At 71.9% G+C, this 44,635-nt stretch carries 42 protein-coding genes, 1 tRNA gene and 1 riboswitch; of the genes, 25 read left to right on the forward strand and 18 right to left on the reverse strand.

Going from position 1 to position 44,635, the window contains the following annotated elements:
* Nucleotide 1: 1 nt before the first annotated feature.
* The 6 genes from SRB5_RS31485 (at nucleotide 2) to SRB5_RS31510 (ending at nucleotide 5,293) form a co-directional block, all read left to right on the forward strand.
* A complete protein-coding gene (locus tag SRB5_RS31485) occupies nucleotides 2–754 on the forward strand; it encodes a DUF881 domain-containing protein (protein ID WP_323378799.1) in 753 nt (250 codons plus the stop codon).
* A 501-nt stretch (nucleotides 755–1,255) separates the two neighbouring features.
* Nucleotides 1,256–1,780, forward strand: a complete 525-nt coding sequence (locus SRB5_RS37795) for an FHA domain-containing protein (protein WP_407704015.1) — start codon at nucleotides 1,256–1,258, stop codon at nucleotides 1,778–1,780.
* Nucleotides 1,781–1,802: 22 nt separating this feature from the next.
* Nucleotides 1,803–2,504, forward strand: a complete 702-nt coding sequence (gene ftsR / locus SRB5_RS31495) for a transcriptional regulator FtsR (protein WP_153456892.1) — start codon at nucleotides 1,803–1,805, stop codon at nucleotides 2,502–2,504.
* A gap of 83 nt (nucleotides 2,505–2,587) precedes the next feature.
* Complete coding sequence (locus SRB5_RS31500) at nucleotides 2,588–3,061, forward strand: bifunctional nuclease family protein (protein ID WP_323378800.1); 474 nt, start codon at nucleotides 2,588–2,590, stop codon at nucleotides 3,059–3,061.
* Between the two features lie 268 nt (nucleotides 3,062–3,329).
* Nucleotides 3,330–3,836: a MerR family transcriptional regulator gene (locus SRB5_RS31505; RefSeq protein WP_407704016.1), complete on the forward strand. Its 507-nt coding sequence runs from the start codon at nucleotides 3,330–3,332 to the stop codon at nucleotides 3,834–3,836.
* A 128-nt stretch (nucleotides 3,837–3,964) separates the two neighbouring features.
* Complete coding sequence (locus SRB5_RS31510) at nucleotides 3,965–5,293, forward strand: DNA polymerase IV (protein WP_267132628.1); 1,329 nt, start codon at nucleotides 3,965–3,967, stop codon at nucleotides 5,291–5,293.
* A gap of 42 nt (nucleotides 5,294–5,335) precedes the next feature.
* On the opposite strand, the gene SRB5_RS31515 is transcribed toward SRB5_RS31510, so the two are convergent.
* Complete coding sequence (locus SRB5_RS31515; RefSeq protein WP_323378802.1) at nucleotides 5,336–5,740, reverse strand: PRC-barrel domain-containing protein; 405 nt, start codon at nucleotides 5,738–5,740, stop codon at nucleotides 5,336–5,338.
* A 221-nt stretch (nucleotides 5,741–5,961) separates the two neighbouring features.
* Nucleotides 5,962–6,059: riboswitch (glycine riboswitch) on the forward strand.
* Nucleotides 6,060–6,223: 164 nt separating this feature from the next.
* On the opposite strand from SRB5_RS31515, the gene gcvP reads away from it, so the two are divergent.
* A complete protein-coding gene (gcvP, locus tag SRB5_RS31520; RefSeq protein ID WP_153456894.1) occupies nucleotides 6,224–9,112 on the forward strand; it encodes an aminomethyl-transferring glycine dehydrogenase in 2,889 nt (962 codons plus the stop codon).
* 60 nt (nucleotides 9,113–9,172) lie between these two features.
* Here gcvP and SRB5_RS31525 read toward each other — a convergent pair whose 3' ends face one another.
* Complete coding sequence (locus SRB5_RS31525; protein WP_153456927.1) at nucleotides 9,173–9,379, reverse strand: DUF5999 family protein; 207 nt, start codon at nucleotides 9,377–9,379, stop codon at nucleotides 9,173–9,175.
* Nucleotides 9,380–9,628: 249 nt separating this feature from the next.
* On the reverse strand, nucleotides 9,629–10,216 hold the full coding sequence (locus tag SRB5_RS31530; protein ID WP_153456895.1) for a hypothetical protein: 588 nt from the start codon (nucleotides 10,214–10,216) through the stop codon (nucleotides 9,629–9,631).
* A gap of 473 nt (nucleotides 10,217–10,689) precedes the next feature.
* Here SRB5_RS31530 and SRB5_RS31535 point away from each other — a divergent pair, with 473 nt between their 5' ends.
* Nucleotides 10,690–12,180: a glutamate--cysteine ligase gene (locus SRB5_RS31535; RefSeq protein ID WP_153456896.1), complete on the forward strand. Its 1,491-nt coding sequence runs from the start codon at nucleotides 10,690–10,692 to the stop codon at nucleotides 12,178–12,180.
* 247 nt (nucleotides 12,181–12,427) lie between these two features.
* Nucleotides 12,428–13,162, forward strand: a complete 735-nt coding sequence (locus tag SRB5_RS31540; protein WP_228390599.1) for a CPBP family intramembrane glutamic endopeptidase — start codon at nucleotides 12,428–12,430, stop codon at nucleotides 13,160–13,162.
* 4 nt (nucleotides 13,163–13,166) lie between these two features.
* Here the strand turns inward: SRB5_RS31540 and SRB5_RS31545 are convergent, their stop codons facing one another.
* On the reverse strand, nucleotides 13,167–13,571 hold the full coding sequence (locus tag SRB5_RS31545) for a nuclear transport factor 2 family protein (protein WP_228390595.1): 405 nt from the start codon (nucleotides 13,569–13,571) through the stop codon (nucleotides 13,167–13,169).
* Nucleotides 13,572–13,656: 85 nt separating this feature from the next.
* On the opposite strand from SRB5_RS31545, the gene SRB5_RS37650 reads away from it, so the two are divergent.
* Together SRB5_RS37650 and SRB5_RS31555 are read left to right on the forward strand one after the other, a co-directional pair.
* Complete coding sequence (locus SRB5_RS37650; protein ID WP_323378803.1) at nucleotides 13,657–14,229, forward strand: TetR/AcrR family transcriptional regulator; 573 nt, start codon at nucleotides 13,657–13,659, stop codon at nucleotides 14,227–14,229.
* A gap of 116 nt (nucleotides 14,230–14,345) precedes the next feature.
* The gene (locus tag SRB5_RS31555) at nucleotides 14,346–14,930 is read left to right on the forward strand and encodes a PadR family transcriptional regulator (protein ID WP_228390596.1); all 585 of its coding nucleotides are present in this window, start codon (nucleotides 14,346–14,348) and stop codon (nucleotides 14,928–14,930) included.
* 40 nt (nucleotides 14,931–14,970) lie between these two features.
* Here SRB5_RS31555 and SRB5_RS31560 read toward each other — a convergent pair whose 3' ends face one another.
* Nucleotides 14,971–15,645 carry a DUF4232 domain-containing protein gene (locus SRB5_RS31560; RefSeq protein ID WP_153456900.1) on the reverse strand — a complete coding sequence of 225 codons (675 nt, stop codon included), beginning with the start codon at nucleotides 15,643–15,645 and terminating at the stop codon, nucleotides 14,971–14,973.
* A gap of 157 nt (nucleotides 15,646–15,802) precedes the next feature.
* Between SRB5_RS31560 and SRB5_RS31565 the strand changes: the two genes are divergently transcribed.
* Together SRB5_RS31565 and SRB5_RS31570 are read left to right on the forward strand one after the other, a co-directional pair.
* Nucleotides 15,803–16,783, forward strand: a complete 981-nt coding sequence (locus SRB5_RS31565) for an EamA family transporter (protein WP_153456901.1) — start codon at nucleotides 15,803–15,805, stop codon at nucleotides 16,781–16,783.
* Between the two features lie 229 nt (nucleotides 16,784–17,012).
* Complete coding sequence (locus SRB5_RS31570) at nucleotides 17,013–17,945, forward strand: DMT family transporter (protein ID WP_194293087.1); 933 nt, start codon at nucleotides 17,013–17,015, stop codon at nucleotides 17,943–17,945.
* On the opposite strand, the gene SRB5_RS31575 is transcribed toward SRB5_RS31570, so the two are convergent.
* Both SRB5_RS31575 and SRB5_RS31580 read right to left on the reverse strand, forming a co-directional pair.
* Nucleotides 17,929–18,597, reverse strand: a complete 669-nt coding sequence (locus SRB5_RS31575) for an FMN-binding negative transcriptional regulator (RefSeq protein WP_153456902.1) — start codon at nucleotides 18,595–18,597, stop codon at nucleotides 17,929–17,931. The genes SRB5_RS31570 and SRB5_RS31575 overlap by 17 nt on opposite strands.
* Nucleotides 18,591–19,259, reverse strand: coding sequence for a pyridoxamine 5'-phosphate oxidase family protein (locus tag SRB5_RS31580; protein WP_228390597.1), 669 nt, complete (start codon nucleotides 19,257–19,259; stop codon nucleotides 18,591–18,593). Before SRB5_RS31580 ends, SRB5_RS31575 begins: the two co-directional genes overlap by 7 nt.
* A gap of 35 nt (nucleotides 19,260–19,294) precedes the next feature.
* On the opposite strand from SRB5_RS31580, the gene SRB5_RS31585 reads away from it, so the two are divergent.
* A complete protein-coding gene (locus SRB5_RS31585) occupies nucleotides 19,295–20,626 on the forward strand; it encodes an aminotransferase class I/II-fold pyridoxal phosphate-dependent enzyme (RefSeq protein WP_323378805.1) in 1,332 nt (443 codons plus the stop codon).
* Here the strand turns inward: SRB5_RS31585 and SRB5_RS31590 are convergent, their stop codons facing one another.
* On the reverse strand, nucleotides 20,627–21,583 hold the full coding sequence (locus tag SRB5_RS31590) for a DMT family transporter (RefSeq protein WP_153456905.1): 957 nt from the start codon (nucleotides 21,581–21,583) through the stop codon (nucleotides 20,627–20,629).
* Nucleotides 21,584–21,657: 74 nt separating this feature from the next.
* Between SRB5_RS31590 and SRB5_RS31595 the strand changes: the two genes are divergently transcribed.
* On the forward strand, nucleotides 21,658–22,584 hold the full coding sequence (locus SRB5_RS31595; RefSeq protein ID WP_153456906.1) for a LysR family transcriptional regulator: 927 nt from the start codon (nucleotides 21,658–21,660) through the stop codon (nucleotides 22,582–22,584).
* Here SRB5_RS31595 and SRB5_RS31600 read toward each other — a convergent pair.
* From SRB5_RS31600 to SRB5_RS31610, 3 genes are all read right to left on the reverse strand, one after another.
* Nucleotides 22,550–23,020 (reverse strand): Rieske (2Fe-2S) protein, encoded by a 471-nt coding sequence (locus SRB5_RS31600; protein WP_153456907.1) that lies wholly within the window; start codon nucleotides 23,018–23,020, stop codon nucleotides 22,550–22,552. The two genes, SRB5_RS31595 and SRB5_RS31600, sit on opposite strands and share 35 nt — an antisense overlap.
* Nucleotides 23,021–23,172: 152 nt before the next feature.
* Nucleotides 23,173–23,625 (reverse strand): phospholipase, encoded by a 453-nt coding sequence (locus SRB5_RS31605; RefSeq protein WP_153456908.1) that lies wholly within the window; start codon nucleotides 23,623–23,625, stop codon nucleotides 23,173–23,175.
* A gap of 258 nt (nucleotides 23,626–23,883) precedes the next feature.
* Nucleotides 23,884–25,458, reverse strand: a complete 1,575-nt coding sequence (locus tag SRB5_RS31610) for a S8 family peptidase (protein ID WP_153456909.1) — start codon at nucleotides 25,456–25,458, stop codon at nucleotides 23,884–23,886.
* A gap of 514 nt (nucleotides 25,459–25,972) precedes the next feature.
* Here SRB5_RS31610 and SRB5_RS31615 point away from each other — a divergent pair.
* Nucleotides 25,973–26,377, forward strand: a complete 405-nt coding sequence (locus SRB5_RS31615) for a CU044_2847 family protein (RefSeq protein ID WP_153456910.1) — start codon at nucleotides 25,973–25,975, stop codon at nucleotides 26,375–26,377.
* Here SRB5_RS31615 and SRB5_RS31620 read toward each other — a convergent pair.
* Nucleotides 26,343–26,807, reverse strand: coding sequence for an ATP-binding protein (locus SRB5_RS31620; protein ID WP_153456911.1), 465 nt, complete (start codon nucleotides 26,805–26,807; stop codon nucleotides 26,343–26,345). The genes SRB5_RS31615 and SRB5_RS31620 overlap by 35 nt on opposite strands.
* A 197-nt stretch (nucleotides 26,808–27,004) precedes the next feature.
* Between SRB5_RS31620 and SRB5_RS31625 the strand changes: the two genes are divergently transcribed.
* Both SRB5_RS31625 and SRB5_RS31630 read left to right on the forward strand, forming a co-directional pair.
* The gene (locus tag SRB5_RS31625) at nucleotides 27,005–28,468 is read left to right on the forward strand and encodes a helix-turn-helix domain-containing protein (protein ID WP_153456912.1); all 1,464 of its coding nucleotides are present in this window, start codon (nucleotides 27,005–27,007) and stop codon (nucleotides 28,466–28,468) included.
* Nucleotides 28,465–28,956, forward strand: coding sequence for a hypothetical protein (locus SRB5_RS31630; RefSeq protein ID WP_323378807.1), 492 nt, complete (start codon nucleotides 28,465–28,467; stop codon nucleotides 28,954–28,956). Before SRB5_RS31625 ends, SRB5_RS31630 begins: the two co-directional genes overlap by 4 nt.
* A 34-nt stretch (nucleotides 28,957–28,990) precedes the next feature.
* Here the strand turns inward: SRB5_RS31630 and SRB5_RS31635 are convergent, their stop codons facing one another.
* Complete coding sequence (locus tag SRB5_RS31635) at nucleotides 28,991–31,231, reverse strand: glycoside hydrolase family 9 protein (protein WP_323378809.1); 2,241 nt, start codon at nucleotides 31,229–31,231, stop codon at nucleotides 28,991–28,993.
* 434 nt (nucleotides 31,232–31,665) lie between these two features.
* Nucleotides 31,666–33,180, reverse strand: a complete 1,515-nt coding sequence (locus tag SRB5_RS31640; protein ID WP_153456913.1) for a GH39 family glycosyl hydrolase — start codon at nucleotides 33,178–33,180, stop codon at nucleotides 31,666–31,668.
* Nucleotides 33,181–33,496: 316 nt separating this feature from the next.
* Between SRB5_RS31640 and SRB5_RS31645 the strand changes: the two genes are divergently transcribed.
* The 5 genes from SRB5_RS31645 (at nucleotide 33,497) to SRB5_RS31665 (ending at nucleotide 40,191) form a co-directional block, all read left to right on the forward strand.
* Nucleotides 33,497–34,789, forward strand: coding sequence for an ABC transporter substrate-binding protein (locus SRB5_RS31645; RefSeq protein WP_153456914.1), 1,293 nt, complete (start codon nucleotides 33,497–33,499; stop codon nucleotides 34,787–34,789).
* Nucleotides 34,790–34,799: 10 nt separating this feature from the next.
* Nucleotides 34,800–35,825, forward strand: a complete 1,026-nt coding sequence (locus SRB5_RS31650; protein WP_153456915.1) for a carbohydrate ABC transporter permease — start codon at nucleotides 34,800–34,802, stop codon at nucleotides 35,823–35,825.
* Nucleotides 35,822–36,718 (forward strand): carbohydrate ABC transporter permease, encoded by an 897-nt coding sequence (locus tag SRB5_RS31655; protein WP_153456916.1) that lies wholly within the window; start codon nucleotides 35,822–35,824, stop codon nucleotides 36,716–36,718. The genes SRB5_RS31650 and SRB5_RS31655 overlap by 4 nt, the downstream gene beginning before the upstream one ends.
* Before the next feature lie 108 nt (nucleotides 36,719–36,826).
* Nucleotides 36,827–38,338, forward strand: coding sequence for an arabinosylfuranosidase ArfA (arfA, locus tag SRB5_RS31660; protein ID WP_153456917.1), 1,512 nt, complete (start codon nucleotides 36,827–36,829; stop codon nucleotides 38,336–38,338).
* A gap of 113 nt (nucleotides 38,339–38,451) precedes the next feature.
* Nucleotides 38,452–40,191, forward strand: a complete 1,740-nt coding sequence (locus SRB5_RS31665; RefSeq protein ID WP_153456918.1) for a CocE/NonD family hydrolase — start codon at nucleotides 38,452–38,454, stop codon at nucleotides 40,189–40,191.
* Nucleotides 40,192–40,206: 15 nt separating this feature from the next.
* Here SRB5_RS31665 and SRB5_RS31670 read toward each other — a convergent pair whose 3' ends face one another.
* Together SRB5_RS31670 and SRB5_RS31675 are read right to left on the reverse strand one after the other, a co-directional pair.
* Entirely contained in the window at nucleotides 40,207–41,265 is a 1,059-nt protein-coding gene (locus SRB5_RS31670; protein ID WP_153456919.1) for a LacI family DNA-binding transcriptional regulator, read from the reverse strand.
* 131 nt (nucleotides 41,266–41,396) lie between these two features.
* Entirely contained in the window at nucleotides 41,397–42,926 is a 1,530-nt protein-coding gene (locus SRB5_RS31675; RefSeq protein WP_323378810.1) for a glycoside hydrolase family 43 protein, read from the reverse strand.
* A 98-nt stretch (nucleotides 42,927–43,024) separates the two neighbouring features.
* On the opposite strand from SRB5_RS31675, the gene SRB5_RS31680 reads away from it, so the two are divergent.
* Together SRB5_RS31680 and SRB5_RS31685 are read left to right on the forward strand one after the other, a co-directional pair.
* Nucleotides 43,025–43,146: transfer RNA gene (locus tag SRB5_RS31680), tRNA-OTHER, on the forward strand.
* A 173-nt stretch (nucleotides 43,147–43,319) separates the two neighbouring features.
* Nucleotides 43,320–43,502, forward strand: a complete 183-nt coding sequence (locus SRB5_RS31685; protein ID WP_153456920.1) for a hypothetical protein — start codon at nucleotides 43,320–43,322, stop codon at nucleotides 43,500–43,502.
* A 206-nt stretch (nucleotides 43,503–43,708) separates the two neighbouring features.
* On the opposite strand, the gene SRB5_RS31690 is transcribed toward SRB5_RS31685, so the two are convergent.
* Together SRB5_RS31690 and SRB5_RS31695 are read right to left on the reverse strand one after the other, a co-directional pair.
* Entirely contained in the window at nucleotides 43,709–44,065 is a 357-nt protein-coding gene (locus SRB5_RS31690; protein ID WP_153456921.1) for a hypothetical protein, read from the reverse strand.
* A gap of 14 nt (nucleotides 44,066–44,079) precedes the next feature.
* Complete coding sequence (locus SRB5_RS31695) at nucleotides 44,080–44,529, reverse strand: hypothetical protein (protein ID WP_153456922.1); 450 nt, start codon at nucleotides 44,527–44,529, stop codon at nucleotides 44,080–44,082.
* Nucleotides 44,530–44,635: the final 106 nt, after the last annotated feature.

Consider the following 44,635-nt stretch of genomic DNA (forward strand, 5'->3'; position numbering starts at 1 on the left):
CGTGCCCCCGCCCCCCGCCCGGCCCGCCCCCGACGGCCGCACGGGCCGGGACCGGCTGCTGGCGGCCCTGTGGCCGCCCCGGGTGGGCCGGGGCCAGCTCGTCGTCGCCCTGGTGCTCTTCGTCGTCGGCCTGGGCGTCGCCATCCAGGTCAGCTCCACCAGCGACCCCAGCGCCCTGCGGGGCGCCCGCCAGGAGGACCTGGTGCGCATCCTGGACGAGCTCGACGACCGCAAGCAGCGGCTCGAGGACGAGAAGTCCCGGCTGGAGGACCAGCAGGCGGAGCTGGAGAACAGCACCGACCGCGCGGAGGAGGCCCGCCGCCAGAACGCGGCCAAGGAGCGCCAGCTCGGCATCCTGGCCGGCACGGTGGCCGCCCAGGGGCCCGGCATCCATCTCGTGATCGGCGACCCGAACGAGACTGTCGAGGCGGACATGCTCCTCAACACGATCCAGGAGCTGCGCGCCGCGGGCGCCGAGGCCATCCAGATCAACGACGTCCGCGTGGTGGCCTCCTCGTACGTGGAGGACGGCTCCTCGGGCGTGTCGGTCGACGGGCGGAAACTGAAGGCCCCGTACACGTTCGAGGCCATCGGCCGCCCCGCCGATCTGGAGCCCGCCCTGCGGATTCCCGGCGGTGTGGTGCAGACGATGGAGAAGGAGCAGGCCACTGTGCGGATCGAGCCCCGGGACAAGGTCGTCGTGGATGCCTTGCGGGACGTGAAGCGGCCTGACTACGCTCGGTCGTCGTCATAGGCCGCGGCCACGGGGGACGACCAGGGGGGCGCTGTATCGAACCGGTGACGTGTGGTGGAAACTGTGGGACGGCTGTGAACGTTCACCGGCTGTGCGTTGTTGCCGCGATGGTCGGCTGATGCAGGTACGGCTCCGAGAGTCCCTGCCCCACGGGCGGGTCTGTTCAAGGTTCAAGGGGAATCGCCCGTGAAGTTGTTTCAGAGGTTGTTCGGTAAGGGCCAGTCGGCGCAGGGCGCCGGCCGTCACCGGGCCCAGGCGCGTCCGGCGGACGAGAGCGGGCCGGGAGGTGCGCCGCTCTTCCGTGACCAGGTCGATCCCGGTGCCACTCCTGCGGGTGACATTTCGGGTGGTCAGGGCGCGTCTTCTGTTGACCCTGGCGTGGCGGGACGCATAGGTTTCGACCAACCGTCGACCTCAAGTACCGGTGGAGGGTTTTCCTCCGCGGGGCACGGGGTTCCCAACGATGCCGCCGCGGGCGATCCGCGGCAGGAGGCGCAGTCCATGGTTTGTACGAGGTGCGGGCACCGCAACGCCGAGGCCAGTCGGTTCTGCTCCAACTGCGGCGCGCCGCTGCGCGCGGGAGCCGTCGCCGAACGCCCCTCGGAGACCACCTCGACGATCTCCATCTCGGGCATCGAGGCCTACGAGGCCGAGGTGATGGGCCAGGCCACGCCGTCCCTGTCGCCCGAGGCGCAGGCCGCCGTGGACGCGCTGCCGCCGGGCTCCGCCCTGCTGGTGGTCCGCCGCGGCCCCAACTCCGGGGCGCGGTTCCTCCTCGACGGTGAGCTCACGACCGCGGGGCGGCACCCGCAGAGCGACATCTTCCTGGACGACGTGACGGTCTCCCGGCGCCACGTGGAGTTCCGCCGCGGCGCGGACGGGCTGTTCTCGGTGGCCGACGTCGGCAGCCTCAACGGCACGTACGTCAACCGGGAGCGGATCGATTCGGCGGTGCTGACCGGCGGCGACGAGGTGCAGATCGGCAAGTTCCGGCTCGTGTTCTACGCCAGCCGGCGGGGCGTCTGAGCCCGACGGGCCGGACGGACTCATGGCGGAGACGGACGGTGGCGGCCCGGTCACCACGGTGACCGGGCGGCTGATGAGCATCGGGGGAGTCCTCGCGGTCCTGCGCGAGGAGTTCCCCGAGGTCACCATCTCCAAGATCCGCTTCCTGGAGGCGGAGGGCCTGGTCGAGCCCCAGCGCACCCCGAGCGGCTACCGCAAGTTCACTGCCGCCGACGTGGCCCGGCTGGCCCAGGTCCTGCGGATGCAGCGCGACCACTACCTGCCGCTGCGGGTGATCCGCGAACAGCTCGACGCCCCCGGCACCCCGCCGGCGCCGTTCCCCGCCCGCGAGACCGCCGGGCAGGACTCCCCGGACGAGGGCAGGCTCAGCCGCGGCGAGCTGCTGCGGGAGGCGGGCGTCGGCGACGGCGAGCTCGCCGACTGGGAGGCGTACGGGCTGATCGCCCCGGACGCCGACGGCGGCTACGACCCGGAGGCCGCGGCCGTGGCCCGGCTGCTGGCCGATCTGGGGCGCTACGGCTTCGAGCCCAGGCACCTCAAGGGGACCAAGGCCGCCGCGGAGCGCGAGGCCGGACTTATCGAACAGGCGATCGCCCCGCTGCGGCGCCATCGCAGCCCGCGGACCAGGGCGGACGCCGAGACCGCGGCCCAGGAGCTGATCGGCCTGGCCAGCCGGCTGCACTCGGTGCTGCTGCGGTCGGCACTGCGTGCCCGTAAGGGGTGAAACGCCCCCTTGCGCCCGAACCGGTCCGGCTGTCGGGACGCCCCGACTACCCAAACCGTACGGGCACGGCCTAGGGTTGCTGTGTGAACGAGCTCGACGTTGTCGGTGTCCGGGTCGAAATGCCCTCGAATCAACCGATCGTGCTCCTGCGCGAAGTGGGCGGCGACCGCTACCTCCCCATCTGGATCGGACCGGGGGAGGCGACCGCGATCGCCTTCGCACAGCAGGGCATGACTCCCGCCAGACCCCTCACCCATGACCTGTTCAAGGACGTCCTCGACGCCATCGGCCAGCGGCTGACCGAGGTGCGCATCACCGATCTGCGCGAGGGCGTGTTCTACGCCGAGCTGGTGTTCTCCTCCGGCGCCGAGGTCTCCGCGCGCCCGTCCGACGCCATAGCGCTGGCGCTGCGCACCGGGACGCCGATCTACGGCAGCGACGGGGTGCTGGACGACGCGGGCATCGCGATCCCGGACGAGCAGGAGGACGAGGTGGAGAAGTTCCGCGAGTTCCTCGACCAGATCTCGCCGGAGGACTTCGGGACCAGCCAGCAGTGACGAGCCTGCGGCAGAACGGGTCCCCGACCGGGCGGTAAAAAGTACTGCCTCCCCTGCGCGTCCTCTAAACCACCCGTAGGGTGATTATCACTCGGCGTGCCGAGTGTGGCGTTCGTTGACGCACCACTGGCGACTGCCTACCGTCGGACAGGCAGGTCAGGGAGCGGAGGTCGGCGTGAGCATCACCGGCAACGGAATGACGGCAGGGGCGGGCCCTTCGGACGGTCCCATCCCGTTCCACGGACGATCCCTGCAGGGGGCGGCCAATGTGAGCTCCGGCGAGACCATCGGCTATCGCGGGCCCACGGCCTGCGCCGCGGCCGGTATCACCTATCGCCAGCTCGACTACTGGGCCCGTACGGGCCTGGTCGAGCCGAGCGTCCGCCCGGCCTACGGCTCGGGCACCCAGCGGCTCTACGGGGCCCGCGACATCGTGGTGCTGAAGATCGTGAAGCGGCTGCTGGACACCGGCGTGTCCCTGCAGAGCATCCGCACCGCGGTGCGCCATCTCGCCGAGTCGAGCTCGTCGGACCTGCGGCAGATGACGCTGATCTGCGACGGGGCCACGGTGTACGAGTGCGCCTCGCCGGACGATCTCGCCGAGCTGCTCTCCGGCGGCCAGGGGATCTTCGGGATCTCCGTCGGCGCGGTGTGGCGCGACGTGCGCGACGCGCTGACGCAGCTGCACGGCGAGCGGGTGGACACCGGCGAGACGCTGCCCGGCGACAGCGCGGCGGACGAGCTGGCGGCGCGGCGCCGCGGCCGGGCCGGCTGACCGGTCCCGCGGACATCCGCTGACGCCGGTTGTCAGTGGCGTAGGGCATGCTCGAACACGTGCCGCAGCCTTCCGTGGCGCGGGCCCCGGACCCCCGGGGTCCCGCGCCGACGATCCTCCATCTGGACATGGACGCCTTCTTCGCCGCCGTCGAGCAGGCCGCCAAGCCCAGCCTGCGCGGCAAGCCCGTGATCGTCGGCGGACTGGGCCCCCGCGGCGTGGTCGCGACCTGTTCGTACGAGGCCCGCGTGTTCGGCGTGCACTCCGCGATGCCCACCGCCCAGGCCCGCCGGCTCTGTCCGAACGCCGCCTACCTGTATCCGCGCGGCGCCGTCTACCGGCGGGTCAGCGGGCAGGTCATGGCGCTGCTCGGCGAGCTGTCCCCGCTGGTGGAGCCGCTCAGCCTGGACGAGGCGTTCGTCGACCTGCGGGCGGGCGGCGTGCCGCCGGACATCGTGCACACCCGGGCGGCGGCCGAGCGGCTGCGCGCCGACATCCGGGCCCGTACGGGCCTGCCGGGGTCGGTGGGACTGGCCGGGTCCAAGATGCTCGCCAAGATCGCCTCCGAGCTGGCCAAGCCCGACGGCCTGCACGTGGTGCTCCCGGGCACCGAGCGGGCGCTGCTGGCCCCGATGCCCGTCCGCACGCTCCCCGGCGTCGGGCCCGCCACCGCGGAGACGCTGCGCCGCGCCGGGCTGACCACGATCCAGCAGCTCGTCGAGGCGGGCGAGGACGAGCTGGTCCGGCTGCTGGGCAAGGCGCACGGCGCCGGGATCCACGTCATGGCGACCGGACACGACGAGCGCCCGGTGGTGGCCGAGCGCGACACGAAGTCCGTCTCCGTCGAGGACACCTACGACGTCGACCTGCACGACCGGATGCGGATCCGCGGCGAGGTGGCCCGGCTGGCGGACCGCTGCGTGGGGCGGCTGCGCGGGGCCGGACGCTCGGGCCGTACGGTGGTGCTGAAGGTCCGGCGGTACGACTTCTCCACCCTCACCCGCTCCGAGACCCTGCGCGGGCCCACGGACGACCCCGTGGTGGTCCGGGAGGCGGCGGAGCGGCTGCTGGAGTCCGTCGACACCACGGGCGGCGTACGGCTGCTCGGCGTCGGCGTCAGCGGGCTCGCGGACTACACGCAGGAGGACCTCTTCGCCCAGTACGCCGAGGCCCACCCCGGCCCGGAGCCCGCCGCGGGCCCCCTGCCGGCGCTGCCCGCGCCCCCCGTCGCGCTGCCGGAGCCGGAGCCCGCGACACGCCGCTGGCTGCCCGGCCACGACGTACGCCACGCCGAGCACGGCGCGGGCTGGGTGCAGGGCAGCGGGGTGGGACGGGTCACGGTGCGGTTCGAGGAGCCGGGGTCGCCGGCGCCGGGCCGGGTGCGGACGTTCGCCGACGACGACCCCGCGCTGGAGCCGGGCGAGCCGCTGCCGCTGGTCCCGGAGGACGCGGCCTGACGCGCCCGTACGGGGCCGGGAGCACGCCCGTACGAGAAGACCTCAGCCCTCCGCCCCCGCGATCCGTCCGAAGTCCCGGTCCGCCGGCGGCGCGGCCTGCCCGGACCCCCGCGCCCGGCGTCCGTCCGCCGTCCCGGGCAGGGTGAGCCCGTAGTGGTGGTAGAGCTGCAGCTCCTGCGCCGGCGACAGATGCCGCCCCACCCCGAAGTCCGGCGCGTCCTTGATCAGCTCCCGCGCGAACGGCACCCGCAGCGTGCCGCCCCGGAGCTCGCTGGGCTCCAGCGGTACGAACGCGTCCCGGTGGAACAGCCCCGTGCGCACGGCCGCCCACTGGGGCCGCCCGGTCGCGTCGTCGAGATAGACCTCGTCGACCGTCCCGATCCGCGTCCCCGCGCTGTCGTACGCCTTGCACCCGATCAGGCTCCGGGGATCGATGTCACCGTGCACGGTCCCTCCAACGGCTCGACTGCCTCGCTGGCTCCACCCAATGCCACATCCCGCCGTACGGCCACTCGAGGCAACCACCCGAGCCGCCCTCCAGCGGGCACCTCCACCCTGCCGTCGGGCGCCTGCCCGGCAGCGCCGCCGGGCACACGTACCCCCTGCTCAAAAGCGTCGGACGTCACGGCGTCGGCCCTCACGCCGCTGGTAGGCTGGAACACGGCTGCAAACCCCGCGCGGGAGAGTCCGTCACCGGCCATCGTGACGGCGCCGAAGGAGCAAATCCTCCCCGGAATCTCTCAGGCACACGTACCGCGCGGACGAGGTCACTCTGGAAAGCAGGGCCGGGTACGTCCCGACCCTCACCGACGGTGAAAACCGGGCCGCGCGGCCCGGTGAAGCTCTCAGGTCGAGATGACAGAGGGGGAGGCCGTTCGGGTGCCACCCCAGGCGCCCCTCGAAGGTCCATGCGACCAGGAGGCCTTTTCGATGACCGCCACCCACCGCCCGTCCCTCGCAGAGCTCGAGCGCGGCATCCCCTTCGAGCAGCGCCACATCGGCCCGGGCCGCGAGGCCGAGGCCAAGATGCTGGCCCAGGTCGGCTACGGCTCCCTGGACGAGCTCACCGACGCCGCCGTCCCGGACGTCATCAAGGGCGCGGAGGCGCTGAACCTGCCCGCGGCCCGCACCGAGCCCGAGGTCCTCGCCGAGCTGCGCGCCCTGGCCGGCCGCAACGAGGTCCTGACCTCCATGATCGGCCTCGGCTACCACGGCACCTTCACCCCGCCGGTCATCCTGCGCAACGTGCTGGAGAACCCGGCCTGGTACACGGCCTACACCCCCTACCAGCCGGAGATCTCCCAGGGCCGGCTCGAGGCGCTGCTCAACTTCCAGACGGTCGTCGCCGACCTCACGGGTCTGCCCACCGCCGGTGCCTCCCTGCTCGACGAGGGCACCGCCGCGGCCGAGGCGATGGCCCTCTCCCGCCGGATGGGCAAGGTCAAGGAGGGCGTCTTCCTGGTCGACGCCGAGACCCTGCCGCAGACCGTCGCCGTCATCGAGACCCGCGCCGAGCCCACCGGCGTCGAGGTCGTCGTCGCCGATCTGAGCGCCGGCATCCCCGACGAGATCGCCGGCCGCGGCGTGTTCGGCGTCCTGCTGCAGTACCCGGGCGCCTCCGGCGAGGTCCGCGACCTGCGCCCCGTGATCGAGCGGGCGCACGAGCTCGGCGCGCTCGTCACCGTCGCCGCCGACCTCCTCGCCCTCACCCTGCTGACGTCCCCCGGCGAGCTCGGCGCCGACATCGCGGTGGGCAACACCCAGCGCTTCGGCGTCCCGATGGGCTTCGGCGGCCCGCACGCCGGCTACATGTCCGTCCGCGACACGTTCGCCCGCAGCCTGCCCGGCCGCCTCGTCGGCGTGTCGAAGGACGCCGACGGCAAGCAGGCGTACCGGCTGGCGCTGCAGACCCGCGAGCAGCACATCCGCCGCGAGAAGGCCACGTCCAACATCTGTACCGCGCAGGTCCTGCTCGCCGTGATGGCCGGCATGTACGCCGTCTACCACGGCCCCGACGGGCTGCGCGCCATCGCCCGGCGCACCCACCGGTACGCGGCCGTCCTGGCCGCCGGACTCACGGCCGGCGGCGTGGAGCTCACCCGCGGCGCCTTCTTCGACACCGTGACGGCGAAGGTTCCCGGCCGCGCCGCGGAGGTCGTCGCCGCCGCCCGCGAGGCCGGCGTGAACCTGCGCCTCACGGACGCCGACCACGTCGGCATCGCCTGCGACGAGACCACCACCCGCGCCGACCTGACCGCCGTCTGGTCCGCCTTCGGCGTCACCGCCGACGCCGGGGCCCTGGACGCCGCCACCGACGACACCCTGCCCGCCGGCCTGCTGCGCACCGACGAGGTCCTCACCCACCCCGTCTTCCACAGCCACCGCTCCGAGACGGCCATGCTGCGCTACCTGCGCAGGCTCGCCGACCGGGACTACGCGCTGGACCGCGGCATGATCCCGCTCGGCTCCTGCACCATGAAGCTGAACGCCACCACCGAGATGGAGCCGATCACCTGGCCCGAGTTCGGTGACCTGCACCCGTTTGCCCCCGCCGAGCAGGCCGAGGGCTTCCTCACCCTGATCCGGGAGCTCGAGGAGCGCCTGGCCGAGGTCACGGGCTACGACAAGGTCTCCCTCCAGCCCAACGCCGGCTCCCAGGGCGAACTCTCCGGTCTGCTGGCCGTCCGCGCGTACCACCGGGCGAACGGCGACACCGGCCGTACGGTGTGCCTGATCCCGTCGTCCGCGCACGGCACCAACGCCGCCAGCGCCGTGATGGCCGGGATGAAGGTCGTGGTCGTCGCCACCCGCGAGGACGGTGATGTCGACGTCGAGGACCTGCACGCCAAGATCGACAAACACCGCGACGAACTCGCCGTGCTGATGGTGACCTACCCCTCCACCCACGGCGTGTTCGAGGAGCAGATCACCGAGGTCTGCGCCGCGGTGCACGAGGCCGGCGGCCAGGTCTACGTCGACGGCGCCAACCTCAACGCCCTGGTGGGCCTGGCCAAGCCGGGCAAGTTCGGCGCGGACGTCTCGCACCTGAACCTGCACAAGACGTTCTGCATCCCGCACGGCGGCGGCGGCCCCGGCGTCGGCCCGGTCGCGGTCCGCGCCCACCTCGCCCCGTATCTGCCCAACCACCCGCTGCAGCCCGCCGCCGGCCCGGAGACCGGCGTCGGCCCCGTCTCCGCCGCCCCCTGGGGCTCCGCCGGCATCCTGCCCATCTCCTGGGCGTACGTCCGGCTGATGGGCGCCGAGGGCCTGCGCCGCGCCACCCAGGTCGCGGTGCTCAGCGCCAACTACGTCGCCAAGCGCCTCGAGCCGCACTACCCGGTGCTCTACACCGGCCCGAACGGCCTGGTCGCGCACGAGTGCATCATCGACGTCCGGCCGCTCACCAAGGCCACCGGCGTGTCCATCGACGACGTGGCCAAGCGGCTCATCGACTACGGCTTCCACGCCCCGACGATGTCGTTCCCCGTGGCCGGCACGCTGATGATCGAGCCCACCGAGTCGGAGGACCTGGCCGAACTCGACCGCTTCTGCGACGCGATGATCGCCATCCGCGCGGAGATCGACAAGGTCGGCTCGGGGGAGTGGGACAAGGCCGACAACCCCCTGGCCAACGCCCCGCACACCGCCGCCGTGCTCGGCGGCGACTGGGAGCACCCGTACACCCGCGCCGAGGCCGTCTTCCCGGCCGGCCTGGACGCGGCCGACAAGTACTGGCCGCCGGTCCGCCGGATCGACGGCGCGTACGGCGACCGGAACCTGGTGTGCTCCTGCCCGCCCATGGAGGAGTACGCGGGCTGACCGCACACACAGGGGGCCGGTCCGGCGGCATGCCGGGCCGGCCTTCGGTCTTCGGGCGGCTCAGGCCGCGGTGATCACACCGGTGGTCCGCAGCGGCCGGTGCGGTGCGATGATCCGCCCGTCGGGCAGCAGCTCACCGGTGTCCTCGAAGAGGACCACCCCGTTGCAGAGCAGGCTCCATCCCTGCTCGGGGTGGTGGGCGACCGGGTGCGCGGCCTCCCGGTCCTCGGAGTCGGCGGTCGGACACGTGGGCTGATGCGGGCACATGGTGATGGATTTCTCTCGCTGCGTCTGCTCGGTGCGATGGCTGGTCGACTGGGTCATGGCCGTCCCCCGTACGAATCGGTCGGAACCAGTGTTGCCCTACGGGCGTCGATCCGCAGGGATTTCGCGATGACTGGTCTCGCTCGGGGAGGACGCATCACCCGGCCGGGCGGTTGCCCGGGCACCCGCGTACCTCCGGACGGCCGGTAGGGATCCGGCCGTCCGGCCCGCGACGGGGGCGGTGCCCCGGGATCAGGCGGTCGTGGGCAGCAGCGACGGGGACGACAGCCGGAGGGTCAGCCGGGGCAGCAAGTCGGCCACCCGGTGCGGGCGGTGGGCCGCGATCCCGGGCGGGGCCGGGGCCAGCGGCACCAGCAGGTCGTCCGGCGCCGGGTGGCCGGTCAGGCCGTCGGCCGTGGTGTCGCCGTGCAGCCACAGGGTGAGCATGTACAGCTCGGGAATGGACAGCAGACGGGTCTGGAACAACCCGGGCAGCGACTCGGCCTGCCGCAGGGCGCGCTCGGTCGCGTCGACGTACGGACCCTGTACGACGTGCGAGAACGCCCAGCCGTCGGCGGTGAGCATCGTCTCCGCGGCGGCCCGTACGCTCTGGTCCGCGCCGCGCAGCAGGAACCGCCAGCCGCCGGGCCGGGTGCTCGGCGGCCCGCCGGCCTCGCCCACCTTGTCCATGATGTGCACGGGCAGCGGCCGTTCGGGGACGAGCGGGCCCTGACTGCGGCTCAGGGCGGCGGTACGGGCACCGAGGACGGCCGGCGAGGACAGCGCCGCGACGACACTGCGCAGGGCGGGGGCGGGGGCTCGGGGTGCAAGCAGCGGCATATCGGTCGCCTCTCACTGGGGACAGACCTGTGGTGCTCGGGGTGGGTCGGTGCGGACGGCGCTGTCGGCTCGCGGGGACAGAGGGCGTCCATGGCCCGGTCGGGGCGGCGCCGGCTCTCTGCCTCGTCGGGGCAGTTTACCCGGCCCTTGTCAGGTCGGTGTTTCGGCCAGGCGGCCCCAATATTGCCGGCAAGAGGAATTCCGGCCGATGTGGGATCGGGCACCGCGGGATGATTCGTGCGGCCCGTGCTCTTGGCCAGGGGAAAGCGCTTCCGTGCAGACGGCCGGAACTCGTCGGTGATTTTCACCAACGATGTGTTCGGTCTCACACCGCTCCCATTATGCCCACGGGATGTGCCTGTTGCGGCAGTACGCGGGAACCGTGAAACGTCCCGATGAGCACAGGCCCGAACGTTACGGATCGCGTGCACGGGGCATTATCCCGGCACGCCCGATCCGAGGAGGACACGTCGATGGGGGAGAAGGTCGCGGCAGGCAGGTTCGACCTGGCCGACCGCCAGCGCTACCGGCAGCGGCTCCGGCAGTGCCTCGCCGGGCTGGAGCGGCTGCTGGAGGAGAATCGCTTCGACCGGCCGCGACCGATGATGGGGGTGGAGCTGGAGCTCAACCTGGTGGGCGTGGACGGTTTTCCGCGCATGCTGAACCACGAGGTGCTCGAGCGAATCGCGAGTCCCGATTTCCAGACCGAACTCGGGCAGTTCAATCTCGAGGTGAACATCGCCCCGCACCGGCTGTCCGCCCGCGTTCTCGACCAGCTCGCGGAAGAACTGCGCACCGGTCTGGGATATGCCGACCGCAAAGCCCGGGAGATCGCCGCCGGCATCGTGATGATCGGTATTCTGCCCACCCTCACCGCGGACGACCTGGTCACCGCGAATCTCTCCGACGTGGACCGCTATCTGCTGCTCAACGATCAGATCATGTCGGCCCGGGGTGAGGAGATAGCCGTCGAGATCCAGGGGGTCGAACGGCTGACGTATCTCGCGGAGTCGATAGCCGCCGAGGCCGCCTGCACCTCCGTACAGCTGCATCTGCAGGTCACGCCGAATCGTTTCGCCGATGTGTGGAACGCCGCCCAGGCGGCCTCGGCGGCGCAGGTCGCCGTGGGCGCCAACTCCCCGTTCGCGTTCGGCCGCGAGCTGTGGCGCGAGTCGCGCACCGAGCTGTTCCTCCAGGCCACCGACACCCGCTCGCCCGAACTGCAGGCCCAGGGCGTCCGGCCGCGGACCTGGTTCGGGGAACGCTGGATCGACGGTGTGCGGGATCTGTTCGAGGAGAACCTCACCTACTTCCCGGCGCTGCTGCCCCTGTGCGGGGAGCAGGACCCGCAGCAGGTCATCGACGACGGCGGCACCCCTGACCTGTACGAACTGGTGCTCCACAACGGCACCATCTACCGCTGGAACAGGCCGGTGTACGGAATCGTCGACGGCGTCCCCCATCTGCGGGTGGAGAACCGGGTGCTGCCCGCTGGGCCGACCGTCACCGACGTCATCGCCAACGCCGCCTTCTACTACGGCCTGGTGCGTACCCTCGCCGACGAGCAGCGCCCGGTGTGGGGCCGGCTGCCGTTCGACGACGCGGCCACCAACTTCGAACAGGCGTGCAGGCACGGTATCGACGCCGAGCTGTTGTGGCCCAGCAGGCGCCGGCTCGGCGGTGTCGTCCGGGTGCCCGCGGTGCGTCTCGTGCGGGAGGAACTGCTGCCCATGGCCGCCGCCGGACTCGACGCCTGGGGCATCGACGCCGCGGACCGGGACCGCTATCTGGGTGTCATCGAGGAACGCTGCCGGCGCCGGGTGAACGGCGCCTCCTGGCAGGCGCAGGCCTTCCACCGGGAGCTGCGCTCGGGGCAGGGCCGGGAGGCGGCCCTGGCCGCGATGACCCGCCGGTACTGCGAACTCACCCGCACCGAGGAGCCGGTGCACACCTGGCCCGCGTGAGCCGGCGGCGGCCGCGCACCCCGGTGCCGCGGCCGCCGTGATCGTCGGGCAAGCTGGGACTTCCCACGGGAACCTCCCGTGCCGGTCGGATCCCGGGGCGAACCTTTCCGGGACACTGGCGTGCGTGATGCCTGTACGACCGGATGGCGGCGAGAACGCGGGAGGACGTGCGGTGGACACGAGCGCGACGGGGCCCGCGGTGGAGTCCGTCGAGGAGATCGGCGGACAGCCCCGGCGGCTGCTGGTCATGGAGACGGTGCTCGTCCTGGCGGTGTCGCTGGGCGCCAGCGCGGTGTCCGCGCTGATCAGCTTCATCGGCTCGGTGACCCGGCCCGGCGGGCTGAAGGACCAGGCCGCGCGCCTCAACACCTCCGCGGCGCCGGGCCGGCCCTGGCTGGACCTGGCCTGGCAGCTGTTCGGCATCACGACGTCGCTCGTCCCCGTGGCGCTGGTCGCGTACTTCCTGCTGCGCGAACGCGCCGGCGGGCTGCGGGCCATCGGCTGCGACCTGAGCCGGCAGGCGTCGGACCTCGGCCGCGGCGCCCTGGTCGCCGCCGGCATCGGCGGCAGCGGGCTGCTGCTCTACCTGGGCGCGCGGGCCTCGGGCGCCAACCTCACCGTCGTACCGGAGTCCCTCCCGGACATCTGGTGGAAGCTGCCGGTGCTGGTCCTCTCGGCGATCCAGAACTCCCTGCTGGAGGAGGTCGTGGTCGTCGGCTATCTGCTGCGCCGCCTCGGCCAGCTGGGCTGGACGCCCGCCGCCTCGCTGGCCGCGAGCGCGCTGCTGCGCGGCTCGTACCACCTCTACCAGGGCATCGGCGGCTTCGCCGGCAACGCGGTGATGGGCGTGATCTTCGTCCTGCTCTACCGCCGCTGGGGCCGGGTCGGGCCGCTCGTCGCCGCGCACGCGCTGATCGACATCGTGGCGTTCGTGGGCTACGCGCTGCTGGCGGGCAAGGTGGACTGGCTGCCCACGGGGTGAGGGCTCACCCCCGGGCGGCGGAGACCGCCAGGGTGTCCATGTAGTCGCGGGTACGGGTGATGCGTCCGTCGTGGACGTGGAGGACGAGCAGGCCGGGGACGGTGAACGCGGCGCCTGTGGCCGGCAGCGAGCCCACCACGACGTGCTCGGCGACGATCACCGCGGGGTCGGTGGTCTCGTGGACCGCGACCTCCCTGACCTCCTCGACCTGTACGGGGCTCGCGCCCCAGGCCGCCCTGTATCCCGCCCGTACGGCTTCCCGGCCCTCGAAGCGCGGGGGGAAGCCCGGCGCGGTGAAGGGGAACTCGTGCACCCCGTCCGGGGCGTAGAGGTCGGCGAGGTCGTCGGCGGACTTGTCGAGCATGGCCCGGTAGTAGCGGGCCAGCACCTCACGGGGGTCGCGTGGCATCGGTGACTCCATTCGCTCAACGCCTGTTGACCCAACGACCGTAGACGCTTCCGGTCCGTTCGGTCAACGGCTGTAGAGTGAACGGGTGCCCACCCCTCCCCAGTCCCGTGCCGACCGCCGCCGGGCCACCGAGGCGCGGATCCTCGCCGGCGCCCGCGAGCTGTTCGCCGCGAAGGGATTCGACCGCACCACCATCCGCGCCGTGGCGGGCGCGGCGGGCGTCGACCCGGCGCTGGTCATGCAGTACTTCGGCTCGAAGCGCGAGCTGTTCACCCGGGCGGTGCAGGCGGCGCCGGTCCCCCCGGCGGCAGGAGCGGACCCCGGCGCGCTCGTCGACCAGCTGATGGCCACGCTCGGCCTCAAGCTCGGCGGCCTCCCCGAGGGCACCCTCGCGATGATGCGGTCGATGCTCACGGACCCGGCCGCCGCCGAGCACGTCCGTACCGTCCTGGGCCGGCAGATCGACGGCGTCGGCGCCGCCCTGCCCGCGGCCGGGGACGCGGAGCTGCGTGCCGCGCTGATCGTCACTACCCTGCTGGGGGTCACGATCGGCCATCAGCTCCTCGGCCTGGAGGCGCTGCGGGACGTTCCCGCCGACCGCGTCGCCGCCCTGCTCCGCCCGGCCGTCGAGGCCCTGGCGGGGCGGCCGTCCGAGTAACTCCCACCATTCGTTTCCGGCCATCCGGTCGGGCGAGCCTTGTCGTATCCAATTCGCCGATATATCGTTGAGGCATCGCGATGCTTACGCGATCACTCTCGGAAAGGAATACGATCATGCGATCCCCTCACTTTGCACACGAAGGCGGCCCCCACGACGGGCGCCGCGCGGCATTCGGTCCCTTCGGGCCCCCCTTCGGCCCCTTCGGCGGTCCGGGGCCCTTCGGCCCCCGCGGTCGCGGCGGGCACCGGGGGAGGGCGCGCAAGGGAGACGTCCGGGCGTCGATCCTGGCCCTGCTGAAGGACCGGCCGATGCACGGCTACGAGATGATCCAGGAGATCGCCGAGCGCAGCGGCGGCGCCTGGAAGCCCAGTCCGGGGTCGGTCTACCCGACGCTGCAGATGCTCGAGGACGAGGGGCTGATAAATAGCCGGACGGAGGGCGGCAAGAAGCTCTTCACCCTCACCGACAGCGGACGCGAGGAGGCCGAGTCCGGTCCCGACGCCCCCTGGGAGGAGGCCGGCCGCGGCGTCGACTGGGAGGCCATGCAGGAGATCGGCCAGGCGGGCATGGCGCTCGCCGAGGCGTTCCGCCAGGCCTGGACCACCGGCACGCCGGAGCAGCGCCGGAAGGCGATCGCCGTCGTCAACGACGCGCGCAAGAAGCTCTACCTGATCCTCGCCGACGAGGACGAGAGCTGACCGGGCGTGCCCGCCGCCGCTCCGGCGGGCACCCCGGGCGTCAGTCCGCCGGCCCCTGCCCCGGCGCGAGCGACAGCACGTCGATCCGGCCGCCGCTGCACACCTCGCCCGTCGACCACCGGACGTCCCGGGCCGTGCGCCGGTCCGGCGGAATCACCTCCAGCACCGCCGGCGTGCCCTGACAGGGCCCGGTGGTGCTGTCGCCCTCCCCGGGGACCTGCGACCAGTGCAGCCGCGTCCACGCCGCCCGGCCCGGGCGCAGCGTCAGCTGTACGGGGCGCCGCGAGCGGTCCCGGACCACGGAGGTCGGCAGGTCACGCCCCCGTGCGTCGACCAGCTGCAGCCCCGGATAGCCCTGCGTACGGCAGGCGGTGTCCGAGGCGTTGGTGATCACCAGCACCGTGTAGCGGTTGCCCGCCGCCGGGTTGAGCTGGCGCAGCGACATCCGCAGCGCGTCCGTCGCGCACCAGGCCGGCCGCGTCTCCTGCTGTACCGCGGGGGCCGCGGCGGTGGTCGGGGCGGCCTCGTCCGTCGTCCCCGGGTCGTCGGGGGTGGCGCTGTCCTGGGTCGGTTCGCCTTCGTCCGGCGCGGCGGCCGAGGACGCCGCGCCCGCCGGTGTGCCGGGCGCGGATCGGTCTCCGGTCGTACAGCCGGCTGCCAGCAGGCCCGCGAGCGCGCAGACCGTGACCGCGGCGCGGGTTCGGGATCGGTTCATGTCGTCCCCTTGGGGTTGGAGTGACCATGCCGAAACGTGGTGCCGGTCCTTGGACTCTGCCGCGGTCCCGGTGGTTCCACTTTGATGCGTACCCCGCTTCGGCCGGTAAGGCGCCACCGCCGTCGATACTCCTGTCGCCGCCTGTCATCATGGCCCGATGCACATGTCTGAGGGACGCAACGCGGGGCTGGGCCTGGCCCTCGCCTCCGCGCTTGCGTTCGGTGGTTCGGGGACCGCGGCCAAGCCGCTGATCGAGGCGGGGCTCGGCCCGCTGCACGTCGTCTGGCTGCGGGCGGCCGGTGCCGCGCTGGTCCTGCTGCCGCTGGCGTGGCGCCACCGGTCGCTGCTGCGCACCCATCCCGCGCTGCTCGCCGGCTACGGACTGCTGGGCGTGGCCGGTGTGCAGGCGTTCTACTTCGCGGCGATCGCGCGGATCCCGGTGGGGGTCGCGCTGCTCATCGAGTACCTCGGCCCCGCGCTCGTCCTCGGCTGGATCCGGTTCGTGCAGCGCCGTCCCGTCTCGCGTGCCGCGGCGGCCGGCGTGGTGCTGGCCGTGACGGGCATGGCGTGTGTGGTCGAGGTCTGGACGGGGATGCGGTTCGGGCCGGCGGGGGTGGCGCTGGCCCTGGGCGCCGCCGTCTGTCAGGCCGCGTACTTCATCCTCGGCGACCACGGCAGGGGTACGGACGGGAAGGCGCCGGACCCGCTGGGCGTCATCGCGTACGGGCTGCTCATCGGTGCCGTCGTGCTCACCGCCGTCGCCCGGCCCTGGGGGATGGACTGGGCGGTGCTGGGCGGGCCGGCGGAGCTGGGGTCGCGGTCGGTGCCGGCGGGGGTGCTGCTGGCGTGGGTGATCCTGATCGCCACGGTCGTCGCGTATCTCACCGGGATCGTCTCGGTGCGGCTGCTCTCGCCGCAGGTGGCTGGGGTGGTGTCGTTCCTGGAGGCCGTCGTGGCGACCGTACTGGCCTGGGTGCTGCTCGGTGAGCATCTGGCCGCGCCGCAGCTCGCCGGCGGGGCGCTGGTGCTGGTCGGGGCGTTCATCGCGCAGACCTCGCGGCCGAAGACGTCCGGCGGGGAGCCCGTCGCCTCCGGCGGGTCCGAGGCGGCGTTGCCCGCGCCGCAGCGCACCGCGTAGGGTCACGGGCATGCCAGGCACCCTCGTTCTCCCCCCTCCGGCCGCGTAGCGCGGGCCGCACCGTCCGGGAGGCCGGCGTCCGGGTCCGGACGTCTCACGGCCCTCGCGCCGCTTTCCGCTGCCCGCAGAAGGAATCCCCGACCACTTCCTTCACGCGCGGAGAAACCACGTGCCGAATCACACCTCCGCCCTGTCCCCGTTGCCGACGGGGAAGGGACTCTTCTTCCTGATGGTGGCCGGAGCCGCCTGGGGTACGGCCGGCGCCGCCGGCTCCCTGGTCTTCCGGATCAGCGAACTGGGCCCCCTGGGCCTGTCCTTCTACCGCCAGCTCGGCGGGACCGCCCTGATGCTGCTGCTCCTGGCCTTCCGGCCGCGCCCGCCCCGGCCCGCCGCCGTCCGGCCGGCGCCGCGCCGGGTCTGGGTGCCGCGGATCGTCATGGCGCTGAGCATGGCGCTGTTCCAGAGCGCCTACTTCGGCGCCGTCGGATCGACGGGTCTGGCCGTCGGTACGGTCGTCACCCTCGGCGCCGGCCCCGTGCTCATCGCGCTCGGCGGCCGGCTGTTCCTCGGCGAACGCATGGGCGCCGGCGGACTCGCGGCCGTCGCCGGCGCGCTGGCGGGCCTCGCGGTGCTGGTGCTCGGGGGATCGGCGGCGACGGTACGGCCGGCGGGCGTCGCCCTCGCCGTCGTGTCGGCGTCCGGTTACGCGGCCACCACGCTGCTCACCCGGTGGGCGGGCCGGGGCGGTGAGGCGCAGGACACGGTACGGACCACGGCCTGGACCTTCGGGCTGGGCGCCGTACCGCTGCTGCCGCTGGCCGCCGCCGAGGGTCTGCTGCCGCACACCGCGGAGCCGGCCCGGCTCGCCCTGATCCTGGCGTACGTCGCGGTGGTGCCGACCGCCCTGGCATACGTGCTGTACTTTGCCGGCGCGGCCGTGGTCCGGGCCGCCACCGTCTCGGTGATCATGCTGATCGAGCCGGTGAGCGCGGCGATCGTCGCCGTCACGCTGCTCGGCGAACACCTCACCGCGGCCACCGTGGCGGGCACGGTCCTGCTGCTGGCCGCCGTCGTCGGCCTCACGGCGGCGGAGACCCGCGCGGCGACGGCCCGGCGGACACCCGCCGGGCCGTCGCCCGCGCTGCTCACCTGCCGGGAGTGACCGGCGGCCGGCCGGCCTCCTGACGCGCCGCCCGGCGCAGCAGGTTGCCGCGCGCCGCCCCGTCCAGGGGTGCGTTCCGCCCGGCCAGTCCGGCGGCGACGCGCTCCTGGACCGCGCGCGGGTTCTTGCCCGCGTACTTGAACTTCGCCCGCACCCGCGTGACCTCCAGCCGCAGCACCCGGATCCCCGGCAGCAGCCGCCCGAACGGTTCGGTCCCGGGCGCGATCGGGGCGTGCGAGCCGGCGCCCTGGAAGTGGTCCGTCTGCCGGGCCAGCAGCCGCGCTGTCAGCTCCGGATCGGTCACGACATGTGCCGTGCAGTGCAGCTGGACGGCCGCGTAGAAGCTGGTCGGCACGCCGTGCGCGGCGGGCGTCCCGGCCTCCGCCTTCCACGCCCCGGGGACGAACGCGTAGTCGTCGACCACGCTCAGCAGCACCTCGGGGGCGTCCTCGATCGCCTTCAGCACGGGATTGGGCCGGGCCAGATGCGTCACGACCTCCGCGCGCCCCGCGTCGTACGCGAAGTGCACGGGCTGGACGAACGGCGGCTCGCCGGCGGAGCCGTTGACGGCGAGCTGGCCGAAGTCGCGTCCCGTGAGCCAGTCCTGCCATTCGGCGTCGTCGTACGGGGCGTCCCAGGGGTGGATCAGCATGCCGGGGCCTCCTCCCGGACGAGGGCGGACACATACCCGGGGGTGTCGGTGCCCGGCGCGAGGTCCGGGTCCGGGACCGGGGTGCCGTACACCGTGCGGACGGGGACGATGCCGGCCCAGTGCGGCAGGCCCATGTCCTCGTCGTCGTCGATGACCCCGGCGGCGCGGACCTTCGCCGAGACCTCCGCGAGGTCGAGCGCCAGCACCGCCGTCGCCGCGAGCTCCCTGGCGTTCGCCGGCCGGCAGCCGGCGGTCCGGCCCGGCACCACGTGCTCGGTCAGCGCGTCCAGCGCCTCGGCCTTGGCCGCCGGGTCGGTGACCTGGCGGGCGGTGCCGTGGACGACCACCGAGCGGTAGTTGATCGAGTGGTTGAACGCCGAGCGGGCGAGCACCAGCCCGTCCACGTGGGTGACGGTCACGCAGACCTTCAGGCCGGGGTCCGCCGACCGCAGCGGGCGCGAGCCCGTCGAGCCGTGCACGTACAGGACGTGGCCCACCCGGGCGTAGAGCGTCGGCAGTACGACCGGGGCGCCGTCGCGCACGAAGCCGAGATGGCAGACGTACCCCTCGTCGAGGATCGCGTGCACCAGGTCGTGGTCGTAGGAGGCGCGCTCCCGCGACCGGGTCGGTATGGTGCGCTCGGTCGGTGGGTAGCTTCCCATGGCGGACTCCATTGCACTAGTGCATAATGTTCTTTGTGCTAGGAGAATATCGGATCACGGGTCGGCGCGCAGCCGACATTTCCGCCGACGTCGAGCGCGCGGTGGGCGAAGGGCTGCTCGAGCCGGGCCAACTGCTGCCCCCGATGCGGCAGTTGGCGCAGGACCTCGGCGTCAATCCCAATACGGTCTCGGCCGCGTACCGCACCCTGCGCGAACGCGGGGTCATCGAGACGGACGGCCGCCGCGGCAGCCGGGTGCGCGCCCGCCCCTCGACGACCGCCCGCGAGCGGATCCAGGTCGTCGCCCCGCCGGGCACCCGCAACCTCGGCGACGGCAACCCGGACACCGCCCTGCTGCCCCCGCTGGACGACGCCCTCGCGTTCGCCGCCCGCCGCGCCCGCGAGGAGCCCGCCCTCTACGGCACCGACGCCGTCCGCCCGGAGCTGGCCCGCCTGGCCCGCGAGGCGTTCACCGCCGACGGCGTCCCCGCCGGGCCGATCGGCGTCACGTCCGGCACCCTTGACGCGATCGAGCGGCTGCTGACGGTGTGGCTGCGCGCGGGTGACGCCGTGGCCGTCGAGGACCCCGGCTGGGGCGCCGTCCTGGATCTCGTCCCCGCGCTGGGCCTGCGCCCGGTGCCCGTCGCCGTGGACGACGACGGACCGCTGCCCGACGCCGTGGAGCGCGCCCTCGACGGCGGTGCCCGCGCGCTGATCGTCACGTCCCGCGCGCAGAACCCCACCGGCGCCGCGCTCGGCGCCCGCCGCTCCCGCGAACTGCGGGCGGTGCTGGCCCGGCACCCGCAGACCCTGCTGATCGAGGACGACCACGGCCACCACATCGTCGGCCGGCCGCCCCACCCCCTGGCCGGCGCCACCGAGCGCTGGGCGTTCGTCCGCTCGGCCGCCAAGGCCTACGGACCGGACCTGCGCCTGGGCGTCTTCACCGGCGACCCCGTCGGCGTGGACCGCGTCCTGGGCCGCCAGCGGCTCGCCGCGGGCTGGGTGAGCCACCTCCTCCAGGACACCGTCACCCACCTGTGGCGCACCGGCGCCGTCGACCCCCGCGAGGTCGCCGCCTCCTACGGGACCCGGCGCGACGCGCTGATCGCCGCCCTCGCCCGGCGGGGGGTCACGGCGCACGGCCGCAGCGGGATGAACGTGTGGATCCCCGTACCCGACGAGACCGGCGCCGTCGCCCGGCTGCTCCAGTCCGGCTGGGCCGTCGCCCCCGGCGCCCGCTTCCGCCTCGCCTCACCGCAGGGCGTCCGCGTCACCGTCTCGCGCCTCACCCCGGCCGACACCGAACATCTTGCAGACGCCCTCGCGGACGCCTGCGGCCCGGCCGTCTCCCGGCACTACGCGTGATCAGGCACGCCGCCGGCTCTGGGTGAGCGCCGCCCCCGCGAGCACGATCAGCGCCCCGACAGGGGTGTTCCAGCCCAGGTCCTCCCCGAGGACCAGGAATCCGGCGGCGGTCGCGATCACCGGGATGAAGTACGTGACCATCGTGGCCGTCGTCGGGCCGACCTCGGAGACGAGGCCGTACTGCAGCAGGAACGCCGTACCCGTACCCAAGGCGCCGAGCGCCACCACGGACAGCACCGGCAGCAGCGGGAACGACGTCGGCACCGGCGTGAGGACCGCCGCCGCCACGGCCAGCTGCACGGTGCCCACCAGCAGCTGCCCGCCCGCCATCGACAGGTTCGAGTGCCCGCTCCCGGCCAGCGTGCGCCGTACGTACAGCCAGCCCACCGCATAGCTCGCCGACGCGACCAGCGCCATCCCCGTCCCGGCCAGGTCCTGCCCCGCGAAGCCCTCCCACGCGCCCAGCACCACCAGCACGCCCACGAAGCCGATCCCCAGCCCCGCCACCCTGCGCCGCGTCGGCCGGTCGTCGGACAGGGCGGACAGCGAAAGCACCATGGCCCACAGCGGCGTCGTGGCGTTGCAGATGCCGGCCAGGGCGGAGGGGATGGTCAGCTCGGCGTACGCGAAGAGGGTGAACGGCAGCGCGTTCAGCAGGAACGACGCGACCGCGATATGCCCCCACACCCCGGCCCCGCGCGGCAGCCGCTCCCGCTTGACCGCCATCACGCCCAGCAGCACAGCCGTGCCGAAGACCAGCCGGCCCAGGGTCACCTGGAGCGGCGCGAAGCCGTCCGTGCCGACCTTGATGAACAGGAAGCTGAAGCCCCAGATCAGCGAGAGGGCCGCGAAGCGGACGCGCCAGTCGAGGGCGCGGCGGGCGGCCGGCGGGGCGGCGGAGGGGGTCGGCTCGGTGCCGGTGGCGTGATGCGGCGAGTCGCCGACAGCGGTGGTCATGACCATTATGATGCGGCATGCAATTACGTAGAACCAGCGAGACTTTCTTCGCCCTATTGCGTAGCATCCCTTAGATGAATCTCGAGCGACTCCGCACCCTCGCCGCCGTCGCCCGGCACGGCTCGGTGAGCGCCGCGGCCGAGGGGCTGCACGTGACGACGTCGGCCGTGTCCCAGCAGCTCGCCAAGCTGGAACGGGAGGCGGGCCAGCAGCTCCTCGCCAAGCACGGGCGCGGGGTGCGGCTGACCGACGCCGGGCGGCTGCTGTCGGAGCACGCGGTGCGGATCCTGTCGCAGGTCGAGGTCGCCCAGGCCGATCTGGAGGCGCACCGCGGACAGGCCGTGGGCGAGCTGAACGTGGCGGCCTTCCCGACCGCCGCCCGGGGCCTGGGACCCGCCGCGCTCGCGACGCTCAGGGCCGCCCACCCGGGGCTGCGCACCCGGCTGTGCGAGACCGAGCCGAGCGGCTCGCTGCCCGGCGTGGTGCGCGGCGACTTCGATCTGGCCGTCGTGCTCGACTGGTACAACAAGCCGATGCCGCTGCCCGCGGGCCTCGCCCGCGAGGCGCTGCTCGACGACGTCGCGGACGTGGCGGTCCCGGCGGACCACGCGCTCGCCGGCCGCGCCGAGATCGACCTCGAGGACCTGGCGGAGGACGACTGGATCGCCTGGCCCGAGGGCGAGTTCTGCCGCGAGTGGCTGATGTTCACCATGCGCGGCAAGGGCATCGAGCCGCGCGTCATGCACACCGCGGAGGAGCACCACACCCAGCTGGCGCTGGTCGCCGCCGGACTGGGCGTCGCGGTCGCCCCGCGGCTGGGCCGCGGCCCGCTCCCCGCGGGTGTACGGGCGGTGCCGGTGCGCAACACGGTACGGCGCCACATCTACGCCGTCTGGCGCTCGGACGCGGACCGCCGCCCGTCGATCCGGGCGGCGGTCGAGGCGCTGCGGGTGGCCGCCGCTCAGGTCACCCGAGACGGACCTCGTCACCCTGCACGGTGACGGGGGCCGGGGCGAGGGCCTGGGTGGCCGGGCCGTTCTTCACCGAGCCGTCCTCGATGGAGTACTTGCTGCCGTGACAGGCGCAGTTGATGGTGCCGTCGCCGACCGACGACACGATGCAGCCCTGATGGGTGCAGACGGCGCTGAAGCCCTTGAAGTCCCCGGCGGCGGGCTGGGTGACGACGACCTTCTGGTCCTTGAAGATCTTCCCGCCGCCCTCGGGGATGTCGGACGTCTTGGCGAGATCGCCCCCCGCCGGGGTCCCCCCGGCCTCGGGTGACGATTCGTTCGGCGACGCCTCGTCGCCGGAGGAGTCCGGCGAATCCGACCCGCAGGCGGTGAGCGCGGTGGTGAGGCCGACCGCGCCGACCGCTCCGGCGGCCGTGACGACGGTACGGCGGGACGTGCCGCGTCCGGGCACAGACGATCCTGACATGGGATGGGCCTCCAGCTCGCAGGGGATGTTTCTGAGACTCGATACGGACGCGGCACGCCGCGCGTTCACCGGCCCCTGCGAGGATCTTCCCGCTGTCCGTCCGCCACCGGGGAGGCGACACCCCGGTGGCGGACGGACGGGTTCACGGCGGGTCAGCCCAGGAGGCGGACCGCCTGGTAGTACGTCCAGGCGGTGCTGTCGCAGGCCGTCTTCGTGGCGCCGGAGTAGCGGGCGCAGACGCGCTTGAGGTCTTCGTAGAACGCGCTGTCGATGCGGGACTTGTTGGCGGAGAAGGTGCCCATCGCCTTGTAGTTGCGGTAGCCGAAGTCGTGCCGCTGACAGGACTTCTGGAACGGGAAGCCGAACGGGTTGTCGGGTGAGCTGCTGCAGTAGTCGGTCGTCCAGATGAAGCCGTACGCCGACCAGGCGGAGCGGTTCGCCTCCGCGGCCGACCAGGCGTTGTAGCTGGTCACGCTGGTCTGCGTGAAGCTTGCCAGCACCTGCGGTTTGTCGGCGGGGGCGGCCGTGGCGGTGGACGCCGTGGCGAGGACGGTGGCGATCGTGGCGACGCCGGCGGCCAGACCCTTCAGGGCGGTACGGGCCAAGAGAGCTCCTCGAGTAGGTGCGCCGGAGGGCGGCGCACGGGCTGGAGACGCTCCAACACCCCGGGGGGTCCGGGGTGTTGGCTGGTACGGGTGCCTTGTTTACGCGCGTGGACTCGAGAGTGGCCGTAAGCCGTGCCGCTGACAAGACCCTTAAGGGGTCCGTGGGGTGAACGGCCCGCGTGTCCGGGAGGCGTGCGGCGACCGGACACGGGTCCAGGGTCCGTGTCCGGTCGCCGGTCGGGGGTGCTCAGGGAGCGGTCAGAAGGTCAGGCCCCAGGAGTTGATGTAGCCGGTGTCGCCGGACGCGCCGTCGGTGACCCGCAGCTTCCAGACGCCGTTGGCGGTCTCGGAGGAGGCGTTCACCGTGTAGGTGGTGTTGATGTTGTCGGCCGAGCCGCCGGTGCCGGACGCCTTCAGCGTGTACGCCGAGCCGTCGGGGGCGATCAGCTGGACGGTGAGGTCACCGATCCACGTGTGGACGATGTTCACCGGGACCTGCAGGGTCGCGGGGGCGTTGCCGGTGACGCCGGAGACCGTGAGGGGAGACTCGACGGTGGCGCGGTCCGCGATGGTGTAGTCGGTGGCGTTGGTGAAGACCTTGCCGGACGGCGGCGGGGTGGTGCCGCCGACCCCGACGTTCAGCAGCTTGTTGGGGGAGCCGGTGCCCGGGCTGGTGACGACGCCGCTGGTGGCCTGGGCGACGAGGGCGGCGGACACCTGGGCGGGGGTGGCCGAGGTGTGGTCGGCGAGGTAGAGGGCCGCGGCGCCGGTGACGTGCGGGGTGGCCATCGAGGTGCCGGAGATGGAGTTGGTGGCGCTGTCGCCGGTGTTCCAGGACGAGGTGATGGACGAGCCCGGCGCGAAGATGTCCAGGATCGTGCCGTAGTTCGAGTAGCTGGCGCGGGCGTCGGTGCTGGTGGTGGCGCCGACGGTGATCGCCTCGGAGACGCGGGCCGGCGAGTAGCTGGACGCGTTGGCGCTGTCGTTGCCCGCGGCGACCGCGAAGGTCACGCCGGAGGAGATGGCGCGTCGCACCGCGTCGTCCAGGGTGGCGCTGGCGCCGCCGCCGAGCGACATGTTGGCGACGGAGGGGCCGGAGTGGTTGGCCGTCACCCAGTCGATGCCGTCGATCACGCCGGCGGTGGTGCCGGAACCGGCGTTGTCCAGCACCCGCACGGCCACGACGGAGGCCTTCTTGGCCACACCGTAGGTGGCGCCCGCGACGGTGCCGGCGACGTGCGTGCCGTGGCCGTTGCCGTCCTGGGCGACGTTGTCGCCCTCGACGGCGTCGTAGCCGTTGCGGGCCCGGCCGCCGAAGGTGGTGTGGGAGATGCGGACGCCGGTGTCGATGATGTAGGCGGTGACGCCCTGGCCGGCCGTGTCGTCGTAGGTGTACGACGAGTTCAGCGGCAGGTTCGTCTGGTCGATGCGGTCCAGGCCCCAGGACGGCGGGTTGGTCTGCGTGGCCTGGATGGAGACGGTCCGGTTCTGCTCGACGCGCGCCACCGACGGGTCGGCGGCGAGCTCGGCCGCCTCGGCCGCGGTCGCCTCGACGGTGAAGCCGTTGACCGCCTTGCGGAAGGTCTTGCCGACCTTGGCGCCGTGCTTGCCGGCGACGGCCTTGCCCTGGGAGGAGGCGGCCTCGGTGCCGTCCTTCAGGGTCACGATGTAGCTGCCCTTGACCGCGCCGGGGGCGCCGGCGTTGACGACCGTGCCGGTGGGCTCGGCCGCGGTCGCGGGCAGCGCCGCGCAGAGGCCGAAGGTGAGGGAGGCCGCGGCCACGGCGCTCGCGCCCGTGGTCAGTCCGAGCCGGTGACGGCGTATCTCTGCCATGTGGGGGGTTCCTTCGCGTTCGGTGGTGACTTGTGGGGGGACGACGCGCCGGGCTGCAGGCACGGCACATCGCATGACAGGTCCATGCCAATCCATTGCAACTGTCATGGCCCTGCGCAACCGAAAGACTGCGGGGTCTACGCGGATTGCGCAAGAGGACCTACGCGGAAGTAACACGCCCACCACACAAACGTATTGGCGCAACAAGGCCAACCGGAACAAACACGCGCGCCGGTCGCCGGAGGTGATCGGCGACCGGCGGCGGACGGGACCGCTAACCGGTGATGCGGCGTATGACCTGGGGAAATGCCTGCCTGTGCGGCGGCGTTCGCCCTCCGGCGGGGTGGATCCCCTGGAGTGGGTCGAGCTCTCGGGTGCGATGTGACCAACGCCACACGGCGAAGCGGATCTTGGCCGACGTCCACCGACCCTTTGCCGGCCGGCCGACACCGGAGACGGGGGCCATTTGCACCGTGCGGCCGCGTGACCGGCGGCTGTCGGTCAAGATGTGGTCATGGCGGACTCTCTCGAACTGGACCTGGCCGGAGCCGTGTTGCGGCTCGAACTCTCCGACGCCGGTGAGCCGGCGACCGGCCCCGGCCCGGCGCCCGGCGACGCCCCGGACCTCCCGGAGGGCTTCGGCACGGCGACCCCCGTGGCCGGCCGGCGCGGCCGCAGCGCGGTGCTCGCCACCGAGGGGCTGCGGACGATGCTGAGCCCGCTGGGTCCCCTGCTGGAGGAGGTGCACCGCTCGGTCACCGCCGCCGCCCAGCCGCCCCAGCAGCTCTCGGTCTCCTTCGGCGTCCAGGTCGGCCAGGACCTCAAACTGGGCATCGTCGGCGTCAACGGCCACGCGACGATGACCCTTTCGGCCACCTGGGACCTCACCACCGGCGAGCCGGCGCCGCCGGCCTCGTAACTGCCGGAGACTCATCGAGCGCCTCCGCGAGGGTGTCGGAGGCGACCGTCGAACCACGCGGGGGCCGCGGCACGGTGACGACGGCCCACACGGTCTTGCCGATCCCATCGCGTGGATGGCTGCCGAAGCTGTCGGCGAGCTCGGCAACCAGCGTGAGTCCCCGGCCGCGTTCGTCGTCGGGTCCGGCATCCATGCGACGGGGTTCGGCGCGCAGGGTGTCGGAGACCTCGATGCGGATCTGCCCGTCATCCCCGAGCAGACGCACGTGGAAGTAACGGCCGGGCGCGTGCTGCACGGCGTTGGTGGCCAGTTCGCTGGCGATGAGCGCCATTACGTCGATGGCGTCGGTGCCGTGGCCCCACCTGCAGAGCCTCCTGCACACCAGACGACGGGCAAGAGACACGCTGCGCACATGCGAGGTAAACGTCATCTGCCAAGTCTGTACGGACGTTGCGCAGTCGATCCTCGTACTCATCCGCGTAACCGTGTTCATCGTCATCCCCTTGCCTGTGCCGTCCACAAGATCAAGCGTTGCCGCTCGCAGAGAATGAAGGAATGGCCACCTAGAGTTACCATCTGGGTAATATGGTGTGCTCCGGCCCACTGCTTACCTGAGAGGCCGACACCATGAACGCCATCACCCCCGGCCCGCTCCCCGCCGATGTGCTCACCCGGGACGATGTACGACGAGCCCTCGGCGAGCACGATTTCGGCGCAGCGTTCAGGCTGTTCAAGAAGTACGGGGGCCTCAGCCAGAATCGGATCGCCTCCGCCTGTGTGCTCACTCCCGGCAAGGTGTCCAACATCGTCTCCGGACAGCAACGCATCGAGTCCTACGCCGTGATCTGCCGCATTGCCGACGGGCTGCGCATCCCAGGCCACTTGCTCGGACTCGCCTCCCGCCCGTGGGAGACCGGCAAGACGCAGCCTGGTCCCGATGTGGAGCAGAGAGCAGGGTCAAGCGCCGAGGTGGTGTGGCAGCCGGACACAGTCCCGGCCATGGCCAGTCGCTTGACGAGGAGCGACCTGGTGATGGACCGCCGTGCCGCAACACGTGCCCTGGCTGCCGGTGTCGTTACCGGACCGGCCCTTCTTGACTCTCTCGACGGCTGGCTCACCCCCAGCGTTCCGAAGCTTCCCTCCGCGGCCCGTCGTGGCCGACTGAGTCTGCAGGAGGTCGAGGAACTGGAAGCCACGGCCCGGGTTTTCCGTACCTGGTCCCATCGCTTCGGAGGGAGGCTCCGCCGCAAAGCCGTCCTCGGCCTGCTCGACGAGATTGCCGCAGCTCTTGCCGAACACCAGCAGCCCGAGGTCCAACAACGCCTGTACGCCACCATGGCGCAACTTGCCGGAACCGCGGCGTCGATGTCCTGGGACTCGGGCATGCAACACGCCGCCCAAGGCTATTACCGTCTCGCGCTGCGCGCCGCGCACGCGGCGGGCGACGCCCCGTTCGGCGCGAACATCCTCGCCGGGATGGCCCGCCAACTGCTCTTCCGGGACCGTCCGGCCGACGCCCTGGAACTCGTCCGCCTTGCCCAGGAAGGTTCGCGCACCACAGCCGGGCCCAGGCTGAAGGCGATGCTGGCCACCCGCGAAGCCTGGGCATACGCGGCGATGGGTCGTACCAGCGCGTTCAAGCGCACTACCGATCGGGCGGCCGAAACCCTCACCAACGCGAAGCCCGGTGTGGAACCGTACTGGATCAACTACTTCGATCAAGCCGAACTCGACGGCGTGACCGGCGGCCGATTTCTCGACCTTGCCCGCGTCGAGCCTCGTCGCCACGCCGAAGCGGCAGCCGAGAAGATCCACAGCGCGCTCGCCGCACGCGGGCTGGAGACCGGACGGGGCCATGTCCTGGACCGAATCGGGCTGGCAGAATGCCACTTCCTCCGAGGCGACCTCACCGCGGCCGCCACCTGCACTCGCGCGGCCGTCGAAGTTGCCGGTACGACCCAGTCCCAGCGCGTGCGTGACCAGCTCACATACCTGTACCCGTACACCGTCGGGAACAGCGCGCCGACAGCTGTCCGGGAAGTCCGTGACCTCCTGCGGACCCAGCTAGCCGAAGGGAAACCCATTCCGTGACCACGATCTCCGTCACCGGCCATATGGATCTCACCGACGAGACCGTTCCCGTCGTCCGCGTGGCCCTGCGGGATCTCCTCGAGCAGTACGCCGACGGCAGCCTGGTCGGGGTGTCCTGCATCGCCAAGGGTGCCGACGCACTGTTTGCCGAAGCCGTTCTCGAAGCCGGCGGCTCGCTCGTCGTCGTCATCCCTTCGCGCGACTACCGGCAGGCCAAGGTCAAGCCCGATCATGCCGAGGTCTTCGACCGCCTCAGCGCCGCAGCAGCCGAAGTCCTGGTGATGCCGCACGAGACCGCGAACCGGCAGGCGTACGAGGCCGCCAACGCGGTGCTGCTGGAGCGGGCCGACCGGCTGGTCGCCGTGTGGAACGGTGAGCCGCCGTCCGGAAAGGGCGGTGGCACCGCCGACGTGGTCGTGGAAGCACGAACGGCCGGCCTGCCCGTCGACGTGGTGTGGCCCGATGGAGCCGGCCGCCGCACCCGGTGAGGTGCGGCGGTCGGCCGGGGGAGGGACTCCTCGATCAGCCCTGGTCGGCCGCGAACGAGGCCATCCACGTGAGCGCGGAGTTCCAGTTGATCGTGATCTCGTTCGTCGCCCACGACTGGATGTCGTCGATGTAGCAGAACTGACCCACGCAGCCCTGCAGCTTTGCCTGGGCGACCGGGTCCTGGATGCTCGAGTTCGCGCCGCCGGAGAGTGAGCCGACGGGCGGGCCGGGGAGGTTGGGGTCGAGGGAGTGGGCGTACCAGCGTGTGTGCTGGTTGTGCGCGTTCGCCTCTCCGTAGCCGGTTATGTAGGAGATGTTGAGCGCGTTGCGGCCCATGACGTAGTCCATGCTCTCCAGCGCGGCGTTACGGTACTTCCCGTCGTGCGTCAGGTCGTACGCGGTGGCCAGCACCGACGCGTTGTTGAGCACCTGGTGCGAGGAGCCCCAGTCGTACATGTTGTTGTCCGGGTTGTACGGCAGGCCGTACGGCTGGGCCTTCGCCTCCGCGAGGTAACGGTCGGCGCCCCTGATCACGGAGCGGCGGACCTGGTCGCGGTCGGGCAGTGAGCTCGGCAGCATTGCCAGGTCCATCCGGGCCGGGACGGTCATCCGCGCCCAGTCGTAGCTGATCGGGCCGAAGGCGTCGTAACGGATGCTGTGGACGGGGGAGTTCTGCACGAAGTTGCGCAGCTCCGGCTCACCGGTGGTGAGGAACAGCTCGGCCGCCGCCCAGTAGAACTCGTCGTCGAGGTTGCGGTCGGAGTACGTGCCGCCGCCGATGCCGTCGGCCTCGGAGGCGTACATCTCCGGGTTGGCGCGGGCCGCGGCCCAGGCCTTGCGGGCGGCGCGCAGGGCGTCGGCCGCGAACTCGGGGTCGTAGTGCTCGTAGACGCGGGCCGCCTGCGCGGCTGCGGCGGCGAGGTTGAGCGTGGCGGCGGTCGACGGCGGGTGCAGTTCGCGCTTCTGGGGGTCGGTGGCGGGCAGCTGCGGCAGACCGGTCCACGCCTCGTCGTGGATCTTGTGGTGTGCCATGCCGGCCAGCGGCTGCCCGTCCGGGACCTGCATCTTCAGCAGGAAGTCGAGCTCCCAGCGGGCCTCGTCCAGGATGTCCGGGACGCCGTTGCCGCTCTCCGGGATGTCCAGCGTCCCGTCGCCGAGCTCGGCAGCGTGGCCGGTCAGCTTCGCGCGCTCGTAGGTGCTGAGCAGCTGCCACACGGATATACCGCCGTTGACCACGTACTTGCCGTGGTCACCCGCGTCGTACCAGCCGCCGGAGACGTCGAGGGTGTAGTCGCAGACGCCCGGCTGGCACGGCACCTCGGTGTCGCCGGTGTTGGGCGCGACGCCGATGTGCCCGGCCGCGCGGCCGTAACCGGGGCGCAGTTCGTCGCTGATCGCGATGCCGCTGCGCTGCGTGTAGTAGAACTTCGCGGCGTCCAGGCGCAGCCGGTCGTAGGCCTCGGTGCCGATGTCGAACGGGCGGCTGGTCTCGCCGTCCGCGGTGAGGGTGTAGCCGGCGCCGGAGGTGTCGAAGTCGGTGAAGGCGATGGAGTGGACGTTCTGCCCGGAGGAGGCGTCCGTGCCGCGCGGGGTGGTGGTGCCGCTCTTGACGACGTCACCGTCGGCGTTCTTCAGCTCGTACGGCAGCGGCTCGGTGGCCTCGGTGACGACCGTGGCGTTCTTCGGGCCGTGCGGGGTGTAGGCGACCTGGTTGACGCGGACCCGGGGGCCGGTGTCGGGCTCGTAGACCTCCGGCGGGACGCCGCCGAGCAGGGAGACGTCGTCGAGGCAGAGGTTCCAGTCCGCGGCGTTGCCGCCGACCTGGAGGGCGACCTGCGCCTGTGCGGTGTCCATGGGGGAGGTGAAGGTGTACGAGTAGACGTCGCCGGAGACGTTGATCTGCGGGCTGACCTCGAAGTACGTGGTGTACGGCTCGACCTGGAGGCCGACGACCGCGCGGGCGACGTTGCCGCCGGGGGTGCCGGTGGCCCGGAAGCTGAACCGGTAGGACTCGCCCTCGACGAGGGTGAGGTCGTTCTGCCCGATGATCGAGTCCCAGCGGTTCGCCGTCCCGCCGGGTATCTCCGCGCAGAGCTCGCCCTCGGCCGGCACCGCGGTGACGTTGCTCGTCCACCAGGGATCGGTGCCGGTGTCGAACGTTCCGTTCCTGACCTGCTCGACCTCGGCGGCACCGGCCGTCGCCGCGGGCAGCGCGGACAGCCCTGCGGCCAGCAGGGAAATCAGGGCTAACACAACCGTTCTGGGTCGTCTCACGGTGAGCTCCTCATGGGGGGTGGGAGGCCACCCCCACCCCGGTGGGAGCGCTCCCATGGACATGGGGAACATGCTTGCGGCTCATGTGACGCGCCGTCAACCCCGGCCCGGCGGTCCGGGCTCGCTCGCCGGCGATCACCCTTGGTTACGACGCGGTAGGCAGGCGGCCCGTGGGAGAGACAACCGGCGGGTGCCTCGGAGGCGCTACGGAGGGTTATCGAGTCGCCCGCTGGTCCCCGTCCGGGGCGCCCGGACTGCCGGCGGAAGGCACCCCCGACGATGCCACCGCCAACTACCTCCACCGCTACTTCGAGCCCACCGCCCCCCGCCATCGACGGCGGGCGTGCCGGTGACGGCGCTGCTCCTGTACGGGGCGGGCCCGGCGGCGTTCGCGGCGGCCTGCCGCGCGGGTGTACGCGGCTGAGCCGCCGAGGTCACCGGTCGCCGAGCAGCCGGCCGGCGTCCCACCACTCGGGTGTCTCGTCGACGACCGGGGTGATCTCCAGGAACGTGACCTCGTGACGGCGCAGGACCAGGTCCACGTCGGCGCGTCCGCCGGTGACGGGCACGCTCCGGTGCGAGCGGCCGGGTTCGGCGGCCTCCCGCAGCGCGTCGAGCCGGCGGCCCGTCGGCGCCAGGGGCCGGCCCATCTCGCACCAGGCGGCCCAGACGTTGCCGTCCTCCTCGCTCACCGAACGCCGCCGGCAGAAGGCGGAGCCCCGTGCGCCGGGGGAGCCGACGGGCAGGGACAGCCGCACGGTGTGCCCGTCGACGGGGTCACCGCCGGCCGGATCCGCCGGGGCCCAGGCCAGCACGGTGACCCGGCCGTCGCCGTGCCGCGTGACGAGGTGGTCCTCGCCGCGCGCCAGCACCGCGTCGCCCATCTGGGCCATGAAGGCGTACAGGTGATAGGCCGGCTTCTTGATCTGGCGGTGAGTCAGCAGCCCGAAGCCGCCGTGGAAGAGGGCGGTGGGGATGCCCACCTCCTCGAACACGTCGCAGAACGTCCAGTACGAGAAGGAGTCCGCGACGTCGCCGCCGCCCGCCACCACCGGCGCCAGATAGGCCGCGTGGAAGGCGGTGTCGTGGATCGGGTTGTCCGGCCGGTACGACGAGTTGAACTCGGTGATGTGCAGCGGCAGACCGGCGAGCCGGGTGCCGGCCAGTTGCTGCCGCGGGGCGGCGAACTGCTCCAGCAGGGCCGACGCCGGCATGAGCGTCTGATGCGTACCGAACGGCACGTGCCGCTCGGGGCCGCTGCTGTAGGCGTGCCGGCTGACGAAGTCGATCGGCAGGTCGCGGTCCTCGACGAACGCGCCGAAGCGCTGGATCCACTCGTCCCGGTAGCCCGGTGCGAGGGACGGCCCGCCGACCTGGAGTCCGGCGTCGACCTCCTTCACGGCCAGTGCGCTCACCTCGTAGAGCCGGTGGTAGCCGTCCTGTCCGCCCGTCCAGAAGATCGGCAGATTGGGCTCGTTCCACACCTCGATCGGCCACTCGCGCACCTGGTCGAGGCCGTAGCGGTCGATCAGGTGCCGGAGCACGGCGCGGACGAGTTCCGCCCACTCCTTCTCGTCGGCGGGCGGGGTGATGTTGCCCTTCCACCAGAAGACGGTGTCCTCGCCGGAGGCGAGCTGCGAGGGTGTGAAGCCGAGTTCCAGGAAGGGCGCGATGCCCAGTTCGAGGTAGGCGTCCACCACCTGGTCGAGATACGTGAAGGCGTGGCGCACCCGTCGTTCGCCGGCGTGCTCGTACGGCCGGTGAACTCCCATCCCGTCGCTCAGCAGCCCGTGTCCGCGGATGTACCGGAAGCCGATCTCCCGCTGTGTGAGCGCCAGGGATTCCTGGTAGTCGCGCCGCAGCGCGAGGTCGAGGCGGCCCGTGCCCACGCACGTGCGCCAGGCGTCGGACAACGGGGCTGTCGGCTGCTGGGGAACGACGATCCGCATGGGATTCCTTCACTGCGGGACGCGGGACGCGGGGGGTGAGGGTGCTCGGGTCACGGGGCGAAGGGATCGCGGCCGTGCTCGTGCCCCAAGCGCTGCGCACCCTAGGGAGTCCGCGAAAAGGGTGTCAAGGCATCGGACCGCATCGGCGGAATACATACGCCCACCCGGTAACGATTGCGCAACTTGCGAAAACTTTGGTGTTGCCGCTGCGTGCACACGCCTGTACACATGCCTCATCTTCGCGGATGGCTTCATTATTTTGCGCAAACATCCGCCCTCAGGTGTTGATCACGCCGACAGATCAGGGAGTTCCACGATGACGAGGAATACGCGCAGCGCGACGGCCGTCGCGATCGGCTTGGGGCTCGCTCTCGCCGCCACCGCCTGCGCCGGCAGCGGCGAGGACGACGGCGGTTCGTCCGGCGGCAAGGTCAGCGTGACCTTCTGGGAGAACGCCTCCCCGGGTCCGGGCGCGGAGTTCATGAAGGCGTCCGTGAAGGAGTACGAGGCGCAGCACCCGAACGTCGACATCAAGATCCAGTACGTCCAGAACGAGGACTTCGACGGCAAGCTGCAGACCGCGCTCAACTCGAACTCCGCGCCCGACATCTTCCTCCAGCGCGGCGGAGGCAAGATGCAGGCCATGGTCGACGCCGGCCAGATCCGACCCCTGGAACTCACCGACACCGACCGGGCGAACGTGGGTGCCGCAGCGCTGGCGAGCGACACCCTCGACGGCAAGGTCTACGCGATCCCGCTCGACACGCAGCCCGAGGGCATCTACTACAGCAAGGACCTCTTCGAGCAGGCCGGCATCGCCGCCCCGCCGGCGACGATGGGCGAGCTCGGGGACGCCGTCGGGAAGCTGAAGAAGATCGGCGTCGCGCCGATCGCGGTCGGCGCCAAGGACGGCTGGCCGGCCGCGCACTGGTACTACAACTTCGCCGTGCGCGAGTGCGCCCAGGACACCATGAACGAGGCCGCCAAGTCGCTCGAGTTCTCGGACCCGTGCTGGACCAAGGCCGGTGAGGACCTGGAGGAGTTCCTGAAGACCGAGCCCTTCCAGAAGGGCTTCCTGACGACCCCGGCCCAGCAGGGCGCCGGCTCGTCGGCCGGCCTGCTCGCGAACCACAAGGCCGCCATGGAGCTCATGGGCAACTGGGACCCCGGAGTGATCGGCAGCCTCACCCCGGACGAGAAGCCGCTCCCGGACCTCGGCTGGTTCCCCTTCCCCGAGGTGCCCGGCGGCCAGGGTGACCCGACCGCCATGATGGGCGGCAGCGGCGGCTACTCGCTGTCCACGAAAGCGCCGAAGGAGGCGTTCGGCTTCCTCCAGTTCCTGATCACCAAGGAGCAGCAGGAGGCCTACGCCAAGGCGTTCTTCACCATCCCGGTGAACAAGGACGCCCAGGGCGTCGTCACCGACAGCTACAACATCTCGGCGCTGACGGCCTTCAACAAGGCGGCCTACTCGATGCAGTTCCTGGACACCATGTACGGCCAGAGCGTCGGCAACGCGATGAACACGGCCGTGGTGAACCTGTTCGCGGGCAAGGGCACCCCCGGCGACATCGCCAAGGACACCAACGCCGCCGCCGAGAAGGGCTGAGCGAGCAGCCATGAGCGACACCCTGGGTACTGACATGGTCTCCGGCCGTCAGTCGCAGGGCACGCCCCGAGCCGGGGACGCGGACGGGTCCGCGTCCCCGGCTTCGCCCCGAGCGGCCGCGCGCCGCCGCGGCCGTGCCATGATGCGACTCGAGATCGCCTTCCTGTCCGGACCGGCGATCATCATGTTCCTGGCGTTCGTGATCTTCCCGGTCGCGCTCGCCGCCTACTACGGCTTCTACCGGTGGCACGGCTACGGGCCCCCCACCGAGTGGGTCGGGTTCAACAACTACAAACTGATCCTCGAGGACCCGGCGTTCCACGACGTCATGAAGCACACCTTCATGATCCTGGGGCTGTCGCTGGTCGTGCAGGGACCGCTGGCCATCGCGATGGCGCTGCTGCTCAACCAGAAGATCCGCGGTCGCTCCGCCATCCGCGTCCTCATCTTCGTGCCGTACATCATCTCCGAGGTCATCGTGGGTACGGGCTGGAGCCTGATGCTGCCGGAGTCCGGCGCGCTCAACGGTCTGCTGTCGAACGCCGGACTCGGTTTCCTCGGCGCCGACTGGCTCGCCGACCCGGACCTGGCGATCTGGACACTGCTGGGCATCATCACCTGGAAGTACATCGGCTTCGCGGTCATCCTGATGCTCGCCGGACTCCAGTCGATCCCCGACGAACTCTTCGAGGCCGCGGCCATCGACGGCGCCTCGTACTGGCAGATCCAGCGCCGCATCACGCTGCCGCTGCTGGGGCCGACGATCCGCATCTGGGCGTTCCTGTCGATCATCGGCTCGCTGCAGCTGTTCGACCTCGTGTACATCATCTGGGGTCCGGACGTGGCGGGCATCGCCGGCACCTCGACCATGGCGATCTACATGGACGCCCAGGGCCGCAGCGCGGGGAACTACGGCTACGGCAGCGCGATCGCGGTCGTGATGTTCCTGATCTCTCTCGTCGTCGCCCTGATCTACCAGCGCTTCGTCCTGCGCCGTGATCTGCGGGGCGCTGTCACGGAAGGAACGAACCGATGAGCGTGACGACCGCCGGCTCCCGGATCCCCCGGGCGGAGGGAGGCGGCACGAACCGTCGCGGCGACGCGGGCAAGCCGGACACGTGGGGCAGCCCCGTCACCTACTTCGTCTCGCTGATGCTCATCGGCGCCTGCGTCGCGCCGGTGATCTACATCGTCATCGGCGGATTCCGTACCAACTCGCAGATCACCACAAGCCCGGCCGGGCTGCCCGACCCGTGGGTCGTGAGCAACTACACCGACGTCCTGCGGTCGAGCCAGTTCTGGGGACAGTTCGCCAACTCCGTGATGGTCGCGCTGGCGAGCACCCTCGGCATCGTGGTCCTCGGCCTGATGGTGAGCTTCGTGATCGCCCGCTACGACTTCAGGCTCAAGGGCGCCATGTACTCGCTCTTCGCGGCCGGCCTGATGTTCCCGCTGGTCATCGCGATCACGCCGCTGTACATCATCGTCAAGGAACTCGGGCTGCACGACAACCTGCTCGGAGTGATCATCCCGCAGATCGCGTTCGGCCTGCCGACGACCGTCATCATCCTGGTGCCGTTCCTGCGGGCCATCCCCAACGAGATCGAGGAGGCCGCCGCGATCGACGGCACGAGCCGGCTCGGGTTCTTCTTCCGGATGGTGATCCCGCTGTCGCTGCCCGGCGTCGTGACCGTCTCCATCCTCGCCTTCATCGGCAGCTGGAACAACTACGTGCTGCCCCTGTACATCCTCAACTCGACCGCGAACTACACCCTGCCGCTCGGCGTCCAGGCGTTCGCCTCGCAATGGTCCACGGACACCGCGAAGGTCCTCGCGTTCACCTCACTCGCCATGCTGCCCGCCCTGATCTTCTTCGCGGTCTTCGAGAAGCGGATCGTCGGCGGCCTCACCGGCGCCGTGAAGGGCTGAACCCCCACCCCGGGCCTGCGCCTGCCCCCGCCGGCCCGGCGGGGGCAGGCCACTGACCGGCACCTCCCCCCACGACGCGCTACGCGCCCCGGAGAAAGGACCACGTAATTGCCCCGCGTCCGCATCGAGCTCGACCGGCAGGCCGTCATCGCTCCCGTCCGGCGCCGCACCTTCGGCTCGTTCGTCGAGCACCTCGGCCGCTGCGTGTACACCGGGCTCTACGAACCGGAGCACCCCAGCGCGAACGGCGAAGGCTTCCGCATGGACGTCGTCGAGCTCGTCAGGGAGCTCGGCAGCACGACCATCCGCTACCCGGGCGGCAACTTCGTCTCCGGCTTCCGCTGGGAGGACTCGGTCGGCCCCCGCGAGAAGCGCCCGGTGCGCCGCGATCTCGCCTGGCACTCCATCGAGACCAACCAGTTCGGTCTCGACGAGTTCGCCCGGTGGCTCAAGCTCACCGGCTCCGAGATGATGCTCGCGGTGAACATCGCCACCCGGGGCATCCTGCCCGCCCTGGACCTCCTCGAGTACGCCAACCACCCCTCCGGCACCACGCTGTCGGACCTGCGCGTCGCCAACGGCACACCGGAACCGCACAACGTGCGCATGTGGTGCCTCGGCAACGAGATGGACGGCCCCTGGCAGACCGGCTTCATGACGGCGGACGACTACGGCAAGATCGCCGCCCGCACCGCGGCGGCCATGAAGACGGCCGACAAGGACCTCGAACTCGTCGTCTGCGGCTCCTCCGGCTCCAGCATGCCGACCTTCGGCGACTGGGAGCGCACCGTACTCGAGCACGCGTACGAGCACATCGACTACATCTCGTGCCACGCCTACTACCAGGAGCACGACGGCGACCTCGGCTCCTTCCTCGCCTCGTCGGTCGACATGGACTACTTCATCGACACCGTCGTCGCGACCGCCGACCACGTGGGGCACAAGAAGCGCTCCAACAAGAAGATCAACATCTCCTTCGACGAGTGGAACATCTGGTACCTCGAGGAGCACAAGGCGTCCCAGGAGGTCAACGACGAGTGGCGGCACGCACCCCGGCAACTCGAGGACAAGTACTCGGTCGCGGACGCGGTCGTCGTCGGCAGCCTGCTGATGACCCTCCTCAAGCGCGGCGACCGCGTCACCTCGGCGTCGCTCGCGCAGCTCGTCAACGTGATCGCGCCGATCATGACCGAACCCGGCGGCCCGGCCTGGCGGCAGACCACCTTCTACCCCTTCTCGATCACCAGCCGGCTCGCGTCCGGTGAGGTGATCCGCCCCGTGATCGAGACACCGGCCCGCGAGACCGCGCGGTACGGCGACGTGCCGGTCGTCGACGCCGTCGCCACCGTCGACGAGGACCACGCCGCGGTCTTCCTCGTCAACCGTGACCTCACCGAATCCGCGCAGGTCACGATCGACGTACGCGACCTCGGACTGTCCCGCGTCACCGAGGCGGTCACGCTCGCCGACCCCGACGTGTACGCGAAGAACACCCTCGCCGAACAGAACCGGGTGACCCCCTCGGCGAACAAGAGCGCGACCCTCGCCGACGGCGTGCTCACCGTCGAACTGCCCCCGGTGTCCTGGACGGCGATCGCCCTCGCGCGGCCGGGCGCGTGAGACGCCCGGTGCCGCGGCCACGTCCCGCCGCGGCACCGGGCCGGCCCATGGCAGCGCGTACCGACCCGCCCCGTCCCGTACGGGGCACGGACCGGCACACCCGAGAGGAACACATGGTTGAGCCGAACCCGCCGTCACCGGTCCCTGAACGCCGTGAGGCCGCCTGCGTACTGCGCGACGGAACGCGGCTGCGGACGATCCTGCTGATCCCGCACGGGCCGGGACCGTGGCCCGCCCTGCTGACCCGCCACCCCTACGACGTGACCCGCGACGAACACGAGGGGATGCTCGACGCCGGGCGGCTCGTCGCCGCCGGATACCTCGTCGCGCTCCAGGACGTACGGGGACGCCACGGCTCCGAGGGCGTCTTTCGCCCCAGTACCCAGGAGACGGCCGACGGCGCCGACGCCGTGGCATGGCTGGCGGCGCTGCCCGAATGCACCGGCTCCGTCGGCATGTGGGGCGCGTCCTACGCGTCGGAGACCCAGTTCAGCGCCCTGCTGGGGGACGCCCCGGCGCTGCGGTCGATCGCCGCGGCCCTGAGCCCGGCGATGTCGGCGTTCGACGGATTCCGCTTCCGCGGCGGCGTACCGGAGATCGGCAGCACGCTGGCGTGGACGCACCACGCGATCGCCCCGGACCTGATCGCGCGCACCGCCTCACCGGACGAACGGGACGCCGAACAGGCACGCCGGCAGGTGACCGAACGCGCCCTCGCCACCGGGGACGCCTACCGGGCCGGCGCGCTGCACACGGACTCCGGCGCCGAGGCCATCGTCCGGTGGGGGCTGGACCGGCTGCGCGACCCCTTCGGCGCCGAGAGCCACCGCGCCGGGAAGATCATCGGCCGCGTCGGCGCGATCGACGTACCCGTGCTCCTGATCGGCGGATGGTTCGACGTCTTCCTCGGGTCGACCCTGGAGATCCACCGCCGTCTGCTGCGCCGCGCCGAGGAGACCGGCGGGCCGGTGCCGCGGCTTCTCGTCGGCCCCTGGTCGCACGACAACCTGTCGGGCCGGATCGCCGGCGTGGATTTCGGCCCGTCCGCGTCCGCCGCTCACCGCGGCGACGGCGGCGACCTGACCGAACGCCATCTGCGCTGGTTCGACGCCACCCTGCGCGGCGGTACGCAGGACACACCACCGGTGCGCGTGTTCCTGATGGGCGCCGACCGGTGGATCGAGCCGCCCCGCTTCCCGCCGCCGCACGCCCGGACGCTCGACCTGCACCTGGGCGCCGGCGGCTCCCTCACGCCGGACCCGTCCCCGCACCCCGGCGAACGACGGCTGACGAGCGATCCCGCGAACCCCGTCCCCACGTGCGGCGGCGCCGTCCTCCTCTTCGCGCCGTACGGGCCGGGCCCCGCCGACCAGCGCGCGATCGAGTCCCGGCCGGACGTGCTCTCGTGGCGCTCCGCGCCGCTCGCCGGACCCCTCACCGCGATGGGCGCGATCCACGCCGCCATCCACCTCACGACCACGGGAACGGACGCCGACCTGGTCGTCCGGCTCTGCGACGAGCACCCGGACGGCCGCAGCACCCTCGTCGCCGACGGCGTACGGCGGGCGTCGGCCCGGTTCACCGACCCGGTCACCGGCGAGGGCGAACGGCGGCCGGTCGTGCCGGGCGAGGAACTGGAGCTGACCGTGGACCTCTGGTCGACGGCACACGTCTTCCGGTCCGGCCACCGGATACGGGTCGACCTGGCCCCGAGTTCCTCCCCCCGGTGGGACATCGGGGTGAACGCCCACGAGCCGGATGGTGTCCCCGCCCCGGCGGAACACACCATCCGGTACGGCACCGGAGCCCCGAGCCGACTCGTCCTGACGACGCTGCCGGACGTCCCGCACTGAGGCCGGCGCCCCGGGTCAGCCGCGCCGCCCCTCGGTCGCCGGAACGGGGCCGGTGGAGGCCCGGACGACGAGTTCGGTCGCCAGCTCCATCCGGGCGGCGGGCCGCACGCCGCCGTCCTCCCCGCGGGAGAGCTCGACCAGGAGCTTGACGGCCGTGGCGCCCAGCTCCGTACTGGGCTGCCGGACGGTCGTCAGCCCCGGGCTCATCACCCGCGCCTCGGGCAGGTCATCGAAACCGATCACGCTCACGTCCTCGGGGATCCGCAGCCCCCGGGCGTTCAGCGCGTCGTACACGCCGAGCGCCATCTCGTCCGAGCAGGCGAAGATCCCCGTGATCCCCGGCTCGCGGTCGAGCAGGGCACGGGTCGCGGCCTCCGCCTTCACACCGTTCCAGCCGCCGTGGGTCACGGACACCGTTGCACCGCCGTCGGACGCCGTGTAGGCCGCCGCCCGGAAGCCGTCCACGCGCGCACGGCCGAACAGATGACGCGCGTGCCCGGCGACCACGCCCAGCCGCTTGTGGCCGAGGACCAGCAGATGCTCGGCGGCCGTACGCCCGCCGTCCCAGTTCGCCACGCCGATACTGGCCGCCCCCGTCGGCGGCGTGGTCATCGGATCGATCAGCACGACGGGGACGCCGGCCGCGTACAGCGCGTTGAACTGCGGCGAGGTCGGATCGACCAGCGCCCCGATGGTGCCCAGACCGCGTCGCCGCAGAAGCCGCGACACCCAGTCGCTGTCGGGGTCGGCGAGCGTCAGCACGACGTCCAGCCCCGCGGCCGCCGCCTCACGCCCGACGCCGGCCGTCACCAGGTTCGCCCACGACCCCTCGTAGTGGGTGACCACGAGATCGAGCACGTGGGACCGGCCGGTCTCGTCAGGAACCTGGTCGATCTTGGCCCCGCCCCGGCGCGTGTAGCCCACGGCCCGCACGGCGGCCATGACCTTCGCCCGCGTCTCGGCCGACACATCCGTTCCGCCGCGCAGCACCTTGGACACGGTGGGCACGCTCGTACCGGCGGTCTCGGCGACCAAGGACAGTGTCGGCCGGGTGCCGGCGGGTCGGGGGGACATGGGGAAAGGCTATCCAGCGCGGGAAGCGCCCGGGACCACGGGGCGCCGGCGGAGCCGTCCCGGCGCCTCGGTTCCCGGGCCTCCGGGCCTTCGGCACTTCGGGACCGATGTCCTCCGGGCTCCGGGTTGCCTCAGGCCGTCGGCGCCGGGACGTACTCGTACCAGTCGAACGCGACCCTGCCCTCGACGGCGTACATGCCGATGACCCGGCCCGTGAAGCCGCAGGCCACCTCCGTGGACAGATACCGTCCGTCCAGCTCGGCGAGCAGCCGGCCCTCCGGGGCGCCGGGATCACCCAGCCAGAACGCGACGGTGTCCGGTCCGGTGGTCCCGCCGTCCGTCAGCTCGGGCGACGCGGGGACGAGGCCGGAGGTCCGCATCGCCACTGTCAGGGCCAGCGGGCCCGGCGGCACCCCCACCGAGGCCATCACCTGACGCACCGGGCCGATCCGCGCGACGACCTCGGCCTTCCCGCCGCCCACCTGCACGTCGTAGTGATGGGCCTCGTCGTACCGCACGCTCAGACCGCCGCGCCCCGTACCCGGGTCGATCAGCGCCGTCACACGGCAGTCGTGGTGCTGCTGGCGGCGGCCGACCGAGGTGTACCCGGGACGGTCGAGCGAGGGTCCGGTGGCGGTGAGCGTCAGCCAGCCCGGACGCTCGGTCAGCGACCAGGAGCCGTCGGGCCGCGCGAACGGGGAGATCCACCGCGGCGCGAGGACGGACCCGTCGAAGTCGTCGCGCGCCGGCGGCTCCGGGAACGGGTGCCAGGCACCGCCCGGCGCCGGATGGCTCTCGGGCACGGGCGCGACGACCGGCCAGCCGTCCTCGTCCCACCGCACCGGGGTGAGGAACGTCTCCCGGCCGAGCACGTGCACATCGGGCGTAAAACCGCGCGGACGGACCCCGAGCAGCACCATCCACCAACTGCCGTCCACCGCCTGCACGAGATCCGCGTGACCGGTGTTCTGGATCGGGCGGGCCGTACCGCTGTGCGACAGCAGGGGATTGCCGGGCGCCCCCTCCCACGGCCCGCGCGGCGAGCGGGACCGGGCGACGGACACGCTGTGCCCGCGCTCGGTGCCGCCCTCGGCGATCAGCAGGTACCACCACTCCCCGACGCGGTAGAGGTGCGGCGCCTCGGGAAACTTCAGACCGCTGCCCGACCAGGTGGGGAAGGGCCCCTCCAGCACCCTCCCTTTCGCCGGGTCGATCCTGGCCAGGTTGACGCCGCCCGCGGGCCCGGAGAAGGCGCACCAGCAGGTGCCGTCCTCGTCCCACGCGAGGTCGGGATCGATGCCCTCCAGATCGATCCACACCGGATCGCTCCACGGCCCCTCCGGCCGCTCGGCGGTGACGACGAAGTTCCCGCCACCGTCGATGTTGGTGTTGATCACCCAGAAACGCCCGCCGTGATGCCGGATGGTGGGTGCGTAGAGCCCCCCGGACGCCTTGGCCCCCGGCAGGGGCAGCGGCAACTGCGCGGGCCGGTCCAGCACGTTGCCGATCTGCTCCCAGTGCACGAGATCCCGGCTGTGGAAGACGGGCAGCCCGGGGAAGTACTCGAAACTGGAGCACACGAGATAGAAGTCGTCCCCGACCCGGCAGACACTCGGATCGGGGTGAAACCCACTGATCACAGGGTTTTGGTACGTATGCACAGGCGTGTATCCCTTCGAACCGACGGACTGTGCGGGGCGTGGTGGGACCATCATCCACACCCACCCGCTCCGGCGAACCCGTCGAGCCGGAGGACATCGGTGCCGTGGCAGAGTGGCCCATTGCGCTCGTCGTGCCCGAGGCCCCGGGCACGACGACTGGACGACGGGAGAGCAGGCTCTGCTCCGGATCGTCCCGCGGGTTCGAATTCCGTCGGCACCGCGGCCGCACAAGAATGAGAGCGGACAACGCAAGATCCCTGTAGGCGGACATGCTCGCCCGCACGCTATCTGACCAGCGGCTACGCACCCCCCGACCCGGCCCCCCCGACGCCGTCCACGCAGCGCCTGCTCACCGCGTGCCTGGACTTCATCACCACACCGCTGCACGAGGACATGCGCGACCGCGACCCGGCGGCACTGACCCGCCTGCGCGCCCTGGACGCCGCACTGCGCGACCAGCAGGAGGACCGCCACCGGGCGGCGGCGCTGCGGGTCCCCGCCCCGGTCCTGTCCCCGTCCGGACCGCCGCCCTCTCCCCGCTCGTCTCCCACCGGTCCAGGCTTCCGCCTCCGGTGAACACGGCGCTGACGGACGGCGGATGAGGGCGAGCCCCCACGAGGTCCGTGGGATGCCGGGGCGAACGGACGGGTGCCGGGGATCCGGCCGGCAGAGCGTGGGATGGGCGCGGCGCCGATGATCCTCGCCGCGTCCGGGACGAACGCCGGCCGGACCGATCGCCGTATCTCCGACCACACGACCGGCGACCCCCATCGGTGCCGCCGCTACGCGATGCCGCCGCCGCGCAGTTGCCGGGTGATGTCGCGGGCGAGTGCCACGGCGTTTTCCTTGTACCAGCCGATCCGGGTGTGGAAGTCCTCCTCCGTGTAGAGCTCGGTCACCGCGAAGATCAGGGTGGCGTAGACCGTGTGGAGTTCGCCGGGAGTGAGGGTCCACGCCGTTTCACCGGACTGGGGGGAGAGCCGGGCCGCGAGGGTGGCGAGGGGTTGCCGGCCGCTGCCGGTGTACACGATCGCCTCCTCCTCGTCCGAGTCGCGGGCGAAGACCAGACATTCGTACACCATGGCCTGCTGCTGACGGGAGAGACGCAGGCGGTAGTGGCCGTCGTCGGTGCGTTCCATGGAAAATCGCGCTCTCACGGCAGGACGTATCTCCCCGACTCAAAGGCATCTTGCGAATAGTGATATGCGCTGATCCGGTACGGCGTCTGCACGATGAGCACACCGCGCCCCTGGGAATCCACGCGGGAGGCATCATACGCAACGCGTGACCCCTGGCCCTTGGTGTCGATGTGCGTCATCTTGCCCTTGAACGAGTTGAGGTAGTCGGCGAGTTTCTGCGGGTCGTTGCCGATTCCGGCGAGGGAGTGGTCGGGGCCGTTCTTCGTGCCGTCGGTCATCCGCTCGAAGTTGTGGTTGACACCGTCGGCGACATCCGTTCCGTACTGTCTCTCGATCGCCTCCCACGTATCGTCGTCGATCCCGCAGCCCGGTGTGGGGGTGAGGCCCTCGGGGTCCGCCCAGGTGTGAGGGTTGTGGACGAAGGCGACCGGGTTGGGGGCGGGGGCGCCCCTCGGTATCGGCACGCAGCAGCCTCAGCGTCCCCCGCCGTCGCTCCAGAACCAATCCACCCTCGATGAGGCGGGATGCCTCCCTGCTCGCCGTGGCCGAGGAGACGCCGAAGCGCCCGGC

This window comes from Streptomyces smaragdinus (assembly GCF_009604385.1).
GTDB lineage: Bacteria > Actinomycetota > Actinomycetes > Streptomycetales > Streptomycetaceae > Streptomyces > Streptomyces smaragdinus.

Bases quoted from the DNA above. Each gene is read 5' to 3' on its own strand.
- SRB5_RS37795 (WP_407704015.1), top strand. From the start codon at position 1,256: ATGGTTTGTACGAGGTGCGGGCACCGCAACGCCGAGGCCAGTCGGTTC.
- ftsR (WP_153456892.1), top strand. From the start codon at position 1,803: ATGGCGGAGACGGACGGTGGCGGCCCGGTCACCACGGTGACCGGGCGG.
- SRB5_RS31510 (WP_267132628.1), top strand. From the start codon at position 3,965: ATGGACGCCTTCTTCGCCGCCGTCGAGCAGGCCGCCAAGCCCAGCCTG.
- gcvP (WP_153456894.1), top strand. From the start codon at position 6,224: ATGACCGCCACCCACCGCCCGTCCCTCGCAGAGCTCGAGCGCGGCATC.
- SRB5_RS31525 (WP_153456927.1), bottom strand. From the start codon at position 9,379: ATGTGCCCGCATCAGCCCACGTGTCCGACCGCCGACTCCGAGGACCGG.
- SRB5_RS31530 (WP_153456895.1), bottom strand. From the start codon at position 10,216: ATGCCGCTGCTTGCACCCCGAGCCCCCGCCCCCGCCCTGCGCAGTGTC.
- SRB5_RS31535 (WP_153456896.1), top strand. From the start codon at position 10,690: ATGGGGGAGAAGGTCGCGGCAGGCAGGTTCGACCTGGCCGACCGCCAG.
- SRB5_RS31540 (WP_228390599.1), top strand. From the start codon at position 12,428: ATGGAGACGGTGCTCGTCCTGGCGGTGTCGCTGGGCGCCAGCGCGGTG.
- SRB5_RS31545 (WP_228390595.1), bottom strand. From the start codon at position 13,571: ATGCCACGCGACCCCCGTGAGGTGCTGGCCCGCTACTACCGGGCCATG.
- SRB5_RS31555 (WP_228390596.1), top strand. From the start codon at position 14,346: ATGCGATCCCCTCACTTTGCACACGAAGGCGGCCCCCACGACGGGCGC.
- SRB5_RS31560 (WP_153456900.1), bottom strand. From the start codon at position 15,645: ATGAACCGATCCCGAACCCGCGCCGCGGTCACGGTCTGCGCGCTCGCG.
- SRB5_RS31565 (WP_153456901.1), top strand. From the start codon at position 15,803: ATGCACATGTCTGAGGGACGCAACGCGGGGCTGGGCCTGGCCCTCGCC.
- SRB5_RS31570 (WP_194293087.1), top strand. From the start codon at position 17,013: ATGGTGGCCGGAGCCGCCTGGGGTACGGCCGGCGCCGCCGGCTCCCTG.
- SRB5_RS31575 (WP_153456902.1), bottom strand. From the start codon at position 18,597: ATGCTGATCCACCCCTGGGACGCCCCGTACGACGACGCCGAATGGCAG.
- SRB5_RS31580 (WP_228390597.1), bottom strand. From the start codon at position 19,259: ATGGGAAGCTACCCACCGACCGAGCGCACCATACCGACCCGGTCGCGG.
- SRB5_RS31590 (WP_153456905.1), bottom strand. From the start codon at position 21,583: ATGACCACCGCTGTCGGCGACTCGCCGCATCACGCCACCGGCACCGAG.
- SRB5_RS31595 (WP_153456906.1), top strand. From the start codon at position 21,658: ATGAATCTCGAGCGACTCCGCACCCTCGCCGCCGTCGCCCGGCACGGC.
- SRB5_RS31600 (WP_153456907.1), bottom strand. From the start codon at position 23,020: ATGTCAGGATCGTCTGTGCCCGGACGCGGCACGTCCCGCCGTACCGTC.
- SRB5_RS31610 (WP_153456909.1), bottom strand. From the start codon at position 25,458: ATGGCAGAGATACGCCGTCACCGGCTCGGACTGACCACGGGCGCGAGC.
- SRB5_RS31615 (WP_153456910.1), top strand. From the start codon at position 25,973: ATGGCGGACTCTCTCGAACTGGACCTGGCCGGAGCCGTGTTGCGGCTC.
- SRB5_RS31620 (WP_153456911.1), bottom strand. From the start codon at position 26,807: ATGACGTTTACCTCGCATGTGCGCAGCGTGTCTCTTGCCCGTCGTCTG.
- SRB5_RS31625 (WP_153456912.1), top strand. From the start codon at position 27,005: ATGAACGCCATCACCCCCGGCCCGCTCCCCGCCGATGTGCTCACCCGG.
- SRB5_RS31640 (WP_153456913.1), bottom strand. From the start codon at position 33,180: ATGCGGATCGTCGTTCCCCAGCAGCCGACAGCCCCGTTGTCCGACGCC.
- SRB5_RS31645 (WP_153456914.1), top strand. From the start codon at position 33,497: ATGACGAGGAATACGCGCAGCGCGACGGCCGTCGCGATCGGCTTGGGG.
- SRB5_RS31650 (WP_153456915.1), top strand. From the start codon at position 34,800: ATGAGCGACACCCTGGGTACTGACATGGTCTCCGGCCGTCAGTCGCAG.
- SRB5_RS31655 (WP_153456916.1), top strand. From the start codon at position 35,822: ATGAGCGTGACGACCGCCGGCTCCCGGATCCCCCGGGCGGAGGGAGGC.
- SRB5_RS31665 (WP_153456918.1), top strand. From the start codon at position 38,452: ATGGTTGAGCCGAACCCGCCGTCACCGGTCCCTGAACGCCGTGAGGCC.
- SRB5_RS31670 (WP_153456919.1), bottom strand. From the start codon at position 41,265: ATGTCCCCCCGACCCGCCGGCACCCGGCCGACACTGTCCTTGGTCGCC.
- SRB5_RS31685 (WP_153456920.1), top strand. From the start codon at position 43,320: ATGCGCGACCGCGACCCGGCGGCACTGACCCGCCTGCGCGCCCTGGAC.
- SRB5_RS31690 (WP_153456921.1), bottom strand. From the start codon at position 44,065: ATGGAACGCACCGACGACGGCCACTACCGCCTGCGTCTCTCCCGTCAG.